This window comes from Amycolatopsis sp. NPDC049252 (assembly GCF_043197175.1).
In the GTDB taxonomy this organism is placed as follows: domain Bacteria; phylum Actinomycetota; class Actinomycetes; order Mycobacteriales; family Pseudonocardiaceae; genus Amycolatopsis.
The window spans coordinates 1-56,089 of the sequence record NZ_JBICSQ010000005.1; the positions used below are offsets into that span (position 1 = coordinate 1).

55 protein-coding genes, 2 pseudogenes and 1 riboswitch (1 of these 58 cut by a window edge) are annotated in these 56,089 nt (G+C 70.4%); of the genes and pseudogenes, 37 read left to right on the forward strand and 20 right to left on the reverse strand.

Annotated features, from left to right (window positions below; translation table 11 throughout):
* Positions 1 to 2 precede the first annotated feature (2 nt).
* From ACGFMK_RS09835 to ACGFMK_RS09900, 14 genes and pseudogenes are all read left to right on the forward strand, one after another.
* The gene (locus tag ACGFMK_RS09835; protein WP_392760128.1) at positions 3 to 242 is read left to right on the forward strand and encodes a hypothetical protein; all 240 of its coding nucleotides are present in this window, start codon (positions 3 to 5) and stop codon (positions 240 to 242) included.
* Positions 223 to 474: an AMED_5909 family protein gene (locus tag ACGFMK_RS09840; protein WP_392760129.1), complete on the forward strand. Its 252-nt coding sequence runs from the start codon at positions 223 to 225 to the stop codon at positions 472 to 474. Before ACGFMK_RS09835 ends, ACGFMK_RS09840 begins: the two co-directional genes overlap by 20 nt.
* Positions 475 to 809: 335 nt before the next feature.
* Positions 810 to 2,357: pseudogene (locus ACGFMK_RS09845) on the forward strand (FtsK/SpoIIIE domain-containing protein).
* The gene (locus ACGFMK_RS09850; protein WP_392760131.1) at positions 2,354 to 2,740 is read left to right on the forward strand and encodes a hypothetical protein; all 387 of its coding nucleotides are present in this window, start codon (positions 2,354 to 2,356) and stop codon (positions 2,738 to 2,740) included. The pseudogene ACGFMK_RS09845 and the gene ACGFMK_RS09850 overlap by 4 nt, the downstream one beginning before the upstream one ends.
* On the forward strand, positions 2,740 to 4,341 hold the full coding sequence (locus ACGFMK_RS09855; protein WP_392760133.1) for a replication initiator: 1,602 nt from the start codon (positions 2,740 to 2,742) through the stop codon (positions 4,339 to 4,341). Before ACGFMK_RS09850 ends, ACGFMK_RS09855 begins: the two co-directional genes overlap by 1 nt.
* Before the next feature lie 12 nt (positions 4,342 to 4,353).
* Positions 4,354 to 4,545 carry a helix-turn-helix transcriptional regulator gene (locus ACGFMK_RS09860; protein ID WP_392760135.1) on the forward strand — a complete coding sequence of 64 codons (192 nt, stop codon included), beginning with the start codon at positions 4,354 to 4,356 and terminating at the stop codon, positions 4,543 to 4,545.
* Positions 4,546 to 4,600: 55 nt separating this feature from the next.
* Entirely contained in the window at positions 4,601 to 5,566 is a 966-nt protein-coding gene (locus ACGFMK_RS09865) for a tyrosine-type recombinase/integrase (protein ID WP_392760137.1), read from the forward strand.
* Complete coding sequence (locus tag ACGFMK_RS09870; protein ID WP_392760139.1) at positions 5,563 to 5,802, forward strand: tyrosine-type recombinase/integrase; 240 nt, start codon at positions 5,563 to 5,565, stop codon at positions 5,800 to 5,802. Before ACGFMK_RS09865 ends, ACGFMK_RS09870 begins: the two co-directional genes overlap by 4 nt.
* Positions 5,803 to 6,099: 297 nt before the next feature.
* Positions 6,100 to 6,453, forward strand: a complete 354-nt coding sequence (locus ACGFMK_RS09875) for a hypothetical protein (RefSeq protein ID WP_392760141.1) — start codon at positions 6,100 to 6,102, stop codon at positions 6,451 to 6,453.
* Between the two features lie 3 nt (positions 6,454 to 6,456).
* A complete protein-coding gene (locus tag ACGFMK_RS09880) occupies positions 6,457 to 7,062 on the forward strand; it encodes a histidine phosphatase family protein (protein ID WP_392760143.1) in 606 nt (201 codons plus the stop codon).
* 73 nt (positions 7,063 to 7,135) lie between these two features.
* Entirely contained in the window at positions 7,136 to 7,717 is a 582-nt protein-coding gene (locus ACGFMK_RS09885) for a transglutaminase domain-containing protein (protein WP_392760516.1), read from the forward strand.
* Positions 7,718 to 7,900: 183 nt separating this feature from the next.
* The gene (locus tag ACGFMK_RS09890) at positions 7,901 to 8,914 is read left to right on the forward strand and encodes a hypothetical protein (RefSeq protein ID WP_392760145.1); all 1,014 of its coding nucleotides are present in this window, start codon (positions 7,901 to 7,903) and stop codon (positions 8,912 to 8,914) included.
* Between the two features lie 2 nt (positions 8,915 to 8,916).
* Entirely contained in the window at positions 8,917 to 9,555 is a 639-nt protein-coding gene (locus tag ACGFMK_RS09895) for a hypothetical protein (protein ID WP_392760146.1), read from the forward strand.
* A gap of 73 nt (positions 9,556 to 9,628) precedes the next feature.
* Entirely contained in the window at positions 9,629 to 10,291 is a 663-nt protein-coding gene (locus ACGFMK_RS09900; RefSeq protein WP_392760148.1) for an HD family phosphohydrolase, read from the forward strand.
* A 360-nt stretch (positions 10,292 to 10,651) separates the two neighbouring features.
* Here ACGFMK_RS09900 and ACGFMK_RS09905 read toward each other — a convergent pair whose 3' ends face one another.
* Positions 10,652 to 11,302, reverse strand: a complete 651-nt coding sequence (locus ACGFMK_RS09905) for a class II aldolase/adducin family protein (protein ID WP_392760150.1) — start codon at positions 11,300 to 11,302, stop codon at positions 10,652 to 10,654.
* Positions 11,303 to 11,390: 88 nt separating this feature from the next.
* Positions 11,391 to 12,338 (reverse strand): hypothetical protein, encoded by a 948-nt coding sequence (locus ACGFMK_RS09910; RefSeq protein WP_392760151.1) that lies wholly within the window; start codon positions 12,336 to 12,338, stop codon positions 11,391 to 11,393.
* A gap of 129 nt (positions 12,339 to 12,467) precedes the next feature.
* Between ACGFMK_RS09910 and ACGFMK_RS09915 the strand changes: the two genes are divergently transcribed.
* From ACGFMK_RS09915 to ACGFMK_RS09925, 3 genes are read left to right on the forward strand one after another with little or no spacing between them, the layout of a single operon-like run.
* Positions 12,468 to 13,697, forward strand: a complete 1,230-nt coding sequence (locus ACGFMK_RS09915; protein ID WP_392760153.1) for a DUF445 family protein — start codon at positions 12,468 to 12,470, stop codon at positions 13,695 to 13,697.
* Between the two features lie 59 nt (positions 13,698 to 13,756).
* The gene (locus ACGFMK_RS09920; protein WP_392760519.1) at positions 13,757 to 14,932 is read left to right on the forward strand and encodes a DUF445 family protein; all 1,176 of its coding nucleotides are present in this window, start codon (positions 13,757 to 13,759) and stop codon (positions 14,930 to 14,932) included.
* 36 nt (positions 14,933 to 14,968) lie between these two features.
* Positions 14,969 to 16,174, forward strand: coding sequence for a DUF445 domain-containing protein (locus ACGFMK_RS09925; protein ID WP_392760155.1), 1,206 nt, complete (start codon positions 14,969 to 14,971; stop codon positions 16,172 to 16,174).
* Here the strand turns inward: ACGFMK_RS09925 and ACGFMK_RS09930 are convergent.
* The 3 genes from ACGFMK_RS09930 to ACGFMK_RS09940 are packed head-to-tail and all read right to left on the reverse strand — an operon-like array spanning position 16,171 to position 18,809.
* The gene (locus ACGFMK_RS09930; RefSeq protein WP_392760157.1) at positions 16,171 to 17,052 is read right to left on the reverse strand and encodes a metal ABC transporter permease; all 882 of its coding nucleotides are present in this window, start codon (positions 17,050 to 17,052) and stop codon (positions 16,171 to 16,173) included. The two genes, ACGFMK_RS09925 and ACGFMK_RS09930, sit on opposite strands and share 4 nt — an antisense overlap.
* 3 nt (positions 17,053 to 17,055) lie before the next feature.
* On the reverse strand, positions 17,056 to 17,901 hold the full coding sequence (locus tag ACGFMK_RS09935) for a metal ABC transporter ATP-binding protein (RefSeq protein ID WP_392760158.1): 846 nt from the start codon (positions 17,899 to 17,901) through the stop codon (positions 17,056 to 17,058).
* Positions 17,902 to 17,903: 2 nt separating this feature from the next.
* On the reverse strand, positions 17,904 to 18,809 hold the full coding sequence (locus ACGFMK_RS09940; RefSeq protein WP_392760160.1) for a metal ABC transporter solute-binding protein, Zn/Mn family: 906 nt from the start codon (positions 18,807 to 18,809) through the stop codon (positions 17,904 to 17,906).
* Positions 18,810 to 18,996: 187 nt separating this feature from the next.
* Here ACGFMK_RS09940 and ACGFMK_RS09945 point away from each other — a divergent pair, with 187 nt between their 5' ends.
* From ACGFMK_RS09945 to ACGFMK_RS09965, 5 genes are all read left to right on the forward strand, one after another.
* Positions 18,997 to 20,097: a LacI family DNA-binding transcriptional regulator gene (locus ACGFMK_RS09945; RefSeq protein ID WP_392760162.1), complete on the forward strand. Its 1,101-nt coding sequence runs from the start codon at positions 18,997 to 18,999 to the stop codon at positions 20,095 to 20,097.
* A gap of 112 nt (positions 20,098 to 20,209) precedes the next feature.
* The gene (locus tag ACGFMK_RS09950; RefSeq protein WP_392760164.1) at positions 20,210 to 20,701 is read left to right on the forward strand and encodes a beta-class carbonic anhydrase; all 492 of its coding nucleotides are present in this window, start codon (positions 20,210 to 20,212) and stop codon (positions 20,699 to 20,701) included.
* 42 nt (positions 20,702 to 20,743) lie between these two features.
* Complete coding sequence (locus ACGFMK_RS09955) at positions 20,744 to 21,703, forward strand: glycosyltransferase (protein ID WP_392760165.1); 960 nt, start codon at positions 20,744 to 20,746, stop codon at positions 21,701 to 21,703.
* Between the two features lie 9 nt (positions 21,704 to 21,712).
* Complete coding sequence (locus tag ACGFMK_RS09960) at positions 21,713 to 22,588, forward strand: A/G-specific adenine glycosylase (protein WP_323324420.1); 876 nt, start codon at positions 21,713 to 21,715, stop codon at positions 22,586 to 22,588.
* A gap of 90 nt (positions 22,589 to 22,678) precedes the next feature.
* Entirely contained in the window at positions 22,679 to 23,638 is a 960-nt protein-coding gene (locus tag ACGFMK_RS09965) for an N-acetylmuramoyl-L-alanine amidase (RefSeq protein WP_392760167.1), read from the forward strand.
* A gap of 4 nt (positions 23,639 to 23,642) precedes the next feature.
* Here ACGFMK_RS09965 and ACGFMK_RS09970 read toward each other — a convergent pair whose 3' ends face one another.
* Positions 23,643 to 24,389: an alpha/beta fold hydrolase gene (locus tag ACGFMK_RS09970; protein ID WP_392760169.1), complete on the reverse strand. Its 747-nt coding sequence runs from the start codon at positions 24,387 to 24,389 to the stop codon at positions 23,643 to 23,645.
* 75 nt (positions 24,390 to 24,464) lie between these two features.
* Here ACGFMK_RS09970 and ACGFMK_RS09975 point away from each other — a divergent pair, with 75 nt between their 5' ends.
* The 3 genes from ACGFMK_RS09975 (at position 24,465) to ACGFMK_RS09985 (ending at position 27,066) form a co-directional block, all read left to right on the forward strand.
* Entirely contained in the window at positions 24,465 to 25,895 is a 1,431-nt protein-coding gene (locus ACGFMK_RS09975; protein ID WP_392760170.1) for a M1 family metallopeptidase, read from the forward strand.
* A gap of 72 nt (positions 25,896 to 25,967) precedes the next feature.
* A complete protein-coding gene (locus tag ACGFMK_RS09980) occupies positions 25,968 to 26,279 on the forward strand; it encodes an antibiotic biosynthesis monooxygenase family protein (protein WP_392760172.1) in 312 nt (103 codons plus the stop codon).
* Positions 26,272 to 27,066: an NAD-dependent deacetylase gene (locus ACGFMK_RS09985; RefSeq protein WP_392760174.1), complete on the forward strand. Its 795-nt coding sequence runs from the start codon at positions 26,272 to 26,274 to the stop codon at positions 27,064 to 27,066. The genes ACGFMK_RS09980 and ACGFMK_RS09985 overlap by 8 nt, the downstream gene beginning before the upstream one ends.
* 9 nt (positions 27,067 to 27,075) lie before the next feature.
* Here ACGFMK_RS09985 and ACGFMK_RS09990 read toward each other — a convergent pair whose 3' ends face one another.
* Positions 27,076 to 28,092, reverse strand: coding sequence for an endonuclease/exonuclease/phosphatase family protein (locus tag ACGFMK_RS09990; RefSeq protein WP_392760175.1), 1,017 nt, complete (start codon positions 28,090 to 28,092; stop codon positions 27,076 to 27,078).
* A 115-nt stretch (positions 28,093 to 28,207) separates the two neighbouring features.
* On the opposite strand from ACGFMK_RS09990, the gene ACGFMK_RS09995 reads away from it, so the two are divergent.
* A complete protein-coding gene (locus ACGFMK_RS09995) occupies positions 28,208 to 29,188 on the forward strand; it encodes an ATP-binding cassette domain-containing protein (protein ID WP_392760177.1) in 981 nt (326 codons plus the stop codon).
* Positions 29,185 to 29,991 carry an ABC transporter permease gene (locus tag ACGFMK_RS10000; protein ID WP_392760179.1) on the forward strand — a complete coding sequence of 269 codons (807 nt, stop codon included), beginning with the start codon at positions 29,185 to 29,187 and terminating at the stop codon, positions 29,989 to 29,991. Before ACGFMK_RS09995 ends, ACGFMK_RS10000 begins: the two co-directional genes overlap by 4 nt.
* 71 nt (positions 29,992 to 30,062) lie before the next feature.
* On the opposite strand, the gene ACGFMK_RS10005 is transcribed toward ACGFMK_RS10000, so the two are convergent.
* Positions 30,063 to 33,239 (reverse strand): BTAD domain-containing putative transcriptional regulator, encoded by a 3,177-nt coding sequence (locus tag ACGFMK_RS10005; RefSeq protein WP_392760181.1) that lies wholly within the window; start codon positions 33,237 to 33,239, stop codon positions 30,063 to 30,065.
* A gap of 163 nt (positions 33,240 to 33,402) precedes the next feature.
* Here ACGFMK_RS10005 and ACGFMK_RS10010 point away from each other — a divergent pair, with 163 nt between their 5' ends.
* Together ACGFMK_RS10010 and pcp are read left to right on the forward strand one after the other, a co-directional pair.
* Positions 33,403 to 34,836 (forward strand): M1 family metallopeptidase, encoded by a 1,434-nt coding sequence (locus tag ACGFMK_RS10010; protein WP_392760183.1) that lies wholly within the window; start codon positions 33,403 to 33,405, stop codon positions 34,834 to 34,836.
* Positions 34,837 to 34,915: 79 nt separating this feature from the next.
* Complete coding sequence (gene pcp, locus ACGFMK_RS10015; protein ID WP_392760185.1) at positions 34,916 to 35,557, forward strand: pyroglutamyl-peptidase I; 642 nt, start codon at positions 34,916 to 34,918, stop codon at positions 35,555 to 35,557.
* Positions 35,558 to 35,678: 121 nt separating this feature from the next.
* On the opposite strand, the gene ACGFMK_RS10020 is transcribed toward pcp, so the two are convergent.
* The gene (locus tag ACGFMK_RS10020) at positions 35,679 to 36,335 is read right to left on the reverse strand and encodes a hypothetical protein (protein ID WP_392760186.1); all 657 of its coding nucleotides are present in this window, start codon (positions 36,333 to 36,335) and stop codon (positions 35,679 to 35,681) included.
* Positions 36,336 to 36,508: 173 nt separating this feature from the next.
* On the opposite strand from ACGFMK_RS10020, the gene ACGFMK_RS10025 reads away from it, so the two are divergent.
* From ACGFMK_RS10025 to ACGFMK_RS10035, 3 genes are read left to right on the forward strand one after another with little or no spacing between them, the layout of a single operon-like run.
* Positions 36,509 to 36,886: a hypothetical protein gene (locus tag ACGFMK_RS10025; protein ID WP_392760188.1), complete on the forward strand. Its 378-nt coding sequence runs from the start codon at positions 36,509 to 36,511 to the stop codon at positions 36,884 to 36,886.
* A 7-nt stretch (positions 36,887 to 36,893) separates the two neighbouring features.
* On the forward strand, positions 36,894 to 37,955 hold the full coding sequence (locus tag ACGFMK_RS10030) for a hypothetical protein (RefSeq protein ID WP_392760190.1): 1,062 nt from the start codon (positions 36,894 to 36,896) through the stop codon (positions 37,953 to 37,955).
* Positions 37,948 to 38,415 carry a YbaB/EbfC family nucleoid-associated protein gene (locus ACGFMK_RS10035; RefSeq protein ID WP_392760191.1) on the forward strand — a complete coding sequence of 156 codons (468 nt, stop codon included), beginning with the start codon at positions 37,948 to 37,950 and terminating at the stop codon, positions 38,413 to 38,415. The genes ACGFMK_RS10030 and ACGFMK_RS10035 overlap by 8 nt, the downstream gene beginning before the upstream one ends.
* Before the next feature lie 16 nt (positions 38,416 to 38,431).
* Here ACGFMK_RS10035 and ACGFMK_RS10040 read toward each other — a convergent pair.
* A pseudogene (locus ACGFMK_RS10040) lies at positions 38,432 to 39,601 on the reverse strand (Hsp70 family protein); the annotation flags it as partial.
* Positions 39,602 to 39,976: 375 nt separating this feature from the next.
* On the reverse strand, positions 39,977 to 42,535 hold the full coding sequence (locus ACGFMK_RS10045) for an ATP-dependent Clp protease ATP-binding subunit (RefSeq protein ID WP_392760193.1): 2,559 nt from the start codon (positions 42,533 to 42,535) through the stop codon (positions 39,977 to 39,979).
* Between the two features lie 368 nt (positions 42,536 to 42,903).
* Here ACGFMK_RS10045 and ACGFMK_RS10050 point away from each other — a divergent pair, with 368 nt between their 5' ends.
* Entirely contained in the window at positions 42,904 to 43,731 is an 828-nt protein-coding gene (locus ACGFMK_RS10050; protein ID WP_392760194.1) for a (2Fe-2S)-binding protein, read from the forward strand.
* 327 nt (positions 43,732 to 44,058) lie between these two features.
* Here the strand turns inward: ACGFMK_RS10050 and ACGFMK_RS10055 are convergent, their stop codons facing one another.
* The gene (locus tag ACGFMK_RS10055; protein ID WP_392760196.1) at positions 44,059 to 44,628 is read right to left on the reverse strand and encodes a TIGR03086 family metal-binding protein; all 570 of its coding nucleotides are present in this window, start codon (positions 44,626 to 44,628) and stop codon (positions 44,059 to 44,061) included.
* Positions 44,629 to 44,693: 65 nt separating this feature from the next.
* Between ACGFMK_RS10055 and ACGFMK_RS10060 the strand changes: the two genes are divergently transcribed.
* Positions 44,694 to 45,506 (forward strand): DUF6597 domain-containing transcriptional factor, encoded by an 813-nt coding sequence (locus ACGFMK_RS10060; protein WP_392760197.1) that lies wholly within the window; start codon positions 44,694 to 44,696, stop codon positions 45,504 to 45,506.
* Positions 45,507 to 45,577: 71 nt separating this feature from the next.
* Here ACGFMK_RS10060 and ACGFMK_RS10065 read toward each other — a convergent pair whose 3' ends face one another.
* Both ACGFMK_RS10065 and lysS read right to left on the reverse strand, forming a co-directional pair.
* Positions 45,578 to 45,931 carry an Lsr2 family protein gene (locus ACGFMK_RS10065; protein ID WP_323324438.1) on the reverse strand — a complete coding sequence of 118 codons (354 nt, stop codon included), beginning with the start codon at positions 45,929 to 45,931 and terminating at the stop codon, positions 45,578 to 45,580.
* A 143-nt stretch (positions 45,932 to 46,074) separates the two neighbouring features.
* A complete protein-coding gene (lysS, locus tag ACGFMK_RS10070; RefSeq protein ID WP_392760199.1) occupies positions 46,075 to 47,586 on the reverse strand; it encodes a lysine--tRNA ligase in 1,512 nt (503 codons plus the stop codon).
* A gap of 77 nt (positions 47,587 to 47,663) precedes the next feature.
* On the opposite strand from lysS, the gene ACGFMK_RS10075 reads away from it, so the two are divergent.
* The 3 genes from ACGFMK_RS10075 to ACGFMK_RS10085 all read left to right on the forward strand — a co-directional run bounded on the left by ACGFMK_RS10075 (position 47,664) and on the right by ACGFMK_RS10085 (position 49,308).
* Positions 47,664 to 48,425 carry a methyltransferase domain-containing protein gene (locus ACGFMK_RS10075; protein ID WP_392760201.1) on the forward strand — a complete coding sequence of 254 codons (762 nt, stop codon included), beginning with the start codon at positions 47,664 to 47,666 and terminating at the stop codon, positions 48,423 to 48,425.
* 37 nt (positions 48,426 to 48,462) lie between these two features.
* Positions 48,463 to 48,522: riboswitch (guanidine-III (ykkC-III) riboswitch) on the forward strand.
* Positions 48,523 to 48,555: 33 nt separating this feature from the next.
* Positions 48,556 to 48,870 carry a DMT family transporter gene (locus tag ACGFMK_RS10080; protein ID WP_392760202.1) on the forward strand — a complete coding sequence of 105 codons (315 nt, stop codon included), beginning with the start codon at positions 48,556 to 48,558 and terminating at the stop codon, positions 48,868 to 48,870.
* A 33-nt stretch (positions 48,871 to 48,903) separates the two neighbouring features.
* Entirely contained in the window at positions 48,904 to 49,308 is a 405-nt protein-coding gene (locus ACGFMK_RS10085; RefSeq protein ID WP_392760204.1) for a DUF6640 family protein, read from the forward strand.
* Here ACGFMK_RS10085 and ACGFMK_RS10090 read toward each other — a convergent pair.
* From ACGFMK_RS10090 to ACGFMK_RS10115, 6 genes are all read right to left on the reverse strand, one after another.
* Entirely contained in the window at positions 49,305 to 50,084 is a 780-nt protein-coding gene (locus tag ACGFMK_RS10090) for a type III pantothenate kinase (RefSeq protein WP_392760206.1), read from the reverse strand. The genes ACGFMK_RS10085 and ACGFMK_RS10090 overlap by 4 nt on opposite strands.
* A 5-nt stretch (positions 50,085 to 50,089) precedes the next feature.
* The gene (panD, locus tag ACGFMK_RS10095) at positions 50,090 to 50,584 is read right to left on the reverse strand and encodes an aspartate 1-decarboxylase (RefSeq protein WP_392760208.1); all 495 of its coding nucleotides are present in this window, start codon (positions 50,582 to 50,584) and stop codon (positions 50,090 to 50,092) included.
* Between the two features lie 9 nt (positions 50,585 to 50,593).
* The gene (panC, locus tag ACGFMK_RS10100; protein ID WP_392760210.1) at positions 50,594 to 51,505 is read right to left on the reverse strand and encodes a pantoate--beta-alanine ligase; all 912 of its coding nucleotides are present in this window, start codon (positions 51,503 to 51,505) and stop codon (positions 50,594 to 50,596) included.
* Complete coding sequence (locus ACGFMK_RS10105) at positions 51,502 to 52,461, reverse strand: Rossmann-like and DUF2520 domain-containing protein (RefSeq protein WP_392760521.1); 960 nt, start codon at positions 52,459 to 52,461, stop codon at positions 51,502 to 51,504. The genes panC and ACGFMK_RS10105 overlap by 4 nt, the downstream gene beginning before the upstream one ends.
* Before the next feature lie 89 nt (positions 52,462 to 52,550).
* A complete protein-coding gene (locus ACGFMK_RS10110) occupies positions 52,551 to 53,654 on the reverse strand; it encodes a PrsW family intramembrane metalloprotease (RefSeq protein WP_392760522.1) in 1,104 nt (367 codons plus the stop codon).
* 132 nt (positions 53,655 to 53,786) lie between these two features.
* On the reverse strand, positions 53,787 to 56,089 hold the 3' portion of the coding sequence (locus ACGFMK_RS10115) for a DUF6779 domain-containing protein (RefSeq protein ID WP_392760212.1). 67 nt of this gene lie beyond the right edge of the window; the window shows 2,303 of its 2,370 coding nt (coding positions 68-2,370); its start codon lies beyond the right edge, outside the window; the stop codon is at positions 53,787 to 53,789.

Consider the following 56,089-nt stretch of genomic DNA (forward strand, 5'->3'; position numbering starts at 1 on the left):
GGCTGCACTGGACGGTGGGCGCGGGCACCGAGGTGACGGTGGAGGAGACCGGGACGGGCGCGTCGCATCCGCCGGTCCTGGTGCTGGCCGGTGGGCTGTGCGTGGTGACGCTGGTACCGCCGGAGGACCAGACCGCCTGGACGGGATGCGCGGTGTTCCTGCGCCGACCCCGCGACCACGCCGAGGAACTGGCGGCCCTGCTGGAAGCCCGCGCGGAGAGGCGTGACCGTGCGCAAGGCTGAGCCGAAGACGCTGCGGGACGCCCACGAGGTCGTGATGGACCGCCGGCCACCCAACGACGCCAACCCGTCGGTCTGGCTGGCGTTCCGCCTCGGCAACGCACGGCTGTACAAGGCTGTCGCGGACGTCGACCGGGGGCATCACCACGAGGCGCTGTACGGGGCCGGATACGAGAAGCGGAAGGTGGGTGAGATTTCGGCGAGCCTTCAGGCGGAGGGCAAGCTTGCTGATTAGTCGCATGTAGACGACCGGAAAGTCAACAGTATCAGTGAAAAACGCACGCGATGACGTGTGGCGATGAAGCACATTCTGTTGCGGGTGCGTGTGATCCGTTAAGGCGCAGAAGCGGTTCCTGGCTACCAACCTTGCCGCTCCTGCGCTGTCCACAACCAGCGGAAGTGAACAATGACAACGCTAAACGACGACAACCGGCGAGCGTCAACGGGGGTCACCCGAACGCGCTGCGCCTCTTGCAAGCGATTCGCGAAACTGCTGCCCGGCGAGACCAAGTGCACCCCGTGCCTGGGAATGCTGCCGCTGGATCTCCAGCCGATGCGGGGTGGTCGGTGATGTCTCCCGGTTTCGCGGTGGTTGCCCTTGCTGGGCTCGGACTTGGTGTGTGGGTGCTGCACAAGATCAGCCGCGCCCGGGCGTCCGTGGTCGAAGGTCTGGCTGCGGCGGCCGTGGTGTTCGTGGCCCTGTGGTGGCTGTGCAAGGCCGTGGTCTGGATGCTCGTTCAGGTCCTGACCCGGTGGCGGACCAGTCTCGCCGTGGTCGCGGTGTTCGTGTGCGAGCTGGTCGGCTGGCTCTCCCTCGCGCTGACCCTGGGCGGTGTCGCGGCGGTTCTGGTGACGTGGTGGGCGATCGACTGTGTCTCGTTCGATCAGTGATGCTGGCGGTTCCTGCGCTCCTGGTGGGCACGGTGGGCGGTCTACGGGCGGAAGCTGCCGGAGTGGCTGCGCGCGTGCGGTCTCTCGGTGCGGGATGAGGCGCTGCCGGTGGTGGTGAACGTCAACCTCGTCGGCCGTCGACGCGCGCTGTCCTGCTCGACGTCGAACCGGCCGAACGCGCGGATAGCCAAGGTGCTTAGTGTCCGCTCCGGTGCCTCGTGGGATGAGGTGCGAGTGGAGTTGGTGGCAGGCCAGAAGCCGGAGGACTTCGACGACGCCGCCCGGGCACTGGCCGTCGCTCGGAAGGTCGCCCGCTGCCAGGTCCGCGAGCTGGCCCCCAACGTCGTCTCGATCGACTTCCAGCGGCGTGACCTCCTCGGCGGGGTGGCTGGCCCAGAGGTCCCCGACGGCGTCAACCAGACCGGCGTGGACCTGCGCAACGTCTGGGCCGGGCGGACCGAGTACGGCCGTGACTGACGCGTCCGCTGCTCGGCTCCGGCGCGCACTGCCTGACTGCCGGTGCCTCGGGCGCGGGCAAGAACAGCGTGATGTGGTGCCCGCTGGTCGCGGCGGCTCCGGCGATCAGGGCCGGGGTGGTGCGCATGTCCGGCATCGACTCTAAGGGAATGGAACTGGCCTACGGGCGCGGAATCTTCTCCCTGTACGCAGTGGGCGGCAAGGACTCGGTGGAACTGCTTGACGGCCTGGTGGAGGAGATGGAATCGCGCGAGCGCGCGTTCGCCGGACGGCTGCGGACCGTCCCGGTGTCGACAGAGTATCCGTTGGAGCTGCTGGAGTTCGACGAGATCGCCGCACTCACGAAGTACACCGACCGCAAGACCCGTGAGGCCATTGTGGAGCGCGTCGCGCTGCTGACGACGCAGGGTCGTGCGCTGGGAATCTCGGTCCGTGGCTACGTCCAGGAGCCCACCGAGGACACCGTCCCGGTCCGCGAGCTGTTCACCCGACGAGTGTGCCTGCGCGTGACGTCCAAGACGCACGTCGGGATGGTCCTCGGGGACGGCGCGTACGAGCGTGGTGCCTGGGCGAACCGCATCGGCGATTCGGAGGCCGGTGTGGGCTACGTGTGGGGCGAGGGCATCCGCGAACCGTTGCGCATCCGGGCCGGGTGGGGTTTCCGACGGCACCGTGAAGGCGCTGGAGACGTACGTGACCAATGGGGGTGTCGCGGATTTGCGACACAGCGGTGAGGGGGTAGCGGCGTGAACCGGCTGATGATCTTCCTCGACGCCATCCGCGACCACCTCGACTCGCACCAGCTGCCGCCGGCCGCATCGGTCGACGTCAACGCCTGGTCCAGCCCGATCACCGTCCAGCTCGACGTGGACGGCCTACCGGAGGTCGCGCGGGCACTGCTTGTCTGGACGCATACGCTCGAGGACGTCTCGGCGCGGCTGTGGCGGCTGTGCGACGGCAAGTGGGTGCACATCTCGGTCACCGGCCGGACGCCGTGCGTCATCCCGGTCCAGGTCTACGGCGTGGTCCGGTTCGAGCTGAGCGTCTTCCCCGACCTGCCAGCCGGGGCGAAGCAGGACATGCCGGTGTACCTGCTGCGTGGCTGGTCGACGCCAGGGGAGGTGGCGGCCTGATGAGCGAGACACGCGCTGAACGGATGCGGACCCCGCTGGCGGCCGACGTGATCCGGGCGACGGCGGAGAAGCACGGCGTCTGCGTCCGCCCGTTCACGATGGAAGTAGGCGACACCGAGACCGGCGAACTCCGCTACGTCCCGGTGCCCTGCGGGTCCACGGTGGAGTCGGTCTGCCTGCTGTGCGCACTGAAGGCGAAAGCGCTGCGGCAGGCCCAGTGCCGCGAAGGCTGGCACATGACCGAAGAACCCGTCCTCGCCGCCGAGCCGCCATCGGAGGAACACAAAGAGCTGCTGACCTACCGCGCCGACCTGGTGGCCGCGTACTGGGAGGTGGTCGAGCACGACCAAGCCGAAGCCGACGAGCTGCGGGAGGAGGTCGCCGGGGTCGACGCGGAACTTCGGCAACTCGGGATGCGAGGCCGACTGCCTGCCCTCGACGTCCCGACCAAACGGGTGGTGAAGCGGTCGACCAAGCGGCGTCAGGACGCACCGAACCTGCCCCGCCAGAAGGTCGCGAAACCACCGTCGGGCGGGAGTACGGGGAAGTTCCGGCCCTCGATGTTCGTCACCCTGACCTGCGACACCTACGGCCCGGTCCGCGATGGCGCCCCGGTCGACCCGTCCCAGTACAACTACCGACGGGCCGCCCGGGATGCGGTGCACTTCTCGGCCCTGGTGGACCGGTGGTGGCAGAACCTGCGCCGGGTCGTCGGCTGGGACGCGCAGTACTTCGCCACCGTCGAGCCGCAGAAGCGCACGGCGCCGCACCTGCACGCAGCGATCCGCGGGGCGATCCCGCACGACGTCATCCGCCAGGTCACCGAGGCCACCTATCACCAGGTCTGGTGGCCTAACCACGACCAGGTGCTCTACGTCGACCGGCTGCCGGTCTGGGACGGCGACACCAGGATGTTCCTTGACCCGGACACCCGCGAACCGCTGACGTCGTGGGATGACGCCGTGGAGGCGGTCGAGGACCCGGCGCACGTCGTCACCTTCGGGCAGCAGGTGCACTCGAAGGGCATCCTCGGCGGCACCGAAGAGGCCGGCCGCCACATCGGCTACCTGACCAAGTACCTCACCAAATCCACCGGCGAGGTGGTGGAGGCGGACACGGCGCGGCTGCGTGATCACCACGACCGGCTGCACGCCGAGCTGTCGATCACCCCGTGCTCGCCACGCTGCGCAGTCTGGCTGCTCTACGGGATCCAGCCCAAGGGCGCGGGCAGCAAGACCACCCCCGGCCACTGCAAGGGCCGGGCTCACCGCAGAACCACGCTCGGACTGCCCGGCCGCCGGGTGCTGGTGTCGCGGAAGTGGTCCGGCAAGACGCTCGACGACCACAAAGCCGACCGGAAGGCGTTCGTCACGCAGGCGTTGGCGGCGATCGGGATCGAGAAGCCGCAACCGGACCCGGCTCGGCTGGTGTGGCGGAAGGTCGAGCCCGGTGACCCGCAGGTACCGCCCCGGCCGCACCTGGTCATGCGGGCGATCGCGGAGCGGATTACGTGGAAGGCCGAGTACGACCGGGCGCTACTCGCTGCCGCCGGACCGCCAGGGGACGGTCCGGAAACTTCGGCAACTCAGCTCGCAGCTTGACCAGGGGGAACCATGAACAACTCCGAAAGCACTGACCAGCTCTGGTCGGTTGAGGATGTCGCGGCCTATCTCCGCGTACCGGTGAAGACGCTCTACCAGTGGAAATGGCGAGGTGAGGGTTCGCCGGTGAGCAAGGTTGGCCGGCACCTGCGGTACGACGCCGCGTTGGTCCGGGCCTGGGTGGCCGGGCTGGAGGCTGCCTGATGGGACACGTTCAGGATCGCTGGTACCGACCGAGAAAGACGACGCGGGCAAGGTCGTGCTCAACGGGCGCGGCAAGCCGGTGCTTGAGAAGACCGAGCTATTCGGCGTCGGGAAGCGCTACCGGGTGCGGTACGAAGATCCGACCGGTGCGGAGCGGAGCAAGTCGTTCGCGGACAAGCAGAAGTGCGCGGCCGACGACTTCCTGACCAAGGTCGAGCACGAGATGAATCAGGGGGTGTACACAGACCCCGAGGCGGGGAAGGTGCCGTTTCGGCAGTACGCGGACAAGTGGCTGCGCACGCAGACTTTCGAGGAGTCCACGCGTGAGTCAGTCGGCGTCCGGCTCAAGAACCACATCTATCCGTACCTCGGGGACAAGCACCTGGACATGGTGAAGCCGTCGAGCATCCGGGAGTGGGACCGGGCGCTGCAGGACGGCAAGCTGGCCGCGAGCTACCGGCAGGTGCTCTTTGTCCACGTGCAGAGCATCTTCAACGCCGCGATCGATGACGAGTTGATCAGGAAGAATCCGTGCAACGCGTCGTCGGTGCGGAAGCCAGCCATTCCCGCGCGCAAGATCGTTCCGTGGACAACCGACCGGGTCCACGCCGTGCGCGACGCCATCTCTGAGCGGTACAAGGTCACCGTGTCACTGGGCGCTGGGCTCGGCCTGCGGCAGGGCGAGGCGTTCGGCCTGGCCCTCGATGACGTCGACTTCGACGAAGACACGGTGACGGTCCAGCGGCAGGTGAAGTTCGTCTACGGCAAGCCGTGCTTCGGGCCGCCTAAGCGGGGCAAGATCCGCGAAGTCCCGCTGCCCTCGTCGGTCGCCCGAGACATAGAGGAGCACGTCGCGAAGTTCCCGCCGATCGTCGTCACGCTGCCCTGGCAGCATCCCGGTGGCGAACTTGTCTCGGCGCGCGTGATCGTCTACACGCGGGACCGGACCGCCGTCTCCCGTCCCGTCTACAACCAGTGGGCTTGGGAACCGGCCTTGAAGAAGGCGGAGATTCCCCGGTGAAGCGCGTCGACGGCTTCCACGCGCTGCGGCACTTCTACGCCTCCACGCTGCTGGACGCTGGCGAGTCCATCACCGCGCTCGCCGAACACCTCGGCCACAGCGATCCCGGGTTCACGCTGCGGACGTACACGCACCTCATGCCGTCGAGCAAGGACCGGACCCGGCGGGCTGTCGACAACGTGCTCGGCGTCCGGCCGGAACCCCCTGCACGGCCTGATGACGGCCTGGCGGCATGATCTAGGTCATGAACCGCAGGTCAAGCGCGGTTCCATGCCTTGTACTACCAGTTCTGACCGGACCAAAAGCCCCACCGACCAGACCTCCCCCACCGAACCGATACGCAGCCCCAACAGCGGCCGCCACGCCGGGTCAAGGCACGCTTTCCCGCCTTGACGCGGTGTGGCGGCCGTTGCACGATCCGGCGTTCGGGTCGGTGGGGGCGCGGAAGATCTACGAACAACCAGGTCGGTGGGGCCACGGCAGACCCGCAACCAGCCGTGGCAGCATGATCCGAAGCAAAAGGAGGGAGAGCGATGACCGAGCTGGCCAGGGTGCCCAACGTGATCCCCTACGTGGACCACCACACCGGGCCGCGCCGCCTTCTCACCCTCGAGATCCCCCACCTGGGCCACACCGTCCGCGACTACGCGCCGATAGCGAGCATCGACGGGCGCCAGTACGTCGTCTCGTGGGGCTCGATGAGCTTCGAGATCCCCGCCGACCGGAACGTGCACGTCAGCGTGCACCTGCACACCAACAGCGGGCGCGACTACACGATCACGCCGTTCGCCTCGACCGTCGTGCCCCCGCACCCCGCGCCGCTGCGGCTGGTCGCCCAGTTCGTGCCGAGCCAGGGCCCGCAGGGCGCGCTCGTACCCGTCGGCTGACCCGTGCTCGCGGCGCGCTACCTCCTCCTCACCCGCCACGGCGAGGCGGCCGCCAACGGCGCTCTCACCGAAGCCGGGGAGCGCCAAGCCGTGCTGCTCGGGCGGCGGATCCGCGAGCTCCCCATCGCCGTCGTGCACCACGGGCCGCTCCCGCGGGCCGCGCGGACCGCCGCGCTCATCGGGGAGCAGCTGCCCGGGGTTCCGCTCCACGTCGACGAGGCCGCCGGGGACTTCGTGCCCTACCTCCCGCAGCGCGAGGAGCTTCCCGAGACGTCCGGCGATCTGCTGCTCGCCTTCGCGCGGCAGCTGCCGCCCGCCGACGAAGAGCTCGCCGCCGACGCCGAACGGCGGTTCACCGGGCCGGTTCCGGGCACCGAGGCGCGGTTCGAGGTCGTCGTCACGCACAACTTCCTCGCCGGCTGGCTCGTCCGCGCCTCGCAGGACGCGCCGCCCTGGCGGTGGCTCGTGCTCAACCACGCCAACGCCGCCCTCACCGTCATCTACTACGCGCCCGGGCGGCCCGCGGCCCTGCTGACCTACAACGACCAAGGTCATCTGCCGGCCGAGCTGCGTTCGACGGGCTTCCCGGCCGAGTTTTACCTTCCGTAACCGGGGAACGCGGAGCGTGTCCGCCACCGAAAACAGGTCTCGCCCGAATGGCCGAGCCTGCCAGGATGGCCGGATGAGCCCCGTGCTGTCGCCCACGTCCGTTCGGTGGAGCGACTACCTCACCGCCGACGCCGCCGTCGATCACGGGCACCCGTCGATCCGCGAACGAGCCGAAGCCCTCAGGACCCTGACGGACGAACCGGCGGCGTACGCCGAAGCCGCGTTCCTGTTCGTCCGCGACGAAGTCGAACACGTCATCGACGCCGCCGATCCGCGGGTCACCTGGCGGGCGTCGGACGTGCTGCGCGAGCGCGTCGGGATCTGCCACGCCAAGGCGCACCTGCTGGCCGCTTTGCTTCGGGCACAAGGGATTCCGGCCGGCTTCTGCTACCAGGAGCTCTCCGCGCTGCACGGGCTGAATGCCGTGTACCTGCACGGCAGGTGGTCGCGCCTCGACGCCCGCGGAAACCGCACCGGGGCTCGCGGGGAGTTTTCGCTCCAGGAAGAAAAACTCGCGTGGCCGGTGGACCATGCGAGTGGTGAACGCGATCTTCCGGAGATCCATCCGGCGCCCGCGCCGGTCGTCCTGGATTTCCTGATGACCGTCGAACCGGGCCCGGGCTGGTACGAAAACGGCCTCCCGGCGACCCTTTGACCCGGGTTTTCCCCTATTTTCGGAAAACCTGGCGATCCGGTTAATTATTGCCGAGAGTGACGTCCAGGCCCCCTTGCTGTCCCCCGAACTTCTTATTTCGCGGTCTCCGCGAGGCGCGTAAAGTGACTCCCCGCACTCGAACCGACACTTTACGCATTCGTCTGTTCGGGTGATTCGAGGGAGGTGAAGCACGTGGCCGCGGATGGCGGACGCCTCCGCCGTACCCCACTTCAGGAGATCTTCTGGACCAGGACGAGCCTGCTGCTCACGGTACTCGTCGTGGTCGCCGGTCTCAGTCTTTGGCTGGCCGGCTTGATGGAACCCGGCACCGGGAAGAACCTGGTGACGTCGCTGGGCACCGGCACCCTGATCTCCGCGATCGTCGGGTTCGGCACCACCCTGATCACCGCCAGCGCCTCGCAGCGGGCGCTGGTGACCCCCGTGATCGAAGAAAGCAGGCGCGCGCTGGAGGACCTCAGCGCCGAATACCGCGCGCTGAACAAGGAGTTCTTCCCCACCGACGTGTTCGAGGCGACGACCGATCCCGACCCCGCGTTCAACCGCGCGCTGATGGCCGACCTCGACGCGACCCGGCAGTACTTCTTCCGCGGCTTCTCCGGGCGGCACGCCGCCGCCCGCCTGTTGCTTTCCCGCACCGAACGCGAACTGCGTGCCGTGATCGCCGATCCGCGTGACGCGAGCTCGATCAGCGGGCGGGCCCGCTACCTGCTCCGCCGCGAGGCGGGCGACGTCGATTACGAACAGATCCAGACCCGGCTCGACGAAGAGATCCGGATCGGGCTGGTCGGCCTCTTCCTGGCGCGCAGTCGCTGCGCGCAGGTCGACATCACCGTGGTCGCCGACCCGCCGCTGGACCGGCTCGAGATGTTCGACGACAGCGTGTGGATGTCGCTCTACAGCGACGTTCGCGGCGCCACGAAGCTGTACCCACGGTCCCTGCGGTTCACCGAGGGTTCGTTCCTCTACAACATGGAGCGCGCCGAATTCGTGCGCGTCTCGCAGTCCCGGACCGGCCGCCACTTCCGCATCACGTCCGCGACGACGCGGACGGATTTCCTGGCGCTGTTCGAAAAGATCACCGGATCCCCGCTGTCCGAGGAGCAGTTCCGTGAGCTGGAAGGCAAGTTCCACGCCTTCCGCACGGAGTTCTCCGAAGTCGCCGAGCTAGGGAGCTGACCTTGCTCACCCGCCTGTCCCCGCTCATCGAACTCGCCACGCGCCTGCGCACGGCCGGCTTCCCGCTCGCCGCCGACTGGCGTGTGGTCGACACCTGGTTCCGGTCGTGGGCCGACCACCCGGACCTGCGCGAGGAGCTGCGCACGCAACTGCGTTCGCTTTCGGCCAAGCAGGCCGCGAAACTGCTGCGCTCGTCCCGGGAAACCACGACCCATTTCGCCTGGTGCCTGCTCGATTCGCCGACCGACCCGTTTTCCTTCTGGCTGCACGAATACAAGGCGCAGCAGGACTGGCGGGAGGGCTACGCGGATTCCGTGCACAACCACAGGTACCACTTCTGCACCACCATTCTCCGTGGCAACTACCTCCACGAAAGGTACGACACGACCTACGATCCCCGTACCGGCCTGATCTCGTCGGCCCAGCTGCGTCGCCGGACGTTGTGCCAGGCCGGGGCGTGCGCCACCATGCTGGCCGACGAATACCACCGCATCCCCGAAGCGGCCTCCGGAACGATGACTTTCCTGGTGAAATCACGGCCGGTGAGCACGTTCAGCCTTTCCTACGATCCGACCAGTGGAATCGGCCATCGTCACGTTCCGGTCGAGGTCCGATTGGGGGAATTGGCCGACCGTATCTAGCTACACACCGGCGTCAACGGCGCTTACCATTACTCCACCCGTCTGAATACCACGGCCGGGATCGGAGAGGTGTATGCGCACGCAGGAAAGCACGATCGACCACGTGACCCTCGACGCCGTCGAAAACCGGGTGCACCGGCTTTGCCGGGAGTACGCCGAGCGGCTGCAGTTCCACGGCTGGCACCACGTCAGCTTCGTCCGCGCGAAGGCGGCCGGCTTCGCCCAGCACAACGGAGCCGACCGCGGCGTGGTCGAAGCGGCCGCGCTGGTGCACGACGTCAACTACCTGGTGCTCCGCAATTCGCCGGCCGCGGCCGGCAGCGGCCTCCGCGGGGAGATCCTCGCGGAATGCGGCGTCGCCGACGGTGTGGCGCGCTGGATCGACGAGATCGTCGACGAGGCCGAGATGGCCACCCGCGGCCGCGACATTTCGCTGGAGGCGCAGGCCTTGAGCGACGCGGACACGCTGTTCAAGGCGCTGCCGGTGACGCCGGTGGTGCTCGCGCACCGCTACCTGCGCGAGAACGGCCTGAGCCTGCGGGAACTGGCGGACAAGATCGTCGGCGAGCAGTGCGACGTCCACGACGAGGGGTACTACTTCTACAACCCCGAGGCGGCGGCGACGTACTCGCGCTGGGCGATGGCGAACCTCCAGCTGTGGCAGTGCATCCAGGAGGCGGTCGACGACCCGACGGTGGTGGAGCTGCTGGACGCGGTCGACGCGGTGGCGTCCTGACCCTGCCGTAGCCGCGCAGGCGGTCGGCGACGTTGCCGTTTCTCCCGGTGGACATGACCGGCCGGCGGGCCGACGTCGGCTTCCCGTGCGGGCCTCGGGGTGCTCGGCTGCCGCGGCCGGCGTGAGCTTCTCCGTGCTCGCGCCCGCGGTCAGCCCTGCCCGTAGCCGCGCAAGCGGTCGACGACGTTGGCGATCTCGGCGGGCGGCAGCACGTGCCGCTGCCGTTCCTCCCGGTGGACATGACTGGCCGGCGGGCCGACATCGGCTTCCCGTCCGGGCCGGCCGGGCCTCGGGGTGTTCGGGCTGCCGCGGCAAGCCGGCGCCGCGGCCGGCGTGAGCTTCTCCGTGCTCGCGCCGCGGTCAGCCCTGCCCGTAGCCGCGCAGGCGGTCGACGACGTTGGCGATCTCGGCGGGCGGCAGCAGGCTCGGCCGGCCGGCGCCCTGCGCCAGCAGCCAGACGCGGCAGGCCCACTCGAGCTGCTGGGCGCGTTGGTAGGCGGCTTCGAGGCCGTCGCCGTAGGTGAGGGTGCCGTGGTTGGCCATCAGGCAGCCACGGCGCCCGTCGAGTGCTTCCAGCACGGCGGAAGCGAGCTCGGGCGTGCCGTACGTCGCGTAGCGGGCGACGCGCACGGAAGGGCCGATAGTGGCGATGATGTAGTGGATCGGCGGCAGCTCCCGCACGAGCGTCGACGCGGCGGTGGCGTGCGGCGCGTGCGTGTGCACGACGGCGGTGACGGGCTCCTGGTCCGGGTCGCGGACGTCCCAGTAGACCGACAGGTGCATCGGCAGTTCGCTGGTCGGCCTGAGCTCGCCGTCGATGACCTCCCCGCCCAGGTCGACGACGGAGATGTCGGCCGGGGTCATCGCGGAGTAGGCCACCCCGGTGGGCGTGACGGCGACGAGGTTCCCGGCGCGCACGGAGATGTTCCCGGAGGTCCCGACGACCAGGCCGTCACCGACCATCCGCCGCGCGTAGGCGCAGACGGCGGCCCGCTCGGTCTCGAGGATCATGCGCAGGTCCCGTCTCGTGAGTGATCAGCAGCCGTGGTGCACACTGCCAGCCACCCACGAGAGTCGGCCACCTACCCGTCCGGGGGATTTACGCCTTGGCGGGCTGAGCCGGAGCCGGCTGGACCGGAGCCTTGGCCGCGGGTGCCGGAGCCGGCTTGCGGTCCCCGTTCGCCGGAGCCGGAGCCTGACCCGGAGCCGCCGCGGGAGCCGCTGCCTTGGCCGGGGTCTCCTCCGCCGGAGCCAGCAGCTTCATCGCTTCCTTGACCGCCACGTCCGTCGCCGCGATCCGCTCGGCGACCTTCGTCCGCAGGTCCAGCGCCAGCTTCCGGTTCTGGTCCGCCTCCGCCTGGCGGGCGCGGGCGTCGGCCAGGGCCGCGTCCGTCTCCTGCTTCTTGCGCGCGACCTCCTGCTCGAAGGTCTGCTTCTTCTTCGCCAGCTCCTCCGAAGCCACCCGGTCCGCTTCGGCGCGCTTCTCGGCCGCCGCGGCCTCCGCCTTCGCGTCGGCCTCCTTGCGGGTCCGCTCGGCCGCCGCCGCCAGCTCGACTCGCTTGGCCCCCGCGGCCGCCGTCAGCTTCTCGATCTCGCCCTTCGCGTCCTTCAGCAGGCGCGCGCGCTCTTCTTCCGCGTCCTTCGCCAGCTTGTCGGCCGTGCGGCGGGTCTCGTGCGCGTACTTGTCCGCCTGGTCACGCGTCGAAGCCGCGTCGGCTTCCGCGGCGGCGCGCAGGTCGGCGATCTCCTCTTCGGCGAGCTGCATCATCGTGCGGACGCGCTCGGCCATCGCGCCGGCGCCCGACGGGCTCGAGCTCATCCGCGCGAGGGCGGCCTTCGTCTCGGCCAGCTCCTTCTGCGCGTACGCGAGGGCCTTCGTCAGATCCGACGACGTCGCGACGGCGTCGTCGCGGTTGCGGGCCGTCTCGCGGAACTCCTTCGTCAGCTCGGCGATGCGTTCGTCGACCTGACGCTGGTTGTAGCCGCGGAGACCCACGGCGAACTGGGCGGTCTTCGGGGAGGGTTGGGGCTTATCGGGCGCGACCATCGGGCCACCTTAATGATCCGGGGACCGTTCGTCTGTACCGCCAAACGGATGCATCACGAATTTGGGAACCCCCGGTCACCCATGGCATTCTGAGCTTGTTGACCAGCCGTTAACGGCGAGGAGGCCACTGTGGACATTCAGGCCGTCCTCGCCGACATCGGTGCGCACTGGCACGTGTACCTCACCATGCCGTTCATCGCCGCCTTGATCGGGTACGTCACCAAGCGCGTGGCCATCGAAATGATGTTCCGGCCCCTGGAGTTCACCGGGATCAGGCCGTTCCTCGGCTGGCAGGGTGTCATCCCGGCGAACTCGCGGCGGATGGCCACCACCGCCGTCGACCTGCTGACCCGCAACCTCGTCGACCCGCAGGAGATCTTCGCCCGGCTCGATCCGGAGGAAATGGTCAAAGAGCTCGAAACTCCGCTGCTCAAGGCCGTCGAAGACGTCACGCGTGAAGTCATGGAGACCTACCAGCCGCGGCTGTGGGAGATGCTGCCGTCACGGGCGCAGCGGCTGCTCCTCGACCAGGTCCGCGCGCAGGCGCCGGAGGTCGTCAAGCGGCTCCTGCGCGAGGTCTCGACCAACATCGACGACGTCCTCGACGTCAACGACATGCTGATCGGCGCCATGGTCCGCGACAAGTCGCTGACCTGCCGGCTGATCCGCGAGGTCGCCACGCCCGAGTTCAAGTTCATCGCGCGTTCGGGCATCTACTTCGGGTTCGTGATCGGGCTCGTCCAGTTCGTCGCCTGGGCGCTGACGAAGGAACCGCTGATCATGCCGATCTTCGGTTTCGTCACGGGCTTCGTCACGGACTGGCTGGCCCTCAAGATGATCTTCTACCCGCGCGAGCCGCGCGGCTTCGGCTTCTTCCGCTGGCAGGGGATGTTCCAGAAACGCCGCCAGGAGGTCGCCGCCGACTACGGCGCGCTGATCGCCGACGAGGTGCTGACCGTGCGGAACGTGATGGAGGCCGTGCTCACCGGCCCGCGAGCCGACCGGCTGTTCGCGCTGATCACCCGCGAGGTGCAGCGCACGATCGACGCGCAGACCAGCATCGCCAAACCGCTCGTGGCGCTGACCATGGGCGGCCGGCAGTACCAGGAGATGAAGCGCGCGGCCGCCGAGAAGGCCATCGCCTACCTCCCCGAAACGGTGAAACACGTCGAGAGCTACGCCACCGGCGCCCTCGACGTCCGCAACACGATCGTCGAGAAGATGCGGCAGCTGACGCCGATCGAGTTCGAAGGCATCCTGCGTCCGGCCTTCAAGCAGGACGAATGGAAGCTCATCGCGGTCGGCGCGGTGATCGGCGGGCTGGTGGGTGAACTGCAGGTACTGCTCCTGCTGCACTGACACCGGGCCGATAGCGTGCGGACGTGGACTTCGGCACGCACTGGCAGGTGTACGTCACCATGCCGTTCATCGCGGCGCTGATCGGGTACGTCACCAAGCGCGTGGCCATCGAAATGATGTTCCGGCCCGTGGAGTTCGTCGGCGTCAAGCCGTTCCTCGGCTGGCAGGGTGTGCTGCCGGCGAACGCCGAGCGCATGGCGGCGACGGCCACCGAGATGCTGACGACGAACCTCGTCGACCCGAAGGAGATCTTCGCCCGGCTCGACCCGGCGCAGGTGGCGAAGGAGATCGAGCAGCCGCTGCTGCGGGTCGTCGAGGACGTCACCCGCGAGGTGATGGAGACCTACCAGCCGCGGCTGTGGGAGGTGCTGCCGAACAGCGCTCAGCAGCTGCTGCTCAAGCGCGTGCAGGCCGAAGCGCCGAGGGCGATCACCAAGATCATGCGGGAGATCGCCGACAACATCGAGGACGTCCTCGACCTCAAGCACATGGTCGTGACGAACCTGGTGCGCGACAAGGCGTTGCTGAACCGGCTGATCCGCGACATCTCCCGGCCCGAGATGCGGTTCATCGCGCGCTCCGGCATCGGGTTCGGGTTCACCCTCGGCTGCGTGCAGCTCGTCGTCTGGGCCCTGACGAAGTCGCCGATCGTGCTGCCGCTGTTCGGCCTCGGCATCGGCTGGCTCACCGACTGGCTGGCCCTCAAGATGATCTTCCTGCCGCGCGAGCCGCGCCGGTTCTTCGGCTTTTACACCTGGCAGGGCGTGTTCCAGAAGCGCCGCGACGTCGTGGCCGCGGACTACGGCGACATGATCGCGCGCGAGATCATCACCATCCCGAACCTGCTCGAAGCGGTGCTGAGCGGGCCGAAGTCCGACCGGCTGTTCACGATGATCACGCGTGAGGTGCAGAAGACGATCGACGCGCAGGCGAGCGTCGTCAAGCCGTTCGTCGCCATCGCCGTCGGCACCCGGCGGTTCCAGGAGCTGAAGCAGACGGCGGCGGCGAAGGCGGTGGAGCGCGTCCCGGAGACGATCCGGTACGCCGAGAACTACGCGATCAACGCGCTCGACGTGCGCAACACGATCGTCGACCGGATGCGGAAGCTGAGTGCGCTCGAGTTCGAGCAGCTGCTGCGACCGGCGTTCCGGCAGGACGAGTGGAAGCTGATCGCCGTCGGCGCGGTGATCGGCGGGCTCGTCGGTGAGCTGCAGGTGCTCGCGCTGCTCGGTTAGCCGGTACGGTTTCGCTTTCGGCGGTGAGGAGGTCGGGTGGGCGCTGTCCTGGACGACCTCGCGCGGCACTGGCCGCTGTACGCGGCGATGCCGTTCGTCGCGGCGCTGATCGGGTACGTCACCAAACGCGTCGCGATCGAGATGATGTTCCGGCCGCTCGACTTCGTCGGGATCAAGCCGGTCTTCGGCTGGCAGGGCGTCGTCCCGAAGCACGGCGGCCGGATGGCGGCGGTCGCCACCGAGCTGCTGACGGCGAACCTGCTGGACCTGAAAGAGGTCTTCGGCCGGATCGACCCGGTGATCATCACGAGCGAGCTGGAGCAGCCGCTGCTGCGCGCGGTCGACCACATCGCCCGCGAGGTGCTCGCCGAGCACCACCCGCGGTTGTGGGAGGTCATGCCGACGTTGGCGCAGGAGCTGCTGATCAAGCAGGTCCAGGCGTCGGCGCCGCGGCTGGTGCGGGAGTTCCTCGACGACGTCCGCGAGAACCTCGACGAGGTGCTCGACGTCCAGCACATGACGGTCCAGCGGCTGACCCGCGACCGCGCGCTGCTGGTGCGGCTGATCCGTGAGACGTCCCGGCCGGAGATGGCGTTCATCGCGCGGATGGGCATCTACTTCGGCTTCGGGCTGGGTGTGGTGCAGACGATCGTCTGGGCGTTCACGCGCGAACCGTGGGTGCTGCCGGTCTTCGGCGGCGTGATCGGGCTGTGCACGGACTGGCTGGCGATCAAGCTGATCTTCGTCCCCCGCGAGCCGGTGCGAGTCGGCCGCGTGATCTTCCAGGGCAAGTTCCAACGGCGACGCGCGGAGGTCGCGAGGCAGTACGGCGAGCTGATCGCGACCGAGGTCCTGACGGTCCAGAACCTGCTGGACGCGGTGCTGCGCGGCCCGCGCGCGGATCGCCTGGCGGCGCTGGTCGAGCAGATGGTCTCGTCGGCAGTGGATTCCCAGGTGCCGATGGCCTTCGCGGGCGGCACGCGGTTGCGCGAGATGAAGCACGCGGCCGCGGCGAAGGCGTTGGAGCAGCTGCCGGACACGGCGCGCTACGCCGAGGGCTACCTGACCGAGGCGATGGACGTCGCGAAGGTGATCGAGCAGCGAATGCTGGCGTTGACACCGCTGGAGTTCGAGGGATTGCTGCGGCCGGCGTTCCGCCAGGACGAGTGGAAGCTGATCGCGGTCGGCGGGGTGATCGGCTTCCTGGTCGGGGAGCTACAGGTCCTGCTGATGCTGGGTTAGGCCACGGGGGTCAGCTCGGCGGCCGACTCCACCGCTCGCACCCGCGTCCGGCGGTCGCGCTGCCAGGCGATCACCCGGCACACCACGTAGATCAAGAACGAAATCGCCGTGACGAACGCGCTCACCGGCAGCCCCGGCGCCAGCGACAGCACGATCCCGCCCAGCGCCGACACCTCGGCGAAGACCACCGCCAGCACCGTCGCCTTCCACGGCGAGGCCGTCACGCGAGCAGCCGCGGCCGCGGGCGTCACCATCAGCGCGACCACCAGCAGCGACCCGACCACCTTCACGCTCAGCGCCGTCGAAATGCCCACCAGCAGCGCGAACACCACCGTCAGCGTCTTCACCGGGACCCCGCGCGCCACGGCCACGTTGCGGTCGACCGACGCGAACAGCAGCGGCCGGTAGACCAGCGCCAGCACCGCCAGCACCACCACCGACGACACCACGAACAACGTCAGGTTCGTCGAGTCGATGGTGATGATCTGGCCCGTGAGAATGCCGAACTTGTTGCCGGACCGTCCTTTGTAGAAGGACAGGAACAGCACGCCCATGCCGAGGCCGAACGACAGGATCACGCCGATCACCGAGTCGCGGTCCGCGTCGCGGGCTCCCAAGATGCCCAGCAGCAGGGCCGCCACGACCGCGCCGATCAGCGCGCCGTACTCGACGCCGATCCCGAGCAGCAGGGCCGCCGCGCCGCCCGTGAAGGCCAGCTCCGACGTGCCGTGCACGGCGAACGACATGCGGCGCATCACGATCAGCGGGCCCAGCACGCCGGCCACCAGGCCGAGAACAAGAGCGGCCAGCAGGGCCGTCTGGACACCAGGGAGCTCGGTGATCAGCTCCCAGGTCTTGCCGAAGTCGAACAGATCCAAGACTCAGCCCACTTGTTCTTCGACGTCGTGTTCGTGGTGGTGCGGCTCCTCCTCGCACAGCGAGCTCTGCGCGCCCGCGATGTGGATCTGCCCGCCGACCTTGAGCACCTCGACCCGCGTGCCGTACAGCTGCGACAGCGTCTCGGTGTTCATCACCTCGTCCGGCTTGCCGATCCGGAAAGAGCCGTTGACCAGGTACAACACCCGGTCGACGAACGGCAGCACCGGGTTGATCTCGTGCGTCACGAACAGCACCGCGGTGCCCGACGTGCGCCGCCGCTCGTCGATCAGCTCGCTGATCGCGCGCTGGTGCGCGAGGTCCAGAGACAGCAGCGGCTCGTCACACAGCAGCACCTCGGGGTCGCCGACCAGGGCCTGCGCCACCCGCAGCCGCTGCTGCTCGCCGCCGGACAGCCGGCCGACGGGCTGCTTCGCGTACCTCGTCGCGCCCACCGCGTCGATCGCCTCGGAAACGAGACGACGGCGCGCGGCCATGCCGAACAGGCCCGTGCCCCAGCGGTGGCCGTCGAGGCCCAGGCCGACCAGGTCGACACCACGCAGCGTCAGCGATTCGTCGATCGCGCGCTGCTGCGGGATGTACCCGACCTTGCGGTTCGCGCCGCCAGGGCGGCCGCCGGCGATCTCGACCGTGCCCGCGGACAGGCCCTGCATGCCGAGCAGCGCCTTGAGCAGGCTGCTCTTGCCGGAGCCGTTCGGGCCGAGCACGGCGAGGAACTCGCCCGGCTCGACCACGAGGTCGAGGCCCGACCAGAGGGTCCGGGGACCGAACGCGAGACCCGCACCGCGGACCCGGACCGCGGGGCGTACGTCGTCGGAGACGGGAGCCATGCTCAGCTCAACGCTTTCGCGAGCGCATCGACTTCCCCGGTCATCCAGCCAATGTAGTCCGTCACACCCTGGGGCAGCGTTTCGGTCACGTCCACGACACCGATCCCGGCGGCCTTCGCCTGGCCGACGACGTCCTGGGTCAGTGGCGTCACCGTCTGCGCGTTGTTGATCAGCGCCTTGACCTGCTTGGTGGCGATGAGCTGCTTGTATTCGTTCACCGCGCCCGCCGGGACGTCGGTGTCGTTCTCCACCGCGTCCGAGAACGCCTTGGGGGTCGCGTCCGTCAGCTTCGCGCTCTGGAGCAGGTAGTGCGCGACCGGCTCGGTGACGACGACCTTCGTGCCCGGGTGCGCCGCGCCCAGCTCACCGAGCCGCTTCTCCAGCGCGTCGACCTTCGCCTTGAACGCGGTCGCGTTGTCGGTGAAGGCCTGCTTCGACGCCGGCTGCAGCTCAGCGAGCTGCGCGGCGACCTGGTCGGCCACCTTGTCGACACCCGGCAGGTCGTACCAGACGTGCTCGTTCTCGTCGCCGGTCGCGGCGACGTCGTAGGCGACGATCTTCTTCGCGTCGGCCGCCTGGTCGGTGAGCTTGCCGAAGAACTCGTCGTACCCGCCGCCGTTGGACAGCAGGAGCTGCGCGTCCTTCGCCGCGAGCGCGTCGTCGGCGGTGGTTTCGTAGGAGTGCGGGTCGGCCGACGGGTCGTGGATGACCGACTTGACCTGCACCTTGTCCCCGCCGACGGCACTGGCCACGCTGCCCCAGACGTCCGTCGAGGCGACGACCTCGATCTTGCCGTCGCCACCGGACTGCGCCCCGCCGTCGGAGCCGGACGACCCGCCACCGGAGCACGCGGCCAGCGCGAGGAGGGACAGGGCCGAAGCGGCGGCGAGCACGCGGCGGGAACTCATCGGGGACTCTCCTGAAGGACACTCAGACGCTAATGGAAACCGTTGTCAGATTCACCTTACCCCATCCGGATGACTTCCTGGCCATCCGATCCCGGTTTGGTGTATGCGAGTTCACGCATGCGGATCGAGACATCGACCACGCGGGGTGTCTCTTCAGGAAAACGATCTGAACCGTTACGGTTTGCTGATGGGACGTCCTATTCGCACCCGGAGGCAGGCGACACTGGCGTCGCTCGCGGCGGAGCTCGGTGTGTCCAGGACCACGGTGTCCAACGCCTACAACCGGCCGGACCAGCTGTCCCCGGAACTGCGCCGCCGGGTCCTCGAGACCGCGCGGCGCCTCGGCTACCCCGGACCCGACCCCGTCGCCCGCTCGCTGCGCACCCGCAAGGCCGGCGCCGTCGGGCTGCTGCTCACCGAGAACCTCTCCTACGCCTTCCGCGACCCCGCGGCCGTCGGTGTCCTCGAAGGACTGGCCCTGGCCTGCGAAGACGCCAGTGTCGGCCTCCACCTGGTGCCGGCCAGCCCGGGCCGGGAGGACGTCGCCGCGGTGCACCGCGCGGGCGTCGACGGCTTCGTCGTCTACTCCGTGCCGGACGACGACCCGCACCTGGCCGCCGTGCTGGAGCGGCCGGTCCCGACGGTGATCATCGACCAGCCGAGCATCGAGGGCATCGACCGCGTCGGCCCGGACGACGCCGCGGCCGTCGGCAAGATCGCCGAGCACCTGGTCGGCCTCGGCCACCGGCAGGTCGGCGTGATCTGCATGCGGCTGGCCCGCGAGCGCAACGACGACTTCGTCTCCCCGGCGCGCCAGAGCGGCGCGCACTTCCACGTCCAGCGCACCCGGCTCGAAGCGCTCGCCGTGGCGTTCTCCGCGGCCGGCGTCGACTGGGCGGGCGTCCCGGTGATCGAGCGTTTCGACCACACGGTGGACGACGGCGCGTCCGCCGCCCGGCAGCTGCTCGACGCGTATCCGCAGATCACGGCCGTGATCTGCACCTCGGACATCCTCGCGCTCGGCGCCATGGCCGAGGCCGAGCGGCGCGGCCTGCGCGTGCCGCAGGACCTCACCGTCACCGGGTTCGACGGCATCGCCGAAGCCGAGCGGATCGGCCTCACGACCGTCCACCAGCCGGTGCTGGAGAAGGGCAAGACGGCCGGGCGGCTGCTGCTCAGCTCGGGCGAGCGGAGCGCGCCGAAGGTGATCACGCTGCCCACCGAGCTGCGCATCGGCCGGACGTCGGCACCCCCGCGAACGGTCGAAGAACCCTGGTTCGGCGGCTGAGCCCCCCTTACCAGCAGTGATATAGCTCTTTTCGCATTGCCCGATCAGGTCTGGTCCAGGTCCAATGGAGGAGTACGCCCGCGCCGCGGGGCCACTGGCCGGAAGGTGACCGATGACCTCGATCGACGTTCTGCTCAAGCGCAACCAGGAACTGGGCGAAATCACGCCCGGCGACCGGTCGACCCCGAAGCCGTCACTCCAGGTGGCCATCCTGACCTGCATGGACGCCCGCATCCGGGTGTTCGAGCTGTTCGGCCTGCTCCAGGGCGAGTCGCACGTGCTGCGCAACGCCGGCGGCGTGGTCACCGACGACATGATCCGCTCGCTGGCCCTGTCGCAGCGCAAGCTCGGCACCCGCGAGGTGCTGATCGTCCAGCACACCGAGTGCGGCCTCTCCATGGTGACCGAGGACGACTTCAAGGACGAGCTCGAGAGCGACACCGGACTGCGCCCGACCTGGGCGGTCGAGGCGTTCCGCAACGTCGAGAACAGCGTCCGGACGTCGGTCGAGCGCGTGCGCCGCAGCGACTTCCTGCCGCACACCGACAACGTCCGCGGCTTCGTCTACGACGTCAAGACGGGGAAGCTCACCGAGGTCGAGTAGCCTTCGCGTTCAGATGTCGTCACCATCTGAACGGGGAACAGCGTGCGCGTCCTCTTCGCCGGCCTCGCGTCGCCCGGCCACACCTACCCGCTGATCCCGCTCGCGGTCGCGGCACGGGAGGCCGGGCACGAAGTGCACTTCGCGGCCGGTGAGCACGTCCACGCGGCCCTGCTCCGCAGCGGGCTCCGGCCCTTTCGACCGGCGGATTCGTTCTACGAGATCTACGCCGAAGACCTCGAGCCGGAGCTGGCGCGGCTGCAGCCGGACCTCGTGGTGCACGGCTGGGGTGTGCCCGAGGCCGCCGTCGCCGCGCGGCGGGCCGGGATCCCCGCTCTGTGGCACGGCTTCGGCCGGATGCTCCCCGAGGGGATCGGATTCGACCGCCCACGCGGCGGGGTGCACCTGGACATCTGCCCACCGTCGTTGCAGGACAAAGACTTCCGCGCAACGGCCGAGCGGATCGCCCTGCGTCCGGTGCCCTACTCCGAGCCCGGCCGCTTCGAGCGGCCGACGCGGCCGCTGATTTACCTGACGCTCGGCACCGCGTTCGGCACCGCCGAGGTGCTCACCACGGCGATCCGGGGCCTGGCCGCGCTCGACGCGGACATCATGGTGGCCACCGGGAGCGTGCGTCCCGAAGACCTCGGCGCCGTTCCGGACAACGTCACGGTCCAGGCCTGGGTGCCGCAGGCCGAAGTCGTGGCGCACGCCGACCTGGTCGTCCACCACGGCGGCAGTGGCACCACGCTCGGCGCGCTCGCCGAGGGCGTCCCGCAGCTCGTCCTGCCGCAGGGCGCCGACCAGTTCGCGAACGCCGACGCCCTTGTCTCCGCCGGTGCCGCGCTGCAGCTCCGGCCCGGCGAGCTGAGCGCGGACGCCGTCGCCGAACAGGCGCGGAAGCGGCCGTCGTGCCGTGACGCGGCCCGCGCGCTCGCCGCGGAGATCGCCGCGATGCCGTCGCCGGACGAGGTCGCTCGCGAGCTGCCGAAGCACGCGAAGTAGCCTCCCGGCGTGGCTGTGGACGCTGACGTACTGCTCGACTGGTTCTCCGCGCACGGCCGGGACCTGCCCTGGCGCGAACCCGGGTGCTCGGCCTGGGGGGTGCTGGTCAGCGAAATCATGCTGCAGCAGACGCCGGTCGCCCGGGTCGAGCCGATCTGGCACGAGTGGATGGCGCGCTGGCCGGTGCCCTCGGCGCTGGCGGCGTCGTCCCAGGGCGAGGTCGTGCGGGCCTGGGGCAAGCTCGGCTACCCGCGCCGCGCGCTGCGGCTGCACCAGGCGGCGGGCGTGATCGCGGCCGAGCACGGGGACGTCGTCCCGTCCGATGTGGACACCCTGCTCGCGCTGCCGGGGATCGGCGCCTACACCGCGCGGGCTGTCGCGGCGTTCGCCTACGGACGGCGCGCGCCGGTCGTCGACACGAACGTGCGGCGGGTCGTCGCGCGGGCGGTGCACGGCGCCGGTGACGCCGGGCCCGCGTCGAACACCCGCGACATGGCCGACGTCGAGGCGCTGCTGCCGGCCGACGACGCGCCGGCCGCGCGCTTTTCGGCCGCGATCATGGAGCTCGGCGCGCTGATCTGCACCGCGCGCGCCCCGCGCTGCGCGGACTGCCCGGTGTACGACGAGTGCGCGTGGCAGCACGCCGGACGTCCGGAGTACGCGGGCCCGGCCAAGCCGGTGCAGAAGTTCGCGGGCACCGACCGGCAGGTGCGCGGGCTGCTGCTCGACGTCCTGCGCGGCACCGAGGGGCCGGTCGAAAAGGCGAAGCTGGACCTCGTCTGGCACGACGGCGGCCAGCGTGATCGCTGCCTGGACTCCCTGCTCGTCGACGGGCTGCTGGAGCAGACCCGCGACGGTCTCTTCGCACTTCCGGGCGAACACTAACGCGCTACACCAAAAGTTGGTCAATAGTTGTCATCGGCACGATGCGGGGTTACCTTCGCCTGGTTGCATTCCGGCGGAAGGTGTCACGCAATGGCGGACTTTGACCGCCGTGCCCTGCTCAAGGCGGGATTCACGGCGACCGCGGTCGGCACACTGGGGCTGACCGGGGTCAGCACCGCGGCAGCGGCGGCCGTACCGACGCCCACTATCCACGGCACGGCCGAGTGGGGTGCCCGGGCCGCCACCGGCCCGATCGTGGTGGAGAACCACAAACCGACCTACATCGTCGTGCACCACGCCGTCGACCCGCCGATGAACAACGACTTCTCCCTGGCTCGCGCGTTCTACGTCGCGAAGTTCATCCAGAACCTGCACATGGACAAGAACGGCTGGATCGACAGCGGCCAGCAGTTCACGAACAGCCGCGGCGGGTTCGTCACCGAAGGCCGGCACCGCAGCCTGGAGATCCTGCGCGGCGGCACCCAGCACGTGCAGGGCGCCAATGTCGGCAACCACAACAGCGAAGTCATCGGCATCGAGAACGAGGGCCTGTACAGCACGGTCGACGTGCCGCAGGCACTGTGGGACTCGCTGGTGAACCTGGTCGCCTACATCGCGCACCAGTACGGCATCGCGCCGGAGTTCATCAAGGGCCACCGCGACTTCAACACGACCGAATGCCCCGGCCAGGTGCTCTACAACCGGCTGCCGGAGCTGCGCACCGCCGTCGGGCGGGTCCTCGGCGTACCGGTGGCACGGGCCGAGGCCGAGTGGCCGCTGCTCAAGCCCGGTGACACGGGCAAGCAGGTGCAGCTGGCGCAGCGGTTCCTGCGGTCGGCCGGGTTCGGCGTGCCCGCCGACGGCGTCTTCGGTAAGTCCACAAAGGACGCCGTGACCGCGCTGGCCGCGCAGGCCGGGCTGCCGCGCGACACGTGCACCGCGTCGCAGGCGGCCGACGAGACGGGCTTCCTCGGCTCGGACGTCTGGCCGCTGATCGTCCCGGCCGACCGCTCGACGGCGGCCTGGCGAGCGGACCTCTCCCGGGCCTGAAGCGTCAGCGGTTCAGGACCTCGGACAGGAAGGCCTCGACGGCGCCTCGGTAGGTCTCCGGCGCCTCGTCGTGGGGCAGGTGGGCCGAGCCCGGGACGATCAGGTGTTTCGCGCCCGGCACCCGGGCCGCGACAGCCGCCTGCTGGCCCGGTGGCATGGCCGTGTGCTCACCCTCGACCAGCAGCAGCGGGCAGCGGATCGCGTCCACCGTGGCCCAGTAGTCCCGGCGGCCCCACTCGGCGGCGATGACGTACAGGTCCGCCAGGTCGGCGACCAGGTGAAACCCGTCGGAACGCTCCTCGACGCAGTCGGTGAAATACGCACCCGCGTCGCCGAAGAACTCGCGGACGTGGTCCAGGGACTTGAACGGCACCGGCCAGCTCTCGAAGTACCCGCGCCACGTCTCCACCGTGCGGCCGCGCTGGTCCGGCGCGAAGTCCTCGGACACCACCGCGCGCACCAGCTCCGGGTACCGCGCGGCCGTCGCCCACGCGTGCAGCCCGCCCATCGAGTGGCCGATGAGCACGGCCGGGCCGGCGTCGAGGGTGCGCAGCGTGCCGGCGACGTCTTCGGCGAACCGCTCGGTCGTCCAGGGGCCGACGCGCGGCGCGCTGCCGTGGCCGCGCGCGTCGAGGCCGTACACCGCGCCGTAGGGCCGGAGCCACTCCGCGACGCGCCGCCAAGTCCGCGCGCGGCCCATCAGGCCGTGGAGCAGAACGATCGGCACGCCGCTGCCGCCGAAACAGAGCACGCGGCCACCTAACCACAAAACCGCAGGTGCGGAACGTGACCGAGCGGTCGCGCACGATGACCTAGGCTGGGCGGCATGCGCCGCCGACTCACCGCCCTCGCCCTCTGCAGTGTGGTGATCTCCGCCGCGGCCTGCAGCGGTGACGCCGTCCCGGCGCCGCCCCCACCACCCCCGATGCACCCCGTTCCCGGGGCGCCGGGCGCCGGTGATCCGTATTACCCGGAGGACGGCAACGGCGGTTACGACGCCCTCGACTACCACGTCGACGCGAGCTACGACCCGGCGAGCGGCCACCTCGACGGCGACACGACGGTCACCGCGAAGGCCACCCAGGACCTCAGCCGGTTCGACCTCGACCTGCGCGGACTCGACGTCAGCAGCGTCGAAATCGACGGGCAGCCGGTGAGGTTCAGCCGGGAGAAGACGTTCGAACTGGTCGTGACGCCGTCGGCGCCGATCCGCGGCGGGACGACGTTCCACACGCGCGTCCGCTACGGCGGCGACCCGGCGAAGACCCCGCACGACGGCGACAGCGACAACGGCTGGCAGCACTCCGCCGACGGCGGCGCCTACATGGTCGGCGAGCCGCACTCGGCGGCCTACTGGTACCCGGTGAACGAGACCCCGCGCGACAAGGCCACGTTCACGCTCACCACGCACGTCCCGGACGGCTGGACGGTGATCTCGAACGGCCGCGAGCTGCCGCCGGTGCACGCCGGCGGCAAGACCACCACGACGTGGACCGAGACGAACCCGGTGGCGAGCTACCTGACGACCGTCGCGATCGACAGGTTCAGCGTCGACCGCTCGACGCTGCCGGACGGCACCCCGGTCGTCTCCGCGTACGCGCCCGGCGCCGAGGACCACCGCGCGACCGGTGACCGGCTGCCCGAGGTCCTGGCCTTCCTGAGCAGCAAGTTCGGGCCGTACCCGCAGTCGGCGGCCGGCGGGATCTACCTGAACGAGGACATCCACTTCTCCCTGGAGACGCAGACCCGGCCGACCTACGCGAAGTGGGCCGAGCTGCTGACGCTGGTGCACGAGAACGCCCACCAGTGGTTCGGCGACTCGGTTTCGGTCGCCGACTGGTCGGACACCTGCCTGAACGAGTGCTTCGCGTCGTACGCGCAGTGGCTGTGGGGCGAGCGCGAGGGGCAGAACCTCGACGACCGCTACCGCGCGGCGATCGAGCTGACCCGCGGCAGCACCGACTTCTGGAACCGCAAGCTGGTCGGCATGGGCGCCGGGCACGAGTTCGAAGGCGTTTACGACAAGGGCATCCTCGCGCTGCACGCGCTGCGCCGGAAGATCGGCGACCCGGCGTTCGACCGCCTCCTGCACGAGTGGCCGGCGAAGTACCGCCACGCGAACGCGACCTGGACGGCCTTCGAGAGCCTGGCCCGCAGCGTCTCCGGCCAGGACCTCCAGGCCTTCTTCGCGGACTGGTTCCACGGGACGTCTTTGCCCGCGGACGCCGACCTCTACCCCGGCTCCCTGCGCAGCTGACCCCCTGGGTACGGGTGTCCGCCGTGGTGCGGATCATCCAGCCGGTCGCCGCGGCGTCAGTAGGGTGGAGCCATGAGTGTCGTGAAGATCAACGCGATCGAGGTTCCCGAAGGCGCCGGCCCCGAGCTGGAGAAGCGGTTCGGTGCGCGGCTGCACGCCGTCGACCAGCAGCCCGGTTTTCTCGGCTTCGAGCTGCTGCGGCCGGTTTCCGGCGAGACGCGCTACTTCGTCTACACGAAGTGGGAGACGGAGGAGGCCTACCAGGCCTGGGCAAACGGGGGCGCCGCCGCGGCCGCGCACTCCGGCGAGCGCGCCAAGCCGGTGTCGAGCGGGGCGAGCCTGCTGGAGTTCGAGGTCGTCCTCGGCTCGAACCCGGGTGAGTGACCTCGCCCGCGCCGCGGAACTGCTGGACGGCGCCGGCGCGCTGCTGATCTGCGCCGGCGCCGGGATGGGTGTCGACTCCGGCCTGCCGGACTTCCGGGGCGGCGAGGGGTTCTGGCGCGCGTACCCGCCGTACGCCCGGCTCGGGCTGCGGTTCGAGGAGATCGCCGACCCGCGGCACTTCGCCGAAGACCCCGAGCTGGCCTGGGGTTTCTACGGCCACCGCCTGGACCTGTACCGGAAGACGGTGCCCCACCGCGGGTTCGCCCTGCTGCGCGAAATCCGGCCACCCGGCGGCGTCCGCGTCTTCACGTCCAATGTGGACGGACAGTTCCAGAAGGCGGGCTTCGAGCACGTCGCCGAAGCACACGGGTCCATCCACCACCTGCAGTGTCTTTCCGCCTGCACCAACGAAATCTGGCCGGCCGACGTTTCCGTGTCCGTCGACACCGAGACGATGCGCGCGGAACCACCGCTGCCGTCGTGCCCGCGCTGCGGCGGCCTGGCGCGCCCCAACATCCTGATGTTCGGCGACTACGAGTGGGTCCCGGACCGCAGCCAGGAGCAGCTCGACGAGCTGACGGCCTGGCGCCGCACGGTGCGCGACCTCGTGGTGGTGGAACTGGGCGCGGGCCAGGCGGTCCCGACGGTCCGCCGCTACAGCGAGCTGGCCAGCGCCGCGACGGGGGCGTTGATCCGCATCAACCCGCGAGAACCCCAGATCCGCCACGGCCGCGGCGTCTCGATCGCGGCCGGTGCGTTGGAGACGCTCGAACAGCTACGGCCGTAACCGCCGCGCTCACGGCAGTTGCACTTCGGCGAAAACCGCGTGGTGGTCGCTGCCCTGGACGTCGAACACCCGGTAGTCCCGGACCGCGGCGCGGTTGTCGACCACGACGTGGTCGATCGTCACCAGCGGCATCGACGACGGCCACGTCGGCGACAGTCCCGAGCCGCGCTGCTCGGCCGCGTCGTTGTAACCGCGGGACAGCACCGTGCGGAAGGCCGCGTGGTCCAGGGTGGCGTTGAAGTCGCCCGCGAGGATCCGCAGGCCGTGCTCGCCCGCCGCGCGGGACAGGTCCTTGGTCTCGCGCTCCCACTGCGGGGTGTCGACGTCCGGGGAGATCGGGTGGACGGCGACGACCTCGGCCACCACGCCGTCGCCGAGGTCGACCTGGGCGCCCGGCTGCTTGGCCGCGGAATCACCCGTCAGGTTGACCTCCGTCAGGGGGAAGCGCGACACGATCCCCGAGCCGAACGCGCCGGGCGCCGCGTGCAGCACGCGGTACGGCAGCGTCTGGAACAGCCCGGCCGCCGTCAGGCCGTCGACCGCCCGGGGCGTCAGCTCGACCAGGTTCAGCACGTCGATCCGCTGCGTGCGCACCAGGTCGACGACGGCCTTCGGATCCGCCTGCCCGTAGAGCAGGTTCGACGCGAGCACGCGCAGCGTCTTGCCGTGCACGTCGCGTTGCTCGCTCGCCGTGACCCGCGGCACGACCAGCACGGCCAGCGCGACCGCCAGCACCAGCGCGACCCCGCCGACCCACCAGCGCCGGAACGCCAGCGCCAGGCCGCCGAACAGGACGCCGTACAGGACCGCGTACGGCGTCAATGACAGCACGACGAGGGTGTACCAGTCGCCGTCGAAACCGATCAGGCGCAGCGCGGCCAGGACCGCCAGCGGCACCACCGGCACCACCAGCAGGGCCGTGACCAGCGGATTCTTCCGCCGCACCCGCGTCTCTTCCGTTGTCACCATGGTGCCGAGTATGCCCAGGCGGCGGCCGGACGGCCCGGGCGGCGACAACTCCTCCACAAGATCTCCACCAGCGCCTGCCAGCAGCGGACAGCCGCTGCCAGCGCGCTGTGCGCGGCCTGCCAGCCCGCGGGTCCACTGTGGTTCCCGTAAGCGACTGCGAAGGAGGAACGCCATGTCGCACGCGATCCAGGCTGAAGGCCTGGTCAAGCACTTCGGGGAGACCAAGGCGCTGGACGGGGTGGACCTCGAGGTCCCCTACGGCCAGGTGGTGGGGGTGCTCGGGCCGAACGGCGCGGGCAAGACGACCGCGATCCGCATTCTGGCGACGTTGATGAAACCCGACTCCGGGAGAGCCACGGTCGGGGGCTACGACGTGGTCGCCGACCCGGTCCGGGTCCGCAGCCTGATCGGGCTGACCGGGCAGTACGCGTCGGTCGACGAAGACCTCAACGGCATCGAGAACCTGATGCTCATCGGCCGGCTGTACGGCCTGCCCCGGGCCCAGGCCCGCAAGCGCGCCACCGAGCTGATCGAGCGGTTCGAGCTGACCGGCGCGGCCAAGCGGGCGATCCGGACGTTCTCGGGCGGCATGCGGCGCCGGATCGACCTGGCCGCCAGCCTCGTCGGCGGCCCCGAGGTGCTCTACCTCGACGAACCGACCACCGGGCTCGACCCGCACGCCCGCAACGAGGTCTGGGACGTCGTCCGCAACCTCGTCGCCGACGGCGCGACGGTGCTGCTGACCACGCAGTACCTCGAGGAGGCCGACCAGCTGGCCGACAAGATCACCGTGTTCGACCACGGCCGGGTCGTCGCCGACGGCCGGGCCGACGAGCTCAAGCGCCGCGTCGGCGGGCAGACGCTGCAGGTGCGCCCGACCCAGCTGTCCGACATGGACGCCGTCAACCGGATCCTCGGCGACCTCTCCGGCGTCCGGCCGACCCGTGACGACGCCTCCGGGCTGCTCACCGCGCCGGTCAGCGACCCGGTGCTGCTGTCCACTTTGGTCCGCAAGCTCGACGAAGCCGGGATCACCGCGGACGAGCTGGCGCTGCGGCTGCCCAGCCTCGACGAGGTGTTCCTCGCCCTGACCGGGCACGCCGCCGAAGAATCCACTAAGGACACTCGCGATCTCGAAGGGAGCCTGGCATGACGACCCTGGCACTCGACCGCCCGGCCCCGCCGCGGCACATCAGCCCCGCCAAGGGCTTCCAGCACGCGCTTTCGCTGGCCTGGCGCGGCGTCCTGAAGATCCGCAAGAACCCGGAGCAGCTGGCCGACGTCACGCTGATGCCGATCATCTTCCTGGTCATGTTCGTCTACCTGTTCGGTGGCGCGCTGTCCGGCTCGACCGACGCGTACCTGCAGATGGTCGTGCCGGGGATCATGGTGATGAACATCCTGCAGGCGTGCCTCACCGTCGGCACGAACCTCAACACCGACATCACCAAGGGCGTCTTCGACCGGTTCCGCAGCATGCCAATCGCCCGGTCGGCACCGCTGATCGGCGCGGTGCTCGCGGACATCGTGCGGTACGTGGTCTGCCTGACCGTCCTGATGGTCGTCGCGACGATCATGGGCTACCGGATCGCGACCAGCCCCGGCGAGTTCGCCGTGGCCATCCTGCTGGCGCTGGCGTTCGGGCTCTGCTTCTGCTGGGGCTCGGTGTTCGTCGGCATGATCATGAAGTCGCCGGGCGCGGCGACGGCCCTGATGTTCGTCTTCATCATGCCGCTGACGTTCGGCAGCAACGTGTTCGTCAGCACGAGCACCATGCCGGGCTGGCTGAAGGCGTGGGCCGACATCAGCCCGGTGAGCCTGATGGCGAACGCGCTGCGCGGCCTGATGAACGGCGGCGCCGTCGCCGGCCCGCTGGCCGGGGCCCTGGCCTGGATGGCAGGCGCGGTCGTCGTGTTCTTCCCGCTGGCCACCTGGGCCTACCGCCGGCGGGTCTGAGGGCGCGGGTGCACGGGGGTGACCCACGCCGGTAGCTGAAGGGGACGTTCGCCGGGGGGCGGGCGTCCCCTTCAGCTCTTGACCGTGTCCAGCTCCGCCATGAGCCAGGTGATCGTGTCCTCTTTGGACACCTTCCGGGCCTGTTCGTACCGCTCTTCGTATTCCGGCAACGCTTCGGCCAGCGAAGCACGCAGCTCCCGGAGCTCGGGGCTGCCGAGGTCGAGCCGGCCGCGGACGACCGCGGACGCCGCGAGCACCCGGGCCGCCACCTCGAACCGCCCCTGCTGCGCCCGGATCAGGGCCAGCAGCTCCACCGCCCCGGCCAGGTCCGGCATGTCGCCACGCAGGTACGTGGACCGGATCGCCGCGGCGGCGAAGGTTTCCGCTTCGCCGGGACGGCCGAGAGCCAGGCGCAGGCGCGCCTCGGCCGCGTTGACCCACTCCTCGCCCATCCCGCCGGGGAACACCGCGTCCCGCAGCAGGGCCCCGATCCGGTCGAGCTGCGACCGGGCTTCGGCCAGCCGGCCCGTGCGCACCAGCAGCTCCAGCCGGCCGAACATCAGGACGACCTTCTGCTGCGGGTTCGTGATGGCCGCGCCGTAGCGCTCGGCGGCCTCCTGGTCGCGCCAGGCCCCTTCGAAGTCCCCGGCGCGGGCCCGTTCCACGGCCAGCCGCCACCAGTGCTGGACGGCGTCCTCGTGCGAGCGCAGCTCCATCGACAGCGCCAGCCCCTGCTGGTAACACTCGATCGCCCGGTCGCTTTCGCCTGCCTGCGAAAGGGCGTACGCCTGGAAGCTCAACGTCATCGCGGTACCCCACCGGTCGCCGACCTCGACGAACCCGGTGTGGGCCAGGTCCCGCGCGCGGTCCGCGCCCTCGACGTCACCCCCGTCGTCGAGCACGAAGCTCTCCACCCAGTGCCCGCCGGCGCGGGTCCACGGGTCCGGGCTCGCCGCCGCCCGCCGCACCTCGCGGAGCGCGACGTCGCGGTCGCCGCTGAGGAAGGCCAGCATCGGCAGGGCCACCGCGAGCCCGGCGTAGCGGTCCATCGCACCGGTGCGGACGCACTCGTCGACCAGCGGCACGATGTCGGCGTTCTCACTGCGCATCGGGACCGCGTCCATCAGGTAGAGGATCGCCCGGTAGGCCGCGGAGGCGGCCGGGGGCAACCGGTCGCCGAAGGTGAGGGTCTCGCGGATCACCCCGTCGACCCGGCTGCCCTGGCCCAGGATGGTCAGGTACCAGAACAACCCGTCCAGCAGGCCGACCGCGTTGTCCACATCGGACATCTCGATCGCGCCGCGCAGGGCCGTGATCATGTTGGCGTTCTCGGCCTCGTACCGCTCGAGCGCGGGCAGCTGGTCGCGGGTGCGCAGCACCGGCTCCAGCCGGGCCGACAGCTCGGCGTAGTGGGCCGCCATCGCGCGGCGGGTCGTGTCCAGCTCACCGGACTCCACCAGCCGCTCGGTGGCGTACGCCCGCAGCGTCTCCAGCATCCGGTACCGCGGTTCGCCGCGCCCGTCGTCCATGTTGTCCACAATGGACTTCTCGACCAGGCTGCCGAGCACGTACGGCACGTCGGCCGCGGCCAGGGACTCGTCCGCGCAGACGGCCTCGACCGTCTCCAGCTCGGCGCCGCCGACGAACACCGAGAGCCGCCGGGCCAGCACCAGTTCGGCGTCGGTCAGCAGGTCCCAGCTCCACTCGACGACCGCGCGCAGCGTCCGCTGGCGCGGCAGCGCCGTGCGGCTGCCCGAGGTGAGCAGCCGGAACCGGTCGCCGAGGCGGCCGGCGATCTGCGCGACGGTCATCGACCGCAGCCGCGCCGCGGCCAGCTCCAGGGCCAGCGGCATCCCGTCGAGCCGGCGGCAGATCTCCCCGACGTGGTCCACAGTGGACTCGTCGAGCACGAAGTCGGGGCGGACGGCGGCCGCCCGGTCGAGGAACAGCCGGGTCGAGTCCAGCTCGGCGGCTTCGGCGGGCGCGGCGGATTCCGCCGGCACCGGCAGCGGCCCCAGCGGGCAGAGCGCCTCGCCGGTGATCGCCAGCGGCTCGCGGCTGGTGGCCAGGATCCGCAGCCGCGGCACCCGGTGCAGCAGCTCGTCCGCCAGCCGCGCGGCGGCGTCGACGACGTGCTCGCAGTTGTCCAGCACCAGCAGCGCGTCCCCGCCGCCGAGCACCTCGACGGCCTGTTCCAGCGGATCCGTCGCCCGGCGGCGCACCTCGGTCTCGGTGCTGCGGATGTCACGGACGCCCAGCGCGCCCAGCAGCGCGCCGGGGACGTCGTCGGCGTCGCGGACGCCGGCCAGCGCGGCGAACCAGACGCGGCCCTGCTGGTGCGCCGGGTGCCGGGACGCCGCTTCGGTGGCCAGCCGGGTCTTGCCGGCCCCGCCCGGCCCGGTCAGCGTGACCAGCCGGGCCCCGGCGAGCAGCTCGGCCAGCAGCTTGAGCTCGTCGTCACGCCCGACGAACGTCGTCAGCCGCGTCGGCAGCCGGTCGGCCACCGGGGACGGCGGCGCGAACTCGCCCCGCAGCGCGGCCAGCTGGATCTCCTGCAGCTCGGCGGACGGGTCGACCCCGAGCTGGTCGGCCAGCGTCCGGCGCAGGCCGGAGTAGACGGTGAGCGCCTCGGACTGGCGCCCGGCGGCGCAGAGCGCGCGGATCCGCAGGCCGGCCAGCCGCTCCCGCAACGGGTCGGCGTCGGCCGCGGCAGCCAGGTCGGGCAGGACGGCGGCGTGCTCACCCAGCCGGATCAGCGCTTCGAACCGGTCCTCCGCCGCCTCCGCGCGCAGATCGGTGAGCCGCCGGGCGGGGGCCTGCGCGAACGGCGCGTCGAGGACGTCGGCGAGCGCGGCGCCCTGCCACAGCGCGAGGGCCTCGGCGAGCAGTTCGGCGGCGAAGGCGTCACGGCCGGCGGCGAGTTCGCGGCGGCCTTCGGCGGCGAGCCGTTCGAACCGCTCGGCGTCGACGTCCTCCCGGGCCACCGCGAGGCGGTAGCCGCCCGGGCCGGACTCCACCGCCACCGGCAGGGCCTTCCGCAGCCGCGAGACCAGCGACTGGAGGGCGTTGGCCGCGTCGGCGGGCGGGTCGGTGCCCCAGAGTCCGTCGATCAGCGCGTCGGCCGGGACGGCCCGCCCCGCGTCCAGCGCGAGCCTGGCCAAGAGCATGCGGAGGCGGGCTCCGCCGATGTCGATCGGCGTGCCGTCGTCTTCCGCCGCGCGCAGCGGGCCGAGCAGCGCAACGCGCATGGACCCAGCTTTCCAGACCTTCGCTGAGGGCCGGGGCCGGACGTCCGAAGCGACACCGACGGAAGTGCTGATTTTCCGGACAAATGCGCCTTCGGACCACACCAGCGCACACCGGTGGCGATACCTTGCGGGTTCACGTCCACCCAACCGGACAGGAGCGTTCATGAGGGGACAGAAACCGGTCGTGCTCGCGGTCGCGCTGCTCACCGGCATCTGCTTGAGCTCGGGAGTCGCCGCCGCCGGGAACGACTGGGGCGGCGCGAAGCCGGGCAGCGACGGCGCCGGCGACAGCTACTACCCCCAGGACGGCAACGGCGGCTACGACGTCGCCGACTACAACCTGAAGGTCACCTACGTCCCCGCGACGCACCAGCTCACGGGCGTCCAGGACATCGCCGCCCGCGCGACGCAGTCCCTCAGCTCGTTCAACCTGGACCTGCGCGGGCTGACCGTCGACACGGTCCAGGTCGACGGCCGCGGCGCGAAGTTCAGCCGCAGCGGCGACCACGAGCTGACGATCACGCCGTCGCGGTCCTTGCGGCGCGGCCAGGACTTCCAGGTCAAAATCGGCTACCACGGTGTCCCCGCGCCCATCGACGACCCGTCGCTGGGCAACAACGGCTGGCAGTACGCCCAGGCGGGCGGCGCGTTCGCCGCCGGCGAGCCGAAGTCGGCGACCACCTGGTACCCGGTCAACGACACCCCGCTCGACAAGGCCACGTTCCACCTCGCGATCACCGTGCCCGACGAGTGGGGCGTGATCGCCAACGGCCGTGAGCGCGGGACGTTCAAGGCACCCGGCGGCACCACGCACGTCTGGGCCGAAGAGACGCCGATCGTGCCGTACATGACCACGGTCGCGATCGACAAGTGGACCTTCGACAAGCAGAAGCGCAAGGACGGGACGCCGATCGTCAGCGCGTTCGCCCCGGGCGTGCCCGACTCGACGAAGCAGGCCGAGGCGAGGCTGCCGGAGATCCTCGACTTCCTCGAGTCGAAGTTCGGCAAGTACCCGATCGACGCCGCGGGCGGCATCTTCCTCAACGAGCAGATCGGCTTCTCGCTCGAGACGATGAGCCGGCCGATCTACTCCGCGGGCTGGGCCGGCACGGTCCCGACGATCGTCCACGAGAACGCCCACCAGTGGTACGGCGACTCGGTGGCCGTCGACCACTGGCGCGACGTCTGCATGAACGAGTGCTTCGCCTCCTACGCCGAGTGGCTGTGGGACGAGGCCAAGAACGGCGTCGACCTGAACAAGCAGTACGCGGACGACGTCAAGAAGGCATCGACGGGGTTCTGGAACGGCAAGCTGTACGACATGGGCCCCGGCAACGAGTTCACGTACGTGTACTCGAAGGGCCCGGTCATGCTGCACGCGCTGCGCAACTACATCGGGCAGAGCGCGTTCGACCGGGTGCTGAAGACCTGGCCGGCGCTGCACCGGGGCGGCAACGCGAGCATGCAGGACTTCCAGCGGTACACCGAAAGCGTCGCGCACAAGAACCTCAAGGGCTTCTTCGACGCGTGGGTGTACGGCACCGGCAAGCCCGCCGACCAGTACCTCTACCCGGGCGACCTCAAGCCCGCCGCCTGAGCCGACGGTCCGTGAAGGCCACCTTGAGGGAACTAGAGTCCCTCGAGGTGGCCTTCACGGCGTTTTGGGAGGGGTGGGCATGGCCAGGGTGCTGATGACGGGGTTCGCGCCGTTCGGGGGCGAGGCGGTCAATCCGTCGTGGCAGGCGGTGTCGGCGCTCGGGGCGCGGCGGGACGACGTCGCCGCGGTCGAGCTGCCGTGCGAGTTCGCGGCGTCGCTGCCCGCGCTGCGCCGGGCGATCGCCGAGCACCGGCCGGAGCTCGTGGTGTGCGTCGGCCAGGCGGGCGGGCGCGCCGAGGTGACGCCGGAGCGCGTCGCGATCAACCTGGTCGACGCCCGCATCCCGGACAACGCCGGCGCGCAGCCGGTCGACGTCCCGGTCGTCGCAGACGGCCCGGCGGCGTACTTCACGACGCTCCCGGTGAAGGCGTGCGTCGCGGCGATCCGCTCGGCGGGTGTCCCGGCGTCGGTGTCCCACACGGCCGGGACGTACGTGTGCAACCAGGTCTTCTACGGCTTGATGCACCTGCTGGCCACGGATTTCCCGGGGGTGCGCGGCGGTTTTGTGCACGTGCCGTTCAGCCCGGAGCAGGTCGCGGCGTCGGGCAAGGCCGCGCCCTCGCTGGGTGTCGGCCGCATCGCCGACGCGCTGGAAGCCTTGGCGGACACGGCGTCGAAGGTCACCGAGGACATCGTCGTCAGTGCGGGCGTGGAGCACTGAGACCCGGGGCGGACCCGCGGGCGCTGCTCCGGCCACCGCTACGACACCATGTGCGCCGACGCCGCGTTCGCCGCCCAGGTGCTGGTGCAGACGCCGTGGCCGGCCGGGATCGGGTTCCTGCCTAGTCGCCGCGGCCGGTGAGCTCCACGAACGCCGACGGGCCCGGGACGTTGTGGTGGACCGTCAGATCCGCCACCCGCTCCCCGCTCCAGGACGGCGTGAAGCTCACGACCAGTGTGCACCGCTTGCCCGGCACCACTTCCTGCCCCAGGCAGCCGCTCGCGTCCACGGCGAAGTCCGTGCCGTCCACCTCGACGCCGGTGACCCGCACCGGAGTCACGCCGACGCTGCGGACCGCCACCGCGCAGCTCGCCGTCGTGTGCACGGGTGCCGTGCCGCACGCGACCGACTCCGGGACGAGCACCCGCGGCTGCGCTTCGGGCACCCCGGGGAACGTCGCGGGCTTGCCGCGGGCGAGGTCGAACACCGTCACCCCGGTCACCGTCAGGACGAGCGCGCCCGCCGCCAGCAGCACGATCGCGATCGCCTTGATCCCGCGGGCCGCGCCGTCCTTGGCCGTGAACCCGCCCGCGGCCAGTACCGTCACGACCAGCGTCGAAACCAGCGTCGCTGCCGGCCCCGCGCCGATGGCGGCCGGGACGAGCGTGCCGAGCAGGGACGCGGCGACCGTGACGCCGAATCCGGTCCAGGAGAAGCGTTTCGCCTCGCGCAGCTGCCGGCGCACGCTCGGCGCCCGAGGCTTTGTCGTCGTACTCATGCAGGTAGGAGCGCCGGAGCACGCGCGCACGTACGACATTCCCCCGTTCGGCGGTGCGGCGGTGTCCCGTGACGTGGGGCACACCCGGGCGGGGGATGTGAAGAAATCTCACTATCGGTCGGCCGAACGGTGCTTTCATGGCCGGAACGCCCAGCCCGACGACGAGGTGAGTGATGATCGGATTCGAGACCGACCTGCAGGACCTGCGGGACTCGGCCGGCGCCCTGCAGCAGGCCGCCGACGCCGCGGAAACCGCGTCCGCCGGCCTGCGCGGCACCGACGTCCCGGTCTCGTCCGGTGGCGGTGGCGTTCTCGACATCTCCGGGATGTTCCCCACGCAGAACGCCTTCGGCCGCACGCTGGGCATGCCGGCCGTCGCGAAGGCCTACAACAACCACCTGGCGAAGATCCAGGACCTGGTCGCGCGGCTCCACGAGACGACGTCGGACACCAGTCACGCGCTGCTGCGCGTCGCGGAGCTGTACGAGAAGGCCGACGAGGACTCGAAAGAGCACGTCAACCGCGCGGCCGCGGGCCTGGAAGCGAACTGAGGGAACGATGGACGGCTACTTCGACACCGGCCTCGACGCCGAGCCCCGCTCCAGCGGCGACGACCGCCGCGCGGAGCTCATGGAGGGCATCTCCGCGGACCTGACCGACGGCGCCACCGACGCGCTGGACGCCCTCGACGTCCTGCGGATGACCGCGCTCTGGATGTTCGGCTTCGACGACTCCAGCGACCAGTTCCGGAAGATGCAGGACGAGACGGCCGGCATCTACCGCGAGTTCTCCGACGCCGACATCGACCACGAGTCGCCCGACGGCCTGCAGCACCTGATCATGAAGCACGACGCCGTCTGGAAGCAGCTGCAGCGCGACTCGGGGCCGAAGCTGGACGACGCCCGGCAGTTCCTCGGCGAGTGGCGCGGCTCCGCGGCGAACGCCGTCAAGGCGTACCTGAACGAGCTGGCCGACGCCTTCACCGAGGTGGCGACCAAGATCACCGTGCTGGAGAGCGACGTCGTCGCCGCGCGGGAGGCGATCGCGTCGGCCCGCCAGGACCTGAACAACCTCGGCAGCACGTTCCTGGAGACGGCGAAGAAGTACCAGGACGACCAGTCCCGCATGCACGAAGCCGCGCTGTCGAAGGTGCTGGCCGCGACGTTCGCCGGCGCCGTGGCCGGGATGCTCACCGTCGCCAGCGCCGGGGTGGCCGCCCCGGCCGGCGCCGCGATCTTCACCGCGGCCAACGGCGCCCTCGTCGCCGGGAACGCCGCGGGCGGCGCGATCAGCGCGGTGGTGGCGAACCAGGCGGAGATCACCGGCGACAACGTGTTCGACCTGTACCAGAGCTTCCTCGACAGCGCGGGCAAGATCCGCGACGGCATGGGCGACACCGCGACCACGCTCGCCGGCCGCATCCACGACGAGGCCGCCGACCTGCCGAAGATCCCGGACTCGCCGGACGTCAGCCCGGGATCCAGCTTCGACCCGTCCAACTTCGAGACCGGCCACACCTCGCGTCGGACGGAGAAGAACGTCCGCGACGCGAACGTCGACATCCGGCCCGACGGTGAGGTGGCCGGCGGCGGGAGCAGCGTGGGGTCGCTGAATGGCTGACCAGGCCCCGAAACCGGACCGCGATTCCCTGCTGAACGAGTTGTCCGCGCTGACGGCGACGGCGACGTCCGCCGACGGCGCGGTCTCGCTGTCGGTCAACACCGACGGCGTCATGACCGGGCTTCGGCTCACCGACGCCGTCTCGCGGATGTCGCCGTCCGAGATCGCGGACGCCGTGCTGCGGACCTACGTCGAGGCCCAGCGCGACTCGGCGAAGCGGACCGGGCAGCTGCTGGCACCGCTGGGCAGCGGCGGTTACCTGATGGACCGGCTGCGCTGGCGGGTGCAGTACGAGCCGGAGCCACCGGCCGTGGAAGCTCCGGCTCCTGCTCGTGTCGAACCGGACGACGCCGTGCTCAAGGATCGCTCCGAGGAAGCGCCCGCCGCCGCACCGCCGTCCGGGCCCTCGACGGAAGACGAGTGGTACGGCAGGGGCGTGCGGTTCGAGCCGACCTGGTGAATCGGGCCGGCTAGCGCTTCGGTGGCGGCTGGGGCGGCCGGAAGGCACGCTGCTGCCAGGGTTGCGGCCGCGGCGGTGTCGCGAGTGGACGGACCGGCGCGAACGCGGGCACGGTCAGGTTCGGGTCGGTGGTGCCGAGCGGAACGTGGTGCAGCCCGAACGCGACGGCCGTCTCGGGCTGGTTCTGCGTGGTCGGGACGATGCCGAGCTGGCGGCTGAGAAGCGCGGCCAGCAACGGCATCCGGCTGGGCCCGCCGACGAGGTGGACCCCGGCGAGCTGGGCGGGGTTCAGCCCGGCGCGGTGGATGGTCGCGGCGAGGAGTTCGGCGCTGCGCAGCAGGCTCGGCCGCACCAGCGCCTCGAGTTCGTCGCGGCTGACGAGGACGTCCCCGAACGGCTCGGGCATCGGCACGTCGGTCTGGGGGTGCCGGGAGAGACTTTCCTTGGCGTCACGGACATCCTGGAGCAGCGCCCGGCGCAGGCGGCGGTCGGCGGTCGTCTGCGGGCGCAGGAGGCGTTGCCACTGCGCGGGATCGGCGTGCGACACCGAACGGCCGATGTGCACGAGCAGCGCCTGGTCGATGTCGAGGCTGCCGAGGTCGGGCAGGCCGTCCTCGGCGAGCACCGCGAACCCCTGCGCGTTCATGCCGACGACGGCGCAGTCGAAGGTGCCGGCCCCGAGGTCGTACACCCCGATCGGCCCGGCGTTGCGGTTGCCGAGGCTCCCGTAGTGCGCGGCGGCGGCCACCGGTTCGGGAATCAGCCGGACGTCGGCGAGCCGCGCGGCCGCGGCGGCGGCCCGCAGGGTTTCCTGCCGCGTCGCGCCCCAGCCGGCGGGGTGCGAGATCCGCGTCTGCCCGGGCGGCCGTCCGAGCAGCCGCTCGGCTTCTTCGCCCAGGCGCCGCAGGACAGTGGCGAAGGCGTCGGTGACCGGCACGGTCGTGTCGCCGAGCTGCAGGACGCCCTCGTCGATCCGCCGCTTGGGATTCGCCTCGAACCGGCTGGGATCAAGCCGCGCACCACGCTCGGCGTCCCGCCCGACGATCAGCAGGCCGTCACCGTTGAGGTAGACGGCGGAGGACATGGTGACGGACCCGTCGACCTCGACGGCCCGCGGGCCCCGCCCGGACGCCGAGAGCACCCCGACCGTGCTGGAAGTCCCGAAGTCGATCGACAGCACGTCCACGCGGATCCCCTCCCAAGGCCCCGGGCATCGTCTCACGGGCCCAGGCGGTGCCTTGATCAGGCGCAGGCGTCGGTCTGGTCCCGTTGGCTCGCGGAACGGTGCCGTCGTGATCGTCGAAGTCGGCCCCACCACGCGCATCCGGCCACCCCAAGCGGCGATGTACCGCCGAAGCGTGTCGAGCGCCATCTGGCCGTATCGCTCAGCCTTCCTGGCGCCCGCCGATGCCGGCCTCAGCTCTTTCGAGTGGTGCAGATCCGAGCCTTGATCCGGTCGACCTCGTCGATTCGGGGACCACCGGTACCGGACACGCGAGAAGGGCGGCTCCCCGCTCGGGGAACCGCCCTTCCGACGTACTACCGGACCATCAGGTCCAGGTCACTCGCCTTCGGCTTCGCCGCCGGTCTCTTCGTGACCGGCGCCGATGCTGACCGGCGGGGCGTCCGGGATCGAGGACGGACGGCGCTCACCGCGGAAGGTGAAGCGCGCCTGGTCGTCCTTGTCCTCCGGGTTGCCGCTCCAGCCTTCGACGTCGACCAGGATGATCTGGCCGGCCTCGACCTCGCCGAAGAGGATCTTCTCCGACAGCTGGTCCTCGATCTCGCGCTGGATGGTGCGGCGCAGCGGCCGCGCACCGAGCACGGGGTCGAAGCCACGCTTCGCGAGGAGGGACTTCGCCTTCTCGGTCAGCTCCAGCTCCATGTCCTTGGCCTTGAGCTGCTTCTCCACGCGGCCGATCATCAGATCGACCATCATGATGATCTGTTCCTTGGTCAGCTGGTGGAACACGATGATGTCATCGATCCGGTTCAGGAACTCCGGGCGGAAATGCTTCTTCATTTCCTCGTTGACCTTCTGCTTCATCTTCTCGTACTTCGTGCCGGAGTCGTTGCCACCGGAGAAGCCGAGCGAGACGGACTTCGAGATGTCCGACGTGCCCAGGTTGGACGTGAAGATGAGCACCGTGTTCTTGAAGTCGACCGTGCGACCCTGACCGTCGGTCAGGCGGCCGTCCTCCAGCACCTGCAGGAGCGTGTTGTAGATCTCCTGGTGCGCCTTCTCGATCTCGTCGAAGAGGACCACCGAGAACGGCTTGCGCCGCACCTTCTCGGTCAGCTGGCCACCCTCTTCGTAGCCGACGTAGCCCGGAGGGGCACCGAAGAGCCGCGAAGCGGTGTAGCGGTCGTGGAACTCACCCATGTCGATCTGGATGAGCGCGTCGTCCTCGCCGAACAGGAAGGACGCCAGCGCCTTGGACAGCTCGGTCTTACCGACACCGGACGGGCCGGCGAAGATGAACGAGCCCGACGGGCGCTTCGGGTCCTTCAGACCCGCACGCGTACGGCGGATCGCCTGGGAGACGGCCTTGACCGCGTCCTCCTGGCCGATGATGCGCTTGTGGAGTTCTTCCTCCATGCGCAGCAGCCGGGTGGTCTCCTCCTCGGTCAGCTTGAACACCGGGATGCCGGTCCAGTTGGCCAGCACCTCCGCGATCTGCTCGTCGTCGACCTCGGCGACGACGTCGAGGTCGCCGTCCTTCCACTGCTTCTCCCGCTCGCCCTTCTGGCCGAGGAGGGTCTTCTCCTCGTCACGCAGGCGGGCGGCCCGCTCGAAGTCCTGCGCGTCGATCGCGGACTCCTTGTCGCGACGGACGTTCGCGATCTTCTCGTCGAACTCGCGCAGGTCCGGCGGCGCGGTCATCCGGCGGATGCGCATCCGGGCGCCGGCCTCGTCGATCAGGTCGATCGCCTTGTCCGGGAGGAACCGGTCGTTGATGTACCGGTCCGCCAGGGTCGCGGCGGCGACCAGCGCCGAGTCGGTGATCGAGACGCGGTGGTGCGCCTCGTACCGGTCACGCAGGCCCTTGAGGATCTCGATCGTGTGCTCCAGCGACGGCTCGCCGACCTGGATCGGCTGGAACCGGCGCTCGAGGGCGGCGTCCTTCTCGATGTACTTGCGGTACTCCTCGAGGGTGGTCGCGCCGATCGTCTGCAGCTCACCGCGGGCGAGCATCGGCTTCAGGATCGAAGCCGCGTCGATCGCGCCCTCGGCGGCACCCGCCCCGACCAGCGTGTGCAGCTCGTCGATGAACAGGATGATGTCGCCGCGGGTCTTGATCTCCTTGAGCACCTTCTTCAGGCGCTCTTCGAAGTCACCGCGGTAGCGGGAGCCGGCGACCAGGGAGCCCAGGTCCAGCGTGTAGAGCTGCTTGTCCTTGAGCGTCTCGGGCACCTCGCCCTTGACGATGCTCTGGGCCAGGCCCTCGACGACGGCGGTCTTGCCGACGCCGGGCTCGCCGATGAGCACCGGGTTGTTCTTGGTCCGGCGGGACAGGACCTGCATGACCCGCTCGATCTCCTTGCCGCGCCCGATGACCGGGTCGAGCTTGCCCTCGCGGGCGAGCACGGTCATGTTGCGGCCGAACTGGTCCAGCACCAGCGACGACGACGGGGTGCCTTCACCACGGCCGCCGGAACCGGTTTCGGTGGACTCCTTGCCCTGGTAGCCCGAGAGCAGCTGCAGCACCTGCTGGCGGACCCGGTTGAGGTCCGCTCCCAGCTTGACCAGGACCTGCGCGGCGACGCCTTCGCCCTCGCGGATCAGGCCGAGCAGGATGTGCTCGGTGCCGATGTAGTTGTGGCCGAGCTGCAGCGCTTCGCGCAGTGACAGCTCCAGCACCTTCTTCGCCCGCGGCGTGAACGGGATGTGCCCGCTCGGCGCCTGCTGGCCCTGGCCGATGATCTCTTCGACCTGCTGGCGCACGCCCTCCAGGGCGATGCCCAGCGACTCCAGCGCCTTGGCGGCGACACCCTCACCCTCGTGGATCAGACCCAGGAGGATGTGCTCGGTGCCGATGTAGTTGTGGTTGAGCATCCTGGCTTCTTCTTGAGCCAGAACGACCACCCGCCTCGCGCGGTCGGTGAACCTCTCAAACATGTGCACTCCCTCGACTGCTGCGCCGGCGGCCCGTTATCCATCGTGCTTTCACCGCGATGGATTCAGCACCGTGAGACCACTCTAGTAGCCAACTGGTCGCGCTGGCGTACCACTACGGCTGTTCGCGGTCTTTTTCGCACCCGGACGTGGCGTCCTCCGGGCGCTTCCCATCATCAGGTTGCCCTGCACCTTTACGTCAAGCAGAACGTGCGGGCGGCCACCCGGATTCCGCCATCCGCGCCATGTCCGCTCAACGCGAACAGGTCCGCAACGTGGGAGACCCGCGGGAGCACCACCCGATCGGCGCAGCGCCCGGCAGCATGTAAGGTTAGGCACGCCTAATATCCACACCGTCGGGAGGGTCCCGGTTGAACCAGCAGCGGTCCTTCCGTGCCGCGCAAGAGGTCGGCGACGGCCTCGCCGCGTCCCTCCTGCGGGTCTCCGGCCTGCAGGAACTGCGCCGCGACGTCCCCGACGGCTGGATCCGCTGCGCCGACCTGCTGGCGACGCCCTCGCGGTTCGACGAGTGGCGCGGCCGGCTAGGCACCTGGCTGCGGCGCGAGCACGACGCGGCCCCGGACCGGACCACCGCGAGCTACGTCCTGACGTGGTACCTGCACGTCCCGGCGTACGTCGGCGCGCTGCTGCTGCACCACGAGCGCCGCGTGCCGTCCCTGAAGCCCGAGGAGCTGGCGTTCCGGTTGGCCGACGACCAGCCGCACCCCGAGGGCATGGCCGTGCTCGGCGACGACTTCCACTGCCTCCCGACGGACCCGGGCTCGGCCCGCCCGGAGGCGACGGTGGTGCGCGACGAGCGGGCCCTCGCCGCGGTGCTGCGGGCCCGCTACCTGGCCCACGCCGCCCGGTTCGTCCAGGCGTACGCGCCGGCCGGCAGGCTCGGCCGCCGCACACTCTGGGCCGCGGCTACCGACGCGCTGGAGAACTCACTCTGGTGGGCGGGCCGGCAGGGCGGCACCCCGGAGGCCGAAGGCGCGGGCGTCGCCGACGCGGCCCTGGTCCTCGACGCCGTCTACCCGCCGTTGACGTCGGCGTCGACCCTGCGCCTGGTGGACGGGGCCGACGGAACCCGCGAGTGGACCCGGCGCCGCGAGAGCTGCTGCTTCTCGTACCTGCTCCCGGCCGAGCCGGAGTGCGACGGCTGCCCGCGCACGTGCGCCCGGCGGCCCGGCAGCTGACGGCGGTCGCACCCGTCGCGGGAGGGTCTCCGGCCTGGCTGTCCCGGCGCCGGTCGTCGGAGTGGTGCCCCAGCCGGACGTCTTGAATCGGCCATTCAGGACCTTCCACGCGGATCGACCGATCGGCGTGAGTTGAGCCCAGCGGCCAACCCCGCGTGGATACTCCGGGCCGCCGACCTGCGCCGCTGGGCCAGAGCGCCCGACGGCGGCCCCCACCCGTCCCGTGGGCGTCCCCGAAGCCAGTCTGTCGGCGAGGTGGGACAAAACCCCCGAATCACCGCCCGAAGGCCCAACCTGTCCACAACCGGGCGAGGCTGTGGACAACCCTCAGCGCCTCCAGGACGGATCGCGGCCCGCCGCGCCCAACGCACGGTCCAGGAGTGCCGCGTCGGCCGGAACCGGCACCTCAGGGCCGTAGACGCCCATCGAGCGTGCCTGGTCACCCATCGCCACCGCCGACTCCAGGACCGCCGTGGCGGCGGCAGGCGCGCAGCGAAGCGACCCGCCGCTCGCCCGGGCCAGGTCCCAGCCGTGCAGGACGAACTCGCCCAGGACCATTCCGCCCACCACGGCGGACGGCAGCTCGGTCGTGCCCAGCTTCGTCAGGCCCGTCCAGGCCGACGGTGTCCCGAACACCTCCACCAGCGTCTCCGTCTGCTTCTCCAGCGCCGCCGCCCAGTCGGCCGTCACGAGCGCCGCGTCCGCCTCGACGGCGCCCGGTGACGGCGCCTCCTCGCGCCGCCCCGCGGCGATCAGCCACGGGCCCCAGTAGAGAAGGTGGTTCAGCAGCCCGCGGACGTCGTAACCGTCACACGGCGTCGGGGCGCTCAGGTCGTCCACGGCGAGCCCGACGCGCAGGAACTCGGCCGCGGCGGGGCGCATCAACTCGGCAGTCATGTCCGAGATCAAAACGACCCGGCCACGACGCCGTCTTGAAAGAACGCGACAGTTACCGTTGCCCGGTGGCGGAACACCGGATCCCGCAGGGCATCGTGGCCGAGGCGGCGGCCCGCGCGATGTTCACCCTCACGCGCTACCCGCCGGCACCCGAACTCGCCCAATTCGTCGACTACCACTGGGTGCTGCACTGGGACCGGCGCGGCAAACCACCGTACGAGCAGCGCGTACTGCCGAACCTCGCGGTGCACGCAACGTTCTTCCCGACCGCTTCCGGCGTCTACGGACCGGCACGTGAAGTGTTTTCACATGTCTTGGAGGGACGGGTGCAGGGCCTCGGCGTGCGATTCCGGCCCGGGGCCTTCCGCGCGTTCCTCGACGGCCCGGTGAGTGACATCGCCGACCGCGCTGTCCCGCTCGTCGATGTTTTCGGCGCAAGGGCCCGCGAAGCTGCGGAATCGGTGCGGACCGCGGCCGGCGACGCGCAAATGGTCGGTGCGATCGACAACTTGCTGATGGCAAATGCGGTGGTACTCCGATCGGCCGCACGAGAGGCCGTGGCGGCGGTCGAATCAATCGCGCGTGATCCGGGAATTACCCGGGTGGCGCAGCTGTGCGCGGATACTGGACTAACCGCGCGTTCGGTGCAGCGGCTGTTCGCCGAACACGTCGGCTGTCCGCCCAAGTGGGCGATCCGGATATACCGCCTCAACGACGCGGCGCACCGGATCGCCACCGAAGGACCGGTGGATTACGCCGGACTGGCGGTTCGGCTGGGCTATAGCGACCAGTCGCACTTCATCCGCGATTTCCGGACCGTGACCGGCCAGTCGCCCGGCGAGTACGCCCGAACGGCCCGCACCGACCCCGGCGCATAACCCTCAGTCACCGGACATGAAGAAAGCCGCCGGGCGAATTCGCCCGGCGGCTTCAGTCCGCAAACCCCGCGTCAGTTCTTCTTGTGGTAGGCCTCGACGACCTCGGACGGGATCCGGCCCCGGTCCGAAACGGCGTACCCGTTCTTGCGCGCCCAGGAGCGAATGGCCTGGTTCTGCTCACGGTCGACGGCGGCCGGGCGAGCGGAGCCCTTGCCGCCCGCGACCGGGCGCACGGAAGCGCGCTTGCGACCACCGGCACGGCGGGCGTGCTCGACATACTGGGCGAGCGCGTCCCGGAGCTCTTCGGCGTTATCCGAGGAGAGGTCGATCTGGTAGCTGATGCCGTCCAAACCGAACTCGACGGTCTCTTCCGCCTCACTGCCGTCGAGGTCGTCGACCAGCGAGACGAGCACCTTCTGTGCCATCTGTTTCCTCCTGCGGGGGCTTACTCAATGATCTGGTTACGGGGCGGGCCCCGCACAGAAGACTTTGTCTGTACATTAGTACCCGCTTCCGGGTGACAGCGCAAATCTCATTGAGATAACCGTAGACAACTCACACGGCCGGGTTATTCGGGTCGCGTGAGCGGGAAGAGGATCGTCTCCCGGATACCGAGACCGGTCAAGGCCATCAGCAGCCGGTCGATCCCCATTCCGACCCCGCCGCTCGGCGGCATTCCGTACTCAAGTGCCCGCAGGAAATCCTCATCCAGCCGCATGGCTTCGCTATCACCCTGCGCGGCCAGCCTGGACTGTTCGGTGAGCCGTTCCCGTTCGACGACCGGATCGACCAGCTCGGAGTATCCGGTGGCGAGTTCGAAACCGCGCACGTAGAGGTCCCACTTCTCGGCCACGCCGGGCCGTGAGCGGTGCTGCCTCGTCAATGGCGACGTCTCCAGCGGAAAATCACGCACAAACGTCGGGGCGTGCAGCTGATCTCCGACGAGATGCTCCCACAGTTCCTCGACGAGCTTGCCGTGCCCGAGCTTCGGATCCACTTCCAGGCCCCTGGCCTGCGCGAATCCGTGCAGTTTGGCGGCCGGTGTCTCCGGCGTCACCTCTTCGCCGAGGGAATCGGACAACGACTCGTACATTCCGAGTGTGGTCCATTCGCCGGAGAGGTCGTACTCCGAACCGTCGGCCAGCGTGACGACTTCGGTGTCCAGGACGTCGCGCGCGGCCGCCTGGATCAGCTCCCGGGTCATCACCGCATTGGTGTCGTACGTGGCGTACGCCTCGTAGTACTCGAGCATCGCGAACTCCGGCGAGTGCGACGAGTCGCTGCCCTCGTTCCGGAAGTTGCGGTTGATCTCGAAAACCTTCTCGATCCCGCCGACGACGCAGCGCTTGAGGTAGAGCTCCGGCGCGATGCGCAGGAAGAGGTCCAGGTCGAACGCGTTCGAATGCGTCACGAACGGGCGCGCCGCGGCGCCGCCGTGCAGCGTCTGCAGCATCGGCGTCTCGACCTCGGTGAACCCGCGCCGGTGGAACGACTCCCGCAGCGACCGGACCACGCCGGCCCGCGTGCGCACGACATCCCGCGCGCGCGGGCGCAGGATGAGGTCGACGTACCGCTGCCGGATCCGCGTCTCCTCGGCGAGCTCCTTGTGCGCCACCGGGAGCGGGCGCAGCGACTTCGACGTGATGCGCCAGCTGTCGGCCATCACGGACAGCTCGCCGCGCTTGGAGGTGATGACCTCACCGTGCACGAAGACGTGGTCGCCCAGGTCGACGTCGGACTTCCACGCCGCCAGCGCGTCTTCGCCGACCTTCGCCAGGCTGATCATCGCCTGCAGTTCCGTGCCGTCACCCTCGCGCAGGCTGGCAAAGCACAGTTTGCCCGTATTGCGCAGGAACATCACCCGGCCGGTGACGCCGACCAGATCGCCGGTCGCGGTGTCGGCGGGCAGCCCGGAATGCGCCGCGCGGACTTCGGCGAGCGAGTGCGTCCGCGGGACCTCGACCGGATAGGGATCGATGCCTTCGGCGATGATCCGGTCGCGCTTCTCCCGGCGCACCCGCATCTGCTCGGGCAGTTCGTCTTCGGCGGGGTCGCTGGTGGAAGCGGGGTTTTCGGTCATGGCCCATAGGGTACGAACCTCGCGCGACGCTACGCCAACCGGATTACCTTTCTTTTCCGTCCATTAGCCTCGGTCTCGTGAGTGATCCCACACCAGACCGCCACGCCCAGCGGGCTTCGTCGTTCGGCAGCCAGGCCGCCGCATACGCCGAGCACCGGCCCGGCTACCCGCGGGAAGCACTCGAGTGGGGTCTTTCCGGAGCGACCGGAACCCCGCGGCGGGTCCTCGATCTCGCGGCCGGAACCGGCAAACTGACCGTCGGCCTCGCCGAACTCGGACTGGACGTCACCGCGGTCGAACCCGACCCCGGAATGCGCGCCGAACTCGCCCGGGCCGTGCCGTCGGCCACCTCCCTCGACGGGCAGGCGGAGCGGATCCCGATGCCGGACGGGGGTGTCGACGCGGTGTTCGTCGGCCAGGCGTTCCACTGGTTCGACGTCGGGCCCGCGCTGACCGAAATCGCCCGCGTGCTGCGGCCGGGCGGTGTCCTGGTGCCGATGTGGAACTACGAAGACGATTCCGTGCCGTGGGTGGCCGAGTTCGCCCGGCTCAGCCGGACCGGGGTGAGCAGTACGTCACCCGGCGGCTCGAGGAACCCCGGCGAGCACCCCGCATTCGTACCGTACGAAAGCCGGACGTTTCAGCATGCGCAACGGCGCACCGCGAAAAGCCTCGCCGAAACGATCGCGACGCATTCACACATGATCGTGGCGGATCCGGCGGACCGGGCCGCGGGACTGGCGGAGATCCGCCGGTTCCTCGCGGCGAATCCGCACACGGCGTCCGGCGAGTTCGACCTGCCGCTGCTGACGTGGACGTTCCGCACCCGCCGGCGCTGAAGCAGACGTTTCCGGTCATGGCCGCGTGCTAACGTCGGAATCGGCGAGCACGCCCCGGACGAACGCGTCGTACCCGGTCAGGACAAGACGGCGCAGTGATGAGTACCTCAACACTGCGAAAGGTCCGACCATGTCCTGGCTCGTCCTGATCCTGTCCGGAGTCCTCGAAACCGTCTGGGCCGCCGCGCTCGGCGCGTCCAAGGGGTTCTCCCGCGCCGTTCCCGCGGCGGTGTTCCTGATCGCCCTCCTGCTGAGCATGAGCGGGCTGGCCTACGCACTGCGGCAAATCCCGCTCGGCACCGGTTACGCGATCTGGGTCGGCATCGGCACCATCGGCACGGCCGTCTACGGCGTCGTCGTGCTCGGTGATCCGGCGTCGGCCACCCGGATCGCCTGCCTCGGGCTGATCGTCGCGGGGGTCGTCGGCCTGAAGCTGCTTGCTTGACCTCCAGCAAACTGGAGGTTCGAGACTGTGACCATGGCTACCAAGTCCTGGGGACGAGCACTGATCTCGCTGACGTCGCTGCTGACCGCGGCCGGCCCCTACCAGGCCGACTGGAACGAGACCCACGTCAAGAACCCCGCCTGGCCACCGCACGCGAAGTTCCACAACGGCCAGACGATGAGCCTGGGGCTCGCGCTCGGCGTCACGAGCCTGTGGCAGCTCTGGCGGGCTCCCTCGTCGCGAGAGGGGCTCGACGCGGGCGCGACGCTGGCCTCGCTCTACTGGCTGACACAGATCTCGGCGCTCGCCTACCCCGGCTCGAAGGCCGTCGACCCGCCGGGGACGGCGAAGTTCCCGCAGGCCGTGGTGGCGTTCCCGGCGCTGGCCGTGACGGCGATCGGGTACGTCCTGGAACGCCGGCGGCTGGCCCGCGGCTAAGGCCGGATGTTGCGCTCGTAGACCAAGCGCAGGCCGAGCAGGGTCAGGTCCGGGACGTGTTCGGTGATCGTCTCCGACTCGCTGATCACCAGCGGCGCCAGGCCGCCGGTGGCGAGCACCGCCACCGGGTCCCGGCCGCCGGGGGACAGCTCGCGGGCGATGCGGCGGACGAGCCCGTCGACCTGGCCCGCGAAGCCGTAGAGAATGCCCGACTGCAGGCACTCCACCGTGTTCTTGCCGATCACCGAGCGCGGCGGCACCAGCTCGACCTTGCGCAACGCCGCCGCGCGGGCGGCCAGCGCGTCCACCGAGATCTCGATGCCCGGGGCGAACGCGCCGCCCAGGAACTCGCCGCGGGCCGAGATCGCGTCGACGTTCGTCGACGTGCCGAAGTCGACCACGACGCAGGCCGTGCCACTGTGCAGGTGGTGCGCGGCCAGCGTGTTTGCCAGCCGGTCCGCGCCCACCTCCTTCGGGTTGTCGACGAGCAGGGGCACACCCGTGCGCACCCCCGGCTCGACGACGATCTTCGGCACTTTCGCGTAGTAGCGCGAAAGCATCACCCGCAGCTCGCGCAGCACCGCCGGCACCGTCGACAACGCGCTGATCCCCGTGACGTCGTCCGCGTGCGGGCCGAGGAGCCCGCGGACGGTCAGCGCGAGCTCGTCGGCGGTGATCCGCGCGTCCGTGCGCATGCGCCAGTCGCCTGCGAGCTCGGTGCCGGAATACAGGCCCAGCACGATGTTCGTGTTGCCGACGTCGACGGTGAGCAGCAAGCGGGTCAGCTTTCCGCGTGCAGCAGCGCGTCGAGCCGGCGCGCGTCGGCCGTCTCGGCCACCGGGAAGATCGCCGTCTCCTCCTCCGGCAGGGGCACCGTGCCGCTGAGCAGCCCGGAACCCTCCGGCGCGTGGCCGGGATCGGTGTGCCGGTGGACGATCCGGTTGTCCGCGTCGACGAACACCACGCGCGGTTCGTACGTCGCGGCTTCGGCGGTTTCCATCTGACCGTAGGAGATCAGGATGACCAGGTCACCCGGGTGCACCAGGTGGGCCGCGGCGCCGTTGATGCCGAGCACGCCACTGCCGCGTTCCCCCTTGATGACGTAGGTCTCCAGCCGCGCCCCGTTGGTGACGTCCACAATGGACACCTGTTCCCCCGGCAGCAGGTCCGCGGCCTCCATCAGGTCCTCGTCGACGGTGACCGAGCCGACGTAGTGCAGGTCGGCCTGGGTGACGGTGACCCGGTGGATCTTCGACTTGAGCATGGTGCGGTACATCGTGGACTCCTATTCCCCTGCGTCCCGCTCCGGGCGCGCCGGGTGATCTACCGAAGCACCGAGCAACACCGGAACGTTGTCGATCAGCCGGGTACTCCCCACCCGGGCCGCGATCAACAGTCGTGCTTCACCATCGACGGGCGCGGGCCCGAGGTCGGTTCCCCTCAACTCCAGGTAATCCACCTCGACCGCGGGCCGCGCGGCGAGGGTCTTCCACGCGGTCTCGAGGACCGCGTCCGCCCCGTCCCGGCCGACGAACGCCCCCGCGGTGAGGGCGGCCGACAGGACGATGGCGTCTTCACGCTGCTCAGGCGTGAGGTAGACGTTGCGCGAGGACAGGGCCAGCCCGTCACGCTCGCGCACGGTCGGCACGCCGATCACGTGCGTGTCGATGTTCAGGTCGCGCACCATCCGCTTGATCAGGACCAGTTGCTGGTAGTCCTTTTCGCCGAAGAGCGCGTAGTCCGGACGGAGCAGGTTGAACAGCTTCGCCACCACGGTCAGCACCCCGGCGAAGTGGCCGGGGCGGACGGCGCCCTCGAGCTCGTCGCCGAGCGGGCCGGGGTGCACGGTGACGACGGCGCCCTCGGCGTAGAGGGCGTCGGCAGCCGGGGTGAAGGCGATTTCGACGCCGTCCTCACCCAGCACGGCGAGGTCGGCCTCCAGCGGACGCGGGTAGGCCTCGAAGTCCTCGCCCTCGCCGAACTGCAGCGGGTTGACGAAGATCGAGGTGGCCACGACGTTGTTCGGCAGCCGCTTGGCGCGGCGGATCAGCTCGCGGTGCCCGGCGTGCAGCGCGCCCATGGTCGGCACGAGCGCCAGCTTGCGGCCGACGCCGTGCAGGGCCCGGCTGACCTGGCTCATCTGCTCGGGCGAGGCGAACTGGTTCAGGGTGCCGCGACTGAATTTCGGTGTGGTCACTGGTCTGGGTGCCCTTCGGCGGGATCGTCGAGGAGGTCGGTGAGTTCTTTGGCGGCCGCGGTGTCCAGCAGCCCGGCGGCCCTGGAACGCTCCGCCGTGCGCTTGGCCAGCGCCCGGTAGGCCGGCGCGACGTCCGGCGCGCGGTCCGCCAGCACCTCCAGGTGCTTGCGGACGGTGCCGACGTCGCCACGCGCGACCGGGCCCGTGAGCGCGCGGTCGCCGTGTCGGAGCACATTATCCAACGCGGCCGAAAGCAGTGGCGCGACCAGCCGTTCGGATTGCCCGATTCCGGCTTCACGCAAGACTTCCGCGCAGTCGGCGACCAGCGTCATCAGGTGGTTCGCGCCGTGGGTCAACGCAGCGTGGTAGAGCGCTCGCGCGGAGTCGGGGATGCGCACCGGCTCGGCGCCCATCTCGACGGCCAGCGCTTCGCCGACGTTCCAGGCCGCTTCGTCGTCCTCCATCGCGGTGACGCCGATGCTGCACGCCGCCAGCCGCTCGAGGTCCTCCTCGCGGCCGGTGAACGTCATCACCGGGTGCAGCGCCAGCGGGAGCGCCCCGGCCGCGGCCGCGGGCGCCAGGACGTCGATGCCCTGCGCGCCGGACGTGTGCACGACGATCTGGCCCGGCCGCAGCGACTCCGTGGCGACGAGCCCGCGGACCATGCCGGCCAGCGCGTCGTCGGGGATGGCGAGCAGCACCAGGTCCGCCCGGCGCACGGTTTCGTCGGGCGGCAGGAGGGGCACGTCGGGGAGGAGGCGTTCGGCACGGGCCAGCGACGAGGCGGACAGCCCGGACGCGGCGACCACGGTGTGTCCCGCCCGGGCCAGGGCGGCCCCGAGCACGCTGCCCACCCGGCCGGCGGAAACGACACCGACCGCGAGGCGGGCGGGCCTCATCATGGCGTGCGCCTGTGGACGCTCATGGTTCGCAGACTCCCTCTGCTCTCGTTCCAGTCCCGCTCCGGGTACCGGACGACGGCGCGAGACTAACTCGATTAAGCGCGCGCCGTTGAACCCGGGTGACCAGCTTCACCCGGACCGGGTCACCCGCGAGTGGCCTCCTGGGCCAGGCGCGTGGCTTCCGCCCTGGCGGACTTGAGTGTGCGCAGCAGCTCCTGCTGGCGCCGCTCGTCGGCGTCGGTGCGGATCTCCTGCCGGTCCAGGAACGCGAGTTCCGTGACGCTCGCCTGGTACACGGCGACGGCCTTCGCGGCCTGCTTGCCGGACTGCCGTTTCGCCTGGCGGCGCCACGCGCGGCGGCCGGGCAGGCTCGCCAGCAGCTCGACCTCCGACGGCGCGATCCAGCGCGCCGCGGCCATGTGCGGCAGGGCGGCTTCGATGATCCGCTGCTCCCGCCGTCGCTGCAGGATCACCAGGTAGACCACGCCGAGGAACAGCGGCAGCATGATCAGGAAGTACACGGTCAGGAACTTCGACCCGCCGAGCAGCGCGGCGCTGTTCCACAGCGCGTGCAGGCAGACCGCGGCCAGGTAGCCGGCGATCGGCGCGATGATCTTCAACGCCTTGGTGGTCGTCCGGGCGGCGATGCCGATCCCGATGCCGGTGAGCACCGCGAACAGCGGGTGCGTGAACGGCGCGAGCACCCCACGCAGGAAGAACGCCGTGATGACACCCTGGCTGTGGCCGTCACCGAAGCCGTAGTCGTAAAAAGCACGACCGAAGTAGTAGATGTTCTCGGTGAACGCGAACCCGGCCGCGCTGAACCCGGCGTAGACGACGCCGTCCACGACGCCGTCGAACTCGCTGCGGCGGCGCCACAGGATCAGGACGACGAAGAGCGCCTTCGCGGCTTCCTCGACCACCGGTGCGGACACCAGCGCCGCGACGGTGTTGCCGCTGCCCTTGCCGAGCAGCTCGTCACCGACCGCCTCGGCCGTGGTGTTGATGAGCAGCGCGGTGATCGTCGCGATGCAGGCACCCCAGGCGAAGGCGAGCAGCAGGAACTTCGCCGGCTCGGGCTCCCAGCGGTCGACCCACAGGAAGCCGGCCACGACCCCGGCCACCGGCACCAGGGCGGCCAGCACGCCGATGGTGACGGCGAGCGGGCCGACCCGCGCCGTCGCCAGGCCGAACAGGAACAGGCCGCACAGGGCGACCACGATCAGCCCGAGCACCGGCAGCAGCACGGTGATCCGTCGAGGCCGCCGTCCGCGATCGAGTCCCGTCGCGGGCGAGAGGGTTCCGCTCACAGCGGGTCACCCTACGCAGACCGGACACGGACCGGAATGCGAACCCCGGGTGAGCGCCGCGGCCAAGCCTCAGTCCTCGGCGCGCCGCCTGCGGCGCGGGGTCGAACCGGTTCCCCCGTTCGCCGCCAGCAGTTCGCTGACCGAGCGGCCGGTGTTGTGGGACCCGCTGCCCGGCGTTTCGCCACGACGGCCGTTGCGCGGGGCCGGGCCGTTCCCGTTGCCGTTCTGACCGTTCGCACCGTGCCCGTTGTGGCCGTTGCCGTTGAGCTCGACGTCGGCCGGGTCCACCGGCGTCATGTTGCGCCGTGACATGGACGCCCGCTCGGCGACCATGCCTTCCCAGGCCGGCGGCTCGCCGTCGGGACGACGACGGCGGCCACCCGAGGGCTCGGGCGGCGGCGGGGGCACGGCGGGCATGACCTGCGAGTCGTCCGGCTTCCGGCGACGACCGCCGGCGGGGCGGCCCTGGAAGTTGCGCACCGACTCCGGCAGCGTCGGGTTCACCGGCTGCGCCTCGGCCTGGGCCGCCTCCGCGGGAGCGCGGTGTGAGCCGTGCCGGGACGCCGGCTCGTCGAGGATCGGCGACATGTCGGCCCGCGAGAACTGCTCCAGCCGCGACGGACGGCGGCCGTCGGCGGCCGGGACCGGCGTGGTCGGCGGGACGACGGGCGGCAGGTTGGTCCGCGAGGGCGGACCGGCGTTCGGCACCGGCGCCGTCGCCGGGACGACCGGGAGGTTGGTGCGCGATGCCGTGGCGTCCCGCGGCATCGGCGGCTTCCGGTCGGCGGGCTTCGGCTCCGGCGGCTTCGGCCGGTTGGGCCGCTGCCGCTCGGCGAAGTCGTCACGGTTCTGGAACGCCGCGCTCAGGTCGGCCACCGGGCGCTCGACCGGCCGGATGTCCGACCGCGACATCTCGGACGGCTTCGGCGGCGGCACGCTGGCCGCCGGACGGCCCTGGGGTGGGCGTGCGGGCGGCTCGGGGGCCTTCCGCGCGCCGTTCGGGCCGGGGACGCGCGGCAGGTCCGGCCGGGACATCTCGACGCGCGGGATGTCCGAACGGGACACCTCCCCGGGCCTCGGCCGCTCGACGCGGGGCAGGTCGGAGCGCGACATCTCGGCGGGCCGCTGACGTTCGACCCGCGGCAGGTCCGAACGCGACATCTCCGCCGGCCGCTGACGCTCAACGCGCGGCAGGTCCGAACGCGACATCTCCGCCGGACGCTGACGCTCAACGCGCGGCAAGTCGGGACGCGACATCTCCGCCGGACGCTGACGCTCGACCCGCGGCAGGTCCGAACGCGACATCTCCACGCGGGGAATGTCCGGACGCGACATCTCCACCCGCGGGATGTCGGGACGCGACATCTCGGCGGGACGCATCTCCCCGCGCGACATCTCCGCGCGGCGCGCGGGCGGCGGCTCGGGACGGCGGATCTCCGTCTTCGGCTCCGGACGGCGGATCTCGGTCTTGGGGTCGGCGGCCCGCGGCACGTCGCGGCGCGTCGGCTCGGCGGGCGTTTCGGGACGGCGCTCGGGCTGCTTCGCGACCTCGGCCGGGTTGGGCAGCCGCATCGGCTGCGACTCGGCCTGGCGGCGGGCCGCCTCGGCGCGCAGCTCGGCGGCCTTCAACTCACGCTGCGCGGCGTTCAGCGCCGGGTCGACCTCGGGCACGGGCGGACGGCGTTCGCTCAGCGGCTTCGGCCGGGCGATCTGCTGGGTGCTCTGCGCGTTGACGTTGGCGGGCGCCTTCGGGCCGTTGGCGCCGTTGGCCGGCTTGCCGCCGAACCCCTTGCCCTTGCCGCCGAAGCCCTTGCCGTTCGCGGGCTTGCCGTTCGACGCCTTGCGGCGGCGCTCGTCGAGCACCCGGTCGATCAGTTCGGTCGGCCGTTCGCCGCCCTCGCTCGCGGGCTTCTTCGCGGCCATCAGCTGAGCCGGCTTCTTCTTCGGCGCGCCGTCGGGGATCATCCGGTTGTCGTCGGAGAGCTTGCGCATCCGGGTCGCCTGCGCGGTCAGCGCGACGCGTTCGAGCAGCACCTCACCGCCGAACAGCGACTGGAGGCTGTCGCGCAGCGCGGAGACTTCGGCGCGCAGCGCCTCCAGCTCCTCGCGGCCACGGGAGTCGGCCGCACTGCGGTTTTCCGCCTCCATCTCCAGTTCGTACTCGCGCCGGGCCGCGATCTCGCGTTCCAGCTCCAACTCGTACACAGCCTGCGCCTCGGAGACCGCGTCCTCGCTCTGTGCCGCGTGCTTGCGGTACTTCACGGCGAGGAACGCGCCGATCAGGGCAGCCCAGAGGGCCGCAACGATCCCGAGCCTGAGGTACTTGAGATCGTTGCTGAGCACCAGTGCGAGGGTGGCTCCGATGGCGAGGA

Coding starts and splice junctions, on each gene's coding strand:
- ACGFMK_RS09965 (WP_392760167.1), top strand. CDS start 22,679: ATGGCGGACTTTGACCGCCGTGCCCTGCTCAAGGCGGGATTCACGGCG.
- ACGFMK_RS09940 (WP_392760160.1), bottom strand. CDS start 18,809: ATGAGTTCCCGCCGCGTGCTCGCCGCCGCTTCGGCCCTGTCCCTCCTC.
- ACGFMK_RS10035 (WP_392760191.1), top strand. CDS start 37,948: ATGGCTGACCAGGCCCCGAAACCGGACCGCGATTCCCTGCTGAACGAG.
- ACGFMK_RS10045 (WP_392760193.1), bottom strand. CDS start 42,535: ATGTTTGAGAGGTTCACCGACCGCGCGAGGCGGGTGGTCGTTCTGGCT.
- ACGFMK_RS09920 (WP_392760519.1), top strand. CDS start 13,757: ATGCCGTTCATCGCGGCGCTGATCGGGTACGTCACCAAGCGCGTGGCC.
- pcp (WP_392760185.1), top strand. CDS start 34,916: ATGGCCAGGGTGCTGATGACGGGGTTCGCGCCGTTCGGGGGCGAGGCG.
- lysS (WP_392760199.1), bottom strand. CDS start 47,586: ATGACCGAAAACCCCGCTTCCACCAGCGACCCCGCCGAAGACGAACTG.
- ACGFMK_RS09910 (WP_392760151.1), bottom strand. CDS start 12,338: ATGGTCGCGCCCGATAAGCCCCAACCCTCCCCGAAGACCGCCCAGTTC.
- panD (WP_392760208.1), bottom strand. CDS start 50,584: ATGTACCGCACCATGCTCAAGTCGAAGATCCACCGGGTCACCGTCACC.
- ACGFMK_RS09945 (WP_392760162.1), top strand. CDS start 18,997: ATGGGACGTCCTATTCGCACCCGGAGGCAGGCGACACTGGCGTCGCTC.
- ACGFMK_RS09995 (WP_392760177.1), top strand. CDS start 28,208: ATGTCGCACGCGATCCAGGCTGAAGGCCTGGTCAAGCACTTCGGGGAG.
- ACGFMK_RS09900 (WP_392760148.1), top strand. CDS start 9,629: ATGCGCACGCAGGAAAGCACGATCGACCACGTGACCCTCGACGCCGTC.
- ACGFMK_RS10030 (WP_392760190.1), top strand. CDS start 36,894: ATGGACGGCTACTTCGACACCGGCCTCGACGCCGAGCCCCGCTCCAGC.
- ACGFMK_RS09855 (WP_392760133.1), top strand. CDS start 2,740: ATGAGCGAGACACGCGCTGAACGGATGCGGACCCCGCTGGCGGCCGAC.
- ACGFMK_RS09980 (WP_392760172.1), top strand. CDS start 25,968: ATGAGTGTCGTGAAGATCAACGCGATCGAGGTTCCCGAAGGCGCCGGC.
- ACGFMK_RS10055 (WP_392760196.1), bottom strand. CDS start 44,628: ATGACTGCCGAGTTGATGCGCCCCGCCGCGGCCGAGTTCCTGCGCGTC.
- ACGFMK_RS10000 (WP_392760179.1), top strand. CDS start 29,185: ATGACGACCCTGGCACTCGACCGCCCGGCCCCGCCGCGGCACATCAGC.
- ACGFMK_RS10010 (WP_392760183.1), top strand. CDS start 33,403: ATGAGGGGACAGAAACCGGTCGTGCTCGCGGTCGCGCTGCTCACCGGC.
- ACGFMK_RS10085 (WP_392760204.1), top strand. CDS start 48,904: ATGGCTACCAAGTCCTGGGGACGAGCACTGATCTCGCTGACGTCGCTG.
- ACGFMK_RS09950 (WP_392760164.1), top strand. CDS start 20,210: ATGACCTCGATCGACGTTCTGCTCAAGCGCAACCAGGAACTGGGCGAA.
- ACGFMK_RS10005 (WP_392760181.1), bottom strand. CDS start 33,239: ATGCGCGTTGCGCTGCTCGGCCCGCTGCGCGCGGCGGAAGACGACGGC.
- ACGFMK_RS09975 (WP_392760170.1), top strand. CDS start 24,465: ATGCGCCGCCGACTCACCGCCCTCGCCCTCTGCAGTGTGGTGATCTCC.
- ACGFMK_RS10025 (WP_392760188.1), top strand. CDS start 36,509: ATGATCGGATTCGAGACCGACCTGCAGGACCTGCGGGACTCGGCCGGC.
- ACGFMK_RS09905 (WP_392760150.1), bottom strand. CDS start 11,302: ATGATCCTCGAGACCGAGCGGGCCGCCGTCTGCGCCTACGCGCGGCGG.
- ACGFMK_RS10065 (WP_323324438.1), bottom strand. CDS start 45,931: ATGGCACAGAAGGTGCTCGTCTCGCTGGTCGACGACCTCGACGGCAGT.
- ACGFMK_RS10020 (WP_392760186.1), bottom strand. CDS start 36,335: ATGAGTACGACGACAAAGCCTCGGGCGCCGAGCGTGCGCCGGCAGCTG.
- ACGFMK_RS09860 (WP_392760135.1), top strand. CDS start 4,354: ATGAACAACTCCGAAAGCACTGACCAGCTCTGGTCGGTTGAGGATGTC.
- ACGFMK_RS09885 (WP_392760516.1), top strand. CDS start 7,136: ATGAGCCCCGTGCTGTCGCCCACGTCCGTTCGGTGGAGCGACTACCTC.
- ACGFMK_RS09875 (WP_392760141.1), top strand. CDS start 6,100: ATGACCGAGCTGGCCAGGGTGCCCAACGTGATCCCCTACGTGGACCAC.
- ACGFMK_RS10080 (WP_392760202.1), top strand. CDS start 48,556: ATGTCCTGGCTCGTCCTGATCCTGTCCGGAGTCCTCGAAACCGTCTGG.
- ACGFMK_RS09935 (WP_392760158.1), bottom strand. CDS start 17,901: ATGGCTCCCGTCTCCGACGACGTACGCCCCGCGGTCCGGGTCCGCGGT.